Below are 53214 nucleotides of genomic sequence, written 5' to 3' on the forward strand. Positions count from 1 at the left end.
GGCCAGTTTCCGGATCCGCCGCAGTGGATGACTGGCCGGGATCCGCTCCTCGATCGACACGTAGGAGAACAGAGAGCCGCTGCGCTCCCGGTGACCTCGCATCTCAGGTGGGCAGTTGGCCCATTGTTGCGCGGGCTGGGTTTTTCAGCAAACTCTTAAGGCAGACATCCGCGGATGTCCAGAGACATCTTCTGCGGAGATCCAGAGACATCCACAGACATCCCATCTCCATGGCCGATCCCACCCCTCTCCATCGCCACCCGGTGGCCACGGTCCAGCAGGAGAGCCGCCTCTCCCGGGCGGCTTTCTACAAACGGATGGCCCAGGCCGGGGTGAAGCCTCTTCGGGTGGGTCAGAACAGCTTTCTGGAGCGGGAGCATCTGGAGGCGCTCCGGGCTCTGGAGGACTGGATCCAGGGAGGCGGTAAGCCTGAGGTCTTCCCTGGACGTCTCCAGACATCTCCAGACGTGGCTCTGGTTCCCTCTGCTGCTCGGGACTTCCCCTCGGCTGTGGTGGAGGAGCCCGAGGAGGACCAGGAGGCTCCGGAGGAGCTGGTGGCCGCGGCCGTCTCCCACCTGGATGGCCTGCTCTCCTTCCTGACGAAAGCGGCCCGGAATAGCTGGGAGCTTCCCACCTCTCAGGTCCAGCTTCTGGTGGGGGCCAAACCCCGAGGAGCCACCTTCTCCAGGTACGGGTTCAGCTTCCGGCCATCCGGGCGGCATGGCCAGGAGACCAGCTGGAGGGTGGAGCGGTGAGCTTTGACGACTCAGACCTGATCTCTGGATGGCGTTACTCCGCCACGCTTCAGCTCAGGACTCCCCTTGCGTACCTGAAGCGGGACGGGGAGTTCTCTCCCGGGCCTCAGGAGCCCCCGATGGTTGGCCCGGCTGAGTCCCATCTCCCGGATGGGACGGGGTTCAATCCCTATGGGATCTGGGTTCCGGTAATCGATCCCGGTATCCTTCCTCCTTCGACCTCGGCAAGGCGAGCCACAGAGTGGGGGCCGGTTCGGATCGGATCTGAGGAGGAGCGAAATCTCATCTCCTTTCTCAAATCCTTTCGCTACATCGTGGAGACGGCAGAGGGCCTGGATCAGAAGCTCTCCGAGCTGAAAGAGCTTTCCACCAGCACACCAGAGAATCGCAAGGTGTGGGGAAAGTTGAAGAGAGGGGGCCCTCTCTTCCCTGATTCCTTTTTTATCTCCGCACTGATGAGCCTTCCCGGCGTAGGGGCCTCTATGGCACAGAAGCTCTATCAGGCTGGGTTTCGGACCGTGGCGGAGGTCCAGGCCTCTTCAGACGGAGAGCTTCTGGCCATCCCAGGCTTGGGCAAGGGCCTCCTGGCCAAGGTCCGAGGAGGAGGCCGGCCTTAACCCTCTTTTCTCGTGGTTTCGGTTTGTTCAGAAGAGGGAAAGGTCATCTCCTCCAGGCAAAGGCTCAGAAATCTCCGGATCTCTCCGCTTCCGGTCCTGGCCGCGGCCTTCCTCCCCGGTGCCAGCTGCTCTGTCTGGTGGCCCAGGCGTTCTCCTTCAGCAGCTCCTGGCTTCTGCCGATCTCCAGCCGGTGGTCCGGGGGAGGGTCATCCACCCCTACCTGGAGAGCCAGGTGGTGGAGGGCTTCAGACCAGGCGGCCATGCTCAGGGTCTCGTGGGCCAGGACCAGCTGACGGAGGGCCTCCCATCTCTCCCAATGGATGGCGGAGCCCCGGGGTCTCCAGGCCAGAAACAGGTTCGGGAGGTGAAGCTCATCCGGGTCCACCCCCATGAAATCCCTCCGGATCTTCAGGGAGGCCACGAAGGTCTCCCAGAACAGGTTGAGGAGATCTACTGGGAGATCTGGTCACTACTCGAAAGGAACCCAGACCGGGGATGGTGAGCATGGACTTCATCCTTGCCCGAATTGCCGCAGAGGAGGGTTTCACACTCTGGGATAGGACCTTCAACACACTGGCACCTGCTGCAGTATCTGTATCTACTCTTAGGAACTATGATTTCCATTACACCCACAAGAACTGGGAGACGACCCTGATATGGATAAAGCAATAAAAAGGATCCTTTTAGTCCTGCTGCCGCTGACTCTGTGGGGTGCGTTAGTATCATGCTCTCAATCAAGTTCTCCCATAACAACAGAAACCGAGCAACAGGACAAAACCTACCCAACACCCGGCCAACTATTCCTCAAGGCAAAACTATCAGAGTTAGACAACATCCGTAATACCCCTGAGTTTGAGAAGTACAAGTTTTCTAAAGCAAGTCCCTATTTCCAATGGCCACAAAAACTAATAGCAGAAATGAACTTGAAGACAGATTTTAGTGCGTATGAAAAGAGCGGTATTGCGATGCTCTCCAACCTCTCACTAGAATATGTTTATGGCAACCGATCTGGAATCCAAGTATCAAGAAAGCAAATAGAGGAAGTAATCAATACTGATCAATCCCCAACAATGGTAGTCAAAACAAAGAATACTCTTCAACCTTGTGAGGAAAAGGTGCTACGCAAGGAACCTCAGAGGAATGATATAGTAATATTAAAGAACTCCAATCCTATATCCAAAGACGTGCAAGTAACCAATGACCCGAAGAATTGGATGAAGTCGAACGAAATAGCATATATTTCTAACTGCACACCTGCAAAGATAATAGACATATACGACGAGTCTTTCAGGGCAGGGGATGTAGATTTTAGGACACTTAGGTATAAGATAGTCACCCAGTCAGAGCAGAAAGTTGAAGGTTGGATCCACTCATCGAACGCAGGTTTTAATCCAAACAAGAATTAGACAATACAAATGAAACATCAGTCCAAGTCATGGAAGTTCCCCTCCTTGTCGTATCTGCCCCTGAAACGGGTCCGTTTTGACGGATTATAATTTCTAGCCACATCAACACGTGACCGAGAATCAGTCTGGGGTGATGCTGTAGTGGTAGAGGGTTTCCTCTCCGACTTAAAGGAGACCTGATCCCACTTCAAACCCTGCTGACGACGGATCTGGTTTGCTTTCTCACGGGCAGCGTCATACCCCAACAATCCACTAGCAAGGACCTGCTGGTTGTCCGTGCGAAAGACATAGAAAGGAGTGATCGCATCAAGGATCAACCTCCTATTCCTGGCACGAACTGCCTCTTTGATTATTTCTAACGGAGATCTACCCGAAATACTTGCCATGCCCTGCCCTCCAGCCTTATAAGAGGATCCTCCACGAGTATTTAGGTCCTGTGTCCATCAAAGTTGAGATCGAATACCAAGACCAATGGGGGCGGTGGCGACACCTGCAAACTGAGGTGGGCCTACCAGATCTCAAACTTCGTAGATACATCCGCCTCCTTGCAGAGCACCAGGGGGCTGTAGCTGTGGCCTCCCCTACAGAGTCACCCACCCCAGGAGAGGAAGATGCAAACGCGCAAAGGCGGAGAATCCTGGGGCTTAAGTAGCTGTCAAGGGCAGTTATTGTCTCTCTTTAGAGATTCATACATTGCATCACTTAAGGCACTGGTCTTACCCGCATAGTCAAAATTATGGCCAGCTGTCTGTGCATCCAGCTCGCGGCCCATTGCCTCTGAAGCATTGCGATGCTGGCGATGTTGCTCAGCCAGCGCCTGGCAATAAGGGCTTGGAACCGCCGCTTCCTTAACGCGCTCTAAAAGCTGATCGGTAGGACTTTTGTAGGTCACAGCAGCAGCAGCAATAACACCCCCAACCGCTGCTAGTGACACAATAATCAGCAGACCTTTTTTAGCGTCCACGAAACAAACCTTCTTTTGATTACTGTTCTAATCAAACCTAAGCCCCCCGATGGTGGTGGCCCCCCATCGGGCTTCAGTGGGTCTCGGCCCAGGACCTCCCCACGCTGACCTCCGCCGCTAGGGGCAGGGCACTTAGGAGCTAGCAGGTTTGGACACCGGGGCCGCCCATCTCAGCAGCAATTCCGCCATGGCCTCACCTGATGGATGCGGGTCTGCCCGGCGCTCCCATCGTTGGCCGCAGTCTCTAATCCATGCAACCCAATCCAGCAGTTGCAGCTCTCGGGTGCGGCTGGTGTGGCGGCCCCCATGCATCCAGCAGCTCTACCAATGCCGCATCATCCGCATCGGCGGGAATGAATGATTCCACATCGGTGGCGGCGCGCTCCAGGGCCAGCAAGGAATCAATCAGCGTCATGGCATGCCAAACCTGCCCATGGCTAGGCGGTGATGGCTAGAGCGTGTTGATAAATCCAGCAGCGACCGGGTTGCCCCTACGGCGGCGGCAAATTGCCCAGCCTTCTCTGCCTTGCGGGCGATGCGCTCTAGACGGTTGACGCAGGCGGCCAGCATGTCGTGTTTCTCGACGTGCTCCAGGTCATCCACGAGCTCAGCGTGAGCCTTGTAGACGTATCGGCGCGCAGTCCGGCGTGAGCACCCCCACTGATCGGCCAGAGCGGTCACCAGCTCAGTGCAACCATAACCCTCACCCAGCATCCGGAGCGCCTCCTGCTGCCGCTGATGGATGACGCTGGGGCCAGCCATTAACTCAGCGCCCCTTCCTTACGCAGCGCAGCGATCAGTTCCTGCCGGTGTTCATCACTGATCGGCACACTCAGCAATGCGCGCAGGATGCGGATGTCCTGCTGGGCCGCTTCCATCTGGCGCTTCTCATCACTGATCCGCAGCGCCGCATCAATCACGGATTCAGCCATGGGGCACCTCCATCAGGTCGGTGAGCTGCCGTATCTCCCGCTGTGCTGCGGCCTGCTGATCGAGCAGCGACCCGGATTGCATCTGGATCTGATCCGCCACCTCCAGAACAGCAGCACGGCGGGCCTGGGCACTGGCCATCGGAGACGGCACAGATGGGACGTCATCATCAAGCTGAAGGAGCTCCAGTCGAGCTTCAGCCTGCAGCTCAGCAATATCACTTTTTTCGAGCAGCATCCTGCTCAATACGGGCCCTTTGCGCGCAATACTGTCCATAACGCCTGAGGCATTTACAACAACAGACTAGCGGCGCTAATAAGCGCGAATCTCAATCAGACGATTCAAGCTTGGCCTGCTGCTTTTGAGCGAGCTGCCTGGCCTTATCGAGACGCTGCTCTAACTTCAGATGACGAGCGCTTAAAACAGTTCGCCTCCCTGACGGATCTGCGCGCCTCCACGCATCTGCAGCGGCAAGGTAAAGCTCTACGAGCTGAACTTCCTTTTTGTACTGCTTGACTTTTCTGAACAGAATGGCAGCTCGCTCAAAATAAAACGGAGCAGGGAGCTGCCCAGCCCTCTCCAAAGTCAAAAGCTCTGCCTTACAGCACTCCAACATCTTGGATAAATCATGCTTGTACTCATCAGCAAGCTCCCAGGTCTGCCTACCATCAACAAGATTGGCTCCACCTGTCAATTCGGCCAGGACATCTCCCCAGCTTCTACCAATGAAAGAAGAAATATCAACATCCGATTCTTCTGGAACAACCGGAGCAACTACCGCAGAAAGCCTGTGATATTCATTCCATAGATCCCTGGAGTTGGTCAAACTCAAGGGACACTCATCTATCAAAGAAAGCTTCTCAATCTGATTCAGGCTTTTCTTTGCAACTTCAAGACGACTTGCACGGGTAATCTCATCTTGTGTTTTTTCGGCAATCTCGAAGGATTCAAGCATCACACGTCGAGCGCTTACAAACGACTGAATAAGGAGTCGCTGGTGAGCAGAAAGATCTCTAACCGCAATCTCCGCATCTCGAATCGCATCTGCAAGAGCAGAGTCGTCAACCAGGTCTATTCGTGAGAACGACTTAGGGTCGCCCATGGGCTCCATGCCGTATCGGACAGAGCTACTAGATACTGCTGGGCCGCGAGACGACCCCCACAAGAATCTGGCCAACAGCCACCCGGCGACCAAGACCAAGAGGAACAGCACCGCAAAGGCCACCGCCACATACAGACCAATCCGTCAAGCATGCACCTAACGAGAGGCGCCTGCCACCTGCCGGTGCACAGTTCGACGCACCTACTCACCCGCCTGGGCCACTTGCTGCGTGGATGCGAGGAGAGCCGTAAAGGTCCACCAGATCTTGGTGCAGGGTTTGGTGCAAAACAAAGTGCAACAAACCCTAAGAGCCACTGTGCTGGCTACGATCACAGCCGTTCAGCCCTCTACATGGCATGCAGGGGGTCAGCGGTTCGAATCCGCTTGGCTCCATCCTTCAAAAAGCAATGCCCGCCTGGGTTTCTGGGCGGGCTCTTTTTTTGTTTTAAGCCACGAACGCCGACGTGGGTTCAGAGATGGGCGCATTTTTGGGAGGTACGGGAACAGGCACTCCAGCAGCCCCCCCCACAGCCGCACAAAAGGCGTACTTTGAAGTTGAGGGGAGGCCCGGTAGCCAACCCGTCCCTCACTCTCCAAAAGAGTCCGGCCCGGTCGATCGGAGCCGGTGCAGTGGTGGAGGTGAAATTGGTCAAGCCAAGTCCAGTGAAGTCGTTGGCGCTGCCCGAACGTCAGCCCGTAGCCGCAACGAGCGATAGGCCACTTCTGTTTTCAGCGTTTCTGAAATCTTGGGCTGCATAGCCCGAGCCGTGATCACAAGCGAGAAGGTCAAGCTTTGAGCATCTCTTCTCCCGAACGTGATCTCCTTTCCTTCCCTGCCAGGCCCCAGAAAGGCCATACGTGAACCACAGACACCCGACCGGCAATTCCTGTTGTGAGGACGGGCTCGCCGCAACCGGTGCTAAGGCGCCCCCCACGGGGCGCCTTCCTGTTGGGCATGGGATCAGCAACGGCGTCACCACGACTGGATTGAGACGTTTCTGGTGCAACACCAAGCAGCGGCTTCTTGAACGCCAGATCCCCGGGAACCCGAAACCAACGGGCTACTCACCAGGAGAAAGTCGGCCACATCGTGGCCATGGACACGCAAACCGAACTCAGCTGAGCAGGCTGCACCGCTGCGGAGCAGGGTCCCCAGCGGGTCAGAGGTGCCTGGGTGTTTCGCGGCACCAGGGTTCCAGTGGCGGCCCTCTTCGAAAACCTAGAAAACGGCGTCTCCCTAGCTGAGGTTGTGGAGCTGTTCCCAGGAGTCACAGAGGAGTACGCTCGGCTGGTCGCGGAATCTTCGTCTTTTCAGAGCAGGTTTTGGAATTGCTGAAGTGTTAGGCCTGGATCGCGGGCGATGGCACCCATGGTGATGGGCATGGCGTGGGATGACCTGACTCCCGCACGATGCGGCAACGCAACTTCTGGGACACGAGAACAGCCTCCTTCTGGCTGATCCCGGGCAGGCGGGGTGTTTTTTGCCTAGAGCGCAAAAGCTCCCGACGCCGTTACGCAAATCGCATGGTCGGGTGGTCTCGTTCTGTAGCCGTGATCACAATCGGATTGTGATGAGGCGTTGGATTGGCGCGCTCACCGCGGGGCCAGCAACTGCATCAACACACCCAGGCCTGCGGCCACACCAATCAGCTGCAGCACACTCCAATGCCATCGCACCAGAGCCAGCATCGCAAGGCCGGCGACGAGAGCCGCCGCGGCATCGAAGCGCCCGGCAGGCCATAGCACCGGGCCCGCAAAGAACAGGGCCAGGCTGGCGATCACGCCCACCACCGCAGCGGTGATGGCGGTGAGGGGTGCGCCGATGCGGAGGTTGTCTCGGCTGGCCTCCACCAGCGGGGCGCCAACCAGGATGAAACCGAAGGAGGGCAGAAATGTGAACCACACGGTCACCAGGGTGGCGGCCACAGCCCCGGCACCGGTGGTCCAGCCGCCCATGAAGCCCACGAAGGCCACCACCATGATCAGCGGCCCCGGCGTGGTCTCCCCCAGGGCCAGGCCGTCAACCATCTGGGCCGCCGACAGCCAGCCAAACTGCTCAACCGCCCCCTGGGCTACGTAGGGAAGCACCGCATAGGCCCCGCCGAAGCTGAGCAGGGCCACCCGCGTGAAAAAGCGGGCCATCAGCGGCAGGGTGCCATTCCAGCCGGCCATTGCGGTGAGCATCGCCAACGGCAGGATCAGGGCCAGCGCCCAGATCAGCAGGGTGCGGGCCAGGCGTCGCCGGTTGAAGCGGGCGTGGGCGGGCGTGGGCGTGTGATCGCCATGGATGGGCTCAGGCTGGAGCAGCGCTTGGGCCGGCCCTGGCACCAGCCCCGCAACAGCCGGGCCCACCGGCGGTGGGAGCAACAAGGCCTCGGGACGCCAGCGGCCAACCAAGGCACCCGTGAGCGCCGCCACACCCACCACCAAGGGATAGGGCAGACCCAGCACCGCAAGGGCCAAAAAGGCAGCCAACGCAATGCCGGCGAGCCAGAACGAGCGCAGCGCACGCCGACCCAGTCGCCAGGCCGACACCACCACGATCGCCAGCACCGCTGGCTTGAGCAACGCGAACACCGCCACCAACAGGGGCAACTGGCCCCAATGCACGTAGACGCTGGAGAGCAGCGTCAGCACCAGCACCGAGGGCAGCAGGAACAGCCCTCCGGCAATCAGGCCACCAGGCACGCCGTGCATCAACCAACCCAGATAGGTGGCGAGCTGGGTGGCCTCCGGCCCTGGCAGCAGCATGCAGTAGTTGAGCGCGTGCAGATAGCGCCGCTCGCTCAGCCAGCGGCGGCGTTCCACCAACTCGCGATGCAAGAGGGCGATCTGACCGGCGGGTCCACCGAAGCTCACCACCCCAAGCTGCAGCCAGAAGCGACTGGCATCAGCCAGGCTCACCGGAGCAGGGTCCACCTGACGCTGGGGAGCCACGGGGTCAGCTGCCATTGCATCCATACCACCGGTCTTGGGCTGACACAATGACGGTTGACCATCCCCGGCCATGGGCTTCAGCGCCAAGACCGACTATGGACTCGTCGCCCTGATGGAGTTGGCGGCAGCCTATCCCTCAGGCACCTTGGTGCAAAGCGGGGAGATCTGCCGGCGCCATGGCATCCCGGAGCGCTACCTCGAGCAACTGCTCACCGACCTGCGAAAAGTCGGCCTGCTGACCAGCATCCGCGGACCACGAGGTGGGTTTCAGCTCGCCAAGGATCCCGACTGCATCACCGTTGCCGACGTGGTCAACGTTCTGGAAGGGAGCCGCAACAGCGAACGGCAGGGCGATCCTGGCGACGCCACGTTCCTGGTGCTGACGGCCCTTGAGCAGAAACTGGAGCAGGCCCGAGAGGCTTTGCTCGCCTCCACCTCACTGGCCCAGTTGTTGCGGGAGCGGGATGCCCTCAGGCAGCCACAGCCGATGTTTTACATCTAGGCCCATGCCCGATTCCGATGATGACTGGCTCATCGACCAAGGTCGGCCCTGGGGGCTACGTCTGCTGGCGCTGGTGGGGGCCCTTGCCTTTGTGATGCTCGGCATCAACAGCCTGTTGCCTGTGCTCCAGCAACCCATACCGCCACCGGTGCCGACGCAGCCAAAGCGGGGAGACAGCAGGGCCTAAAAGCGAGACATGGCCTCGATCTTGGCCAATTTTTCAGCGTCCAGACCCGCCAGTTCGTCGATTTGTAGCAGGCTTTCCTTCACCAAACTGGCAAACACAAACAGGATGCCGTCGAGGCGGAAATCAAACCGCCCTTCAATCGTGTGCCGCTCGATGCTGAGAAAATCGTGGAGCTCCCACACGGTTTCGGCGGAGCCCAGCGCCACTGCCTGGGCCTGCACCGACGCCACCAATTGGTCGACAGCCCTGCCGTAGGCGCGGTCAAAGGCATCGCGGGCGACGGCCTGTTCCGATTCCGTCCATCCCTCCAGCATGGTCTCCATCATTTGCTTTAAGCGCCCTGAAAGGGACGCTAGTCGGGGGTTCAGGCTGCCGCGAGCCCTGGGTCCCGCCGAGAGGGGCGGGCGCGGCGGTGTTGGGCGGGCAACTCGAACCAGGCGAGATGCGGGCTGTCGTGGTGCTCGCGGTGGTAACCGAAGTGAAAACAGGCCAGCAGCGAAAGCCAGGGGGGCAGATCGAGGCTGTCGGGCTGGGATTGCTGGTGCGGCAACCGCTGGCGCCGGTGCGGCAGATAGGTGCCGAACACAAACAACTGCAGCGAACTGAGCAGCAGGGGCAGGGTGCAGAACAGCAGCACGTTGATCCAGCCCGCGGGGTGGATCCGGCCGGCGATCAACGCCAACAAGCCCCAGCCGCCAAGCAGCCGCATCATCTGGCCCGCCGAAAGGTAACCAGCCATGAAGCGCCGGTACCAACCCAGCGTTCCGGCGCTGGGGTCGCCATGGAAATCAGGATCATCCGCGCTGGCGGTGAACCGGTGATGGCTCTGGTGATTGCGGCGGCAAGCCACGTAGGGCAAAGCCGCATAGAGCGCCAGGGCAACAGCACCCAGGCGATCATTCCAGCCCCGCCGCTCCAGCACCAACACGCCGTGCATAGCGTCGTGACCGACGATAAACAGGCCGGTCTGCAGCAGGGTTCTCCCCAGCGTGGACGCCAGCACCAGAGCCACCAGGGCCGCCCCGTGCAGCCGGCCCAAATCGAGGCTGAGCAGCCCCAGCAGGGAAGCGAGCCAGGCGAGCAAAATGACCGCTGCGAGCAGCAGACCGCGATGGGTGGTGCTGCTCAGGCGGCTTTGGCTGGGGCGCAAAGCCCTGCTCAACGGCCCAGCTTCAACAACTCAGCCGGGGAGGCCAGCAGGTCAATCGCCACGAAGTAGATCTTGCCCTCGGGATTGAGCAGGAAACGCCAGGCCACGTTCATGCCGATGCCGGCGCCAAACCAGGGGGTCTGGACCTTGCCCGTGACCTTGATCTGGGTGAAGTCTCCCTCGGTTGGCTCAGCAAAACCGCGCTCAGGCAGGAGCTTGAGGTTTTGGCAGTCTTCGCGGAAGAAGCGCAGGATGGCGTCGCGACCGACGATCGGCTTCTGGAAGGGGGGCTGCAGGGCGCCGTCGGCCAGGAACAGGTCGATCAGGTTGTCGAAGTCGTTGGCGTTGAGCAGGTCCATGTAGCTGTTCACCGTGGGGTTGATCACCCCCTCGATGAACACGCGCTTGCGCTGCTCCTCGGGCGTGGGAGCGGCAATCGGCTCCATCACGCGCTGGCCTTCGCCCTTGGCGGGGTCGTAGCCCATGTCCACCACGAAGTTGCGCAGCAGGGTGATCTGCTGACCCTGATCCACGCCCTTGACCGAGCTCAGCACGGCGGAGGCGTTGGCCGAGAGCTGGTAGCCCTCGGGGATCGGCGCCACCAGGCCGGCGGCCATCCAATCACCCAGCTGATACCAGAAGCCCAACTTGATATTGACCGACCAGCAGGAGTAGGTGCGGCCGATCTGGGTGTCGGTGCGGTTGGCGAGCTCACACATCACCGCGCTCTGCTCGGCGAAGTTCATCGCCTTAATCTGGTTGAGCAAGGGCTCGGCAAACTGCATGCGCGCAGCACCGGGGGCCGCGACGGTGATGGTGTTGCCCATCTCGAGGTAGGCGTACCAGATCAGCGCCAGTTGGTCTTCGGCGCTCAGCAGCCGAAAACGGGCCGTGATGGCCGGCACAACGTCGGCCGACACTGTGTCGGGAAAGATCTGGGTGGCTTTCTCAAGCGTGAACATGCGCCGTCGCTCCCAATTGTTAAAGAGATTTGCAAACTCTAGCCTCACAGGGTCCCACCTGGTAAAGCGCATCTGATTTGCGGCCCCGCCCGCCTAGACCGCGCCCCCATCCGCTCCCGTGCCTGTGCCTGTTCCCGTGCTGAGCGATGCCGATCGCGACAAGCTCGACCGGTCCGACGACGCCCTCTTTTACGCCGAGCCGCGGTTCGTGCATCACCTCGATGCCAGCTTCCGGGCGCGCCTCACCACCCTGTATCGCGAGCGGATCCCGCCTTGCGCGGTGGTGCTGGACCTGATGAGCAGCTGGGTCAGCCATCTGCCCGAAGACCTCACCTACCAGGAGGTGATCGGCCACGGCCTCAACGCCGAAGAACTGGAGGCCAACCCCCGGCTCGATCGCCACTGGGTGCAAAACCTCAACACCGATCAGGGGCTGCCCCTGGCCGATAACAGCGTGGATGTTGCACTGATCGTGGCCGGCTGGCAGTACCTGCAGCAACCGGAAGCGGTGGCCGCCGAACTGCTGCGGGTGGTGCGGCTCCGGGGCGAGGTGATCGTGGCCTTCAGCAACCGGATGTTCTTCCAGAAAGCCCCCCAGATCTGGACCGAGGGCGGCGACCGCGACCACCTGGCCACCGTGGCGAAGGTGCTGCTGGCTCAGGGCTGGTCGAAGCCCCAGCTGCTGGCAGAAGACACCCCGGCGCCGGGCGTGCTCGGCTGGATCGGCGGCAAGGGCGATCCCTTCTTTGCCGTGATCGCTGCCAAGGCGGAGTGAGCGACTCCGATCAGACCGGCAGGCTCTGAATCAGCACAAAAAAGCCCGACCAGCAGAGCTGGCCGGGCTTTTCATCGGGCCGAAGCCCGAGGGGCTCAGCCCAGACCCAGCTGGCCCAGGATGCCCTGGCCGGTGAGCAGCTCGGTGCCGAGGCCGATCACGAAACCGAGCATGGCCAGGCGACCATTCCAGGTTTCAGCAAAGGCAACAAAACCGAAACGGGAAGCGGAATCAGCCATTGACGTTCGTTGGTTACGAAACTTGATATGATCGTAACAGATCTTGAAGCAGCTGGTGGTGGGTGCATCTGGCCCCGGCCCCCGGTGATGAGCGCTCCTGCTGACCCGCCTGGGATTGATCACCACTGCTGAGCAGTGATCTTTTCCCCAAGCCGTTTCCCTTCTCCCCAGATTTTGGGAGTCTTTTCCACAGGGCTCGAGACGGGGAAGGGCCGCGTCCATCACCCGTCTGAGCCCGGGGATGGGGAAAACGGGCCGGCCCCTTGACGCTTCTGCGCAGGCCACTTCCGAGCTCACGCCAAACTGGAAAAAAACCTGAAAGCGCCTGGGGCCCGGGCCTGGGGGCTGTGGGTCTTGCCAGACTCGCCTGTTGGGACGCCCTTTGACGGCGGTGCCAGTGCCGTGGCCTGATGGGGGCTCGCTCAGGCCACCGCCTCCATGCTCCAGATCCCGGACCACCCCCCCAACTCCGTCTCGGTCGAAAACCAGTTTCCGGAAGACCTGTACGACGCGATGCGGGAGTTTGTCCGGCTGCATCCCCAGTGGGACCAGTACCGCCTGATGCAGGCCGCCCTAGCCGGTTTCCTGTTCCAGCACGGCTGCCAGGACCGCGTTGTGGCCCGCCACTACCTCGATGGCCTGTTTCGCCGCCAGGATCCGACACCCTTACCAACCCAGCCTTGAGCGAGGCGGCCCCAACACCCAGAACTGCAGACTGATGGGGCATCAGTGCTGAACCATGGCCGCAGGAGCTCCAGGGGCTGACGCCCTACTGGTGGCCATCGGCGCCGTCCCGGGCGCCTGGCTCCGCTTCCGGGTCGTCGATCACCTCGAACCGGTTCTGCCCAGGCGGCACTGGGGCACCTTCGGGGTCAACCTGATTGCCTGTTTCGCCCTCGGCCTGATGGTGGGCCTGGAGCAGAGTTGTGGTGACGCATCCCGCCGGGTGCTGCTGTTGATTGGCACTGGCTTTCTGGGCAGCTTCAGCACCTTTTCCACCTTCTCGGCCGAACTGCGGGCAGAGCTGGTGGCCAGGCACTGGCGCGAAGCGGCCGTGCTGGCCGGGGGTTCGGTGGCCGGCGGGCTGCTGGCGATGCTGACGGGCCTCTCCCTGGGGGCCGAGACATGAGCACCACCCCCTCCCGCAGCCTCCGTGGCGACCTGCGCGATCTGGCCCTGGTGGCAGCCGGAGCGATCCCCGGGGCCCTGCTGCGCTGGCGCCTCGAGACCATCGGCACGGCGGAAATCGGCGGTCTGCGCGGCTTGGTGGGGGCCGACTTCATCGCCAACATGCTGGGCTGCCTGCTGCTGGGCCTGGTGCTGGCCCAGTCCGCCCGGCGCAAGCGGCTGATGCTGTGGGCCGGCATCGGCTTCTGCGGATCCCTCACCACCTTCTCCTCCTGGATGCTGCAACTGGCCCGGGCCCTGCGGGCCGGTGAGGCCTGGGACAGCCTGTTGGTGCTGGTGGCGAGCCTGCTGGGCGGCCTGGTGCTGGTGGCCCTGGGTCACGCCCTGGGCCGCCGCTGCCACGCCGCGGCTCCAGCAAGCAGCAGCAAGGGAGCCTCGCCCCAGCGGTCGTAGGGGGTGAGGGTCTGCAGGCGGGGCACGGCAAACACGCCCGTGGCCGGCCGACCCGCTGGCAGGGAGGCGACCACCCGGCCGCGGGCATTCACCAACAGGCTCGGGCCAGTGTTGGCCGCACTCACCAGCCAGCGGCCCGTCTCAATCGCCCGCAGCTGGGCCAGGGCCTGAAACTGTTGCTGCAACAGCGCGGGATAGGGATCGAGATTGGCACTGGCCAGCAGCCAGCCCGCCCCAGCGCGGCTGGCTGCTGCCAGGGCGGCACCATCGGAGAGCTCGTAGCAAATGGCCCCGGCAATGGCCCCGGCCGGCCGGGGCAGGAGCCGCGAAGCCGCTCCCGGCTCGATGCCACCCACGGCCGACAAACCGCTCCATCGCCCCAGCCCAGCCAGGGGAACCCATTCCCCCAGAGGCACGAGCCGATGCTTGTCGAGCCAACTGCTGGCCTGCTGCTCCCCCGGAGCCATGCGCAGCAGGGCGCTGCGCTGCTGCGGCTCCCCAGCCACCTCCTGCCAGCGGAAACCACCACTGATCAGTTCGACCGGCACCGGCGCCGCCAGCTCAGGCTCGAGCCCCAGGGCCCCCTCGGGCAGCAGCACCGCATCCACCTGGCGCTGTTGCGCCTCCGCCAGCGCCGCCGTTAAGCGCTGCTGCAACCGCTGCTGCTGGGCCCACTGAAACTTCTGGCGCGTGGGGATCGCCGGCTGCAGCACCAGCACCCGCTCCACCCCGGAGCTGGCCTGCCCCGCAGGCAGGCCCAGGGGGAGCGCCGCCAGCACGGCTGCACCGAGGCCATGGCTCAGAACCACGCCAGCAGCGGTAGCAACGATCCAGCGCCGGGGCTGGGGCACCGTCGCGCAGCGCCACAGGCCCCAACCGATCAGCAGCTGCAGGGTCGCCAGCAGGCCGCTGCCGCCGAGGGCGGCCAGGCCAGCCAGGGGTCGGTCGCCGGGGAGCGCCGCCGCTCCAAACCCCAACCAGAACAGCGGCCCCTTGGCCAGCAGCACCTCCGCCAGGCCCCAACCGGCGCTCAACAACAGGGCACTGCTCAGCCGGCGGGGGTCGAAGCGCTGGGCCAGGGCCACCCAGAGGGCCACCAGACCAGCCCCCGCCAGGGCGCAGATCGCGAGCAGCAGCATGGCCAGCGGCAGGCTCAAGGGGCCCGGCACGCCGATCCAGTCGAGGGGGTGGAGCCCCAGCAACCAGCGGTGACTCACCAGCACCGCAACCCCTGCCCACAGGGCCCCGCCCCGGGCCCCGATCGCCGAGCCCGGCAGGGCCCACAGCCCCGCCAGCGCCAACCAGAGCAGGGGCGGCAGCCCCAGGGGGGGCAGCGCCAACCCCGCCAGCAGCCCGGACATCCCGGCCAGCCACCACCCCCCTAGCCGGTCATTGCCCATGGCCAGTGAGCGTAGGAAGCGCCAGGGTGAACGAAGACAGGTGCCGCCCCCGGGCCGCCCACGCCCTTTGCCGCCATGGATCCGAACAACCCGCTCCAACAACTGCTGCTGCGTGGCCTCGGCACCACCTCCCTGGTGTCGGAGCGACTGCGCACGGTCACCCAGGCCTGGGTGCGCAGCGGCAAGCTCGATCCCAGCCAGGCCCCAGCCCTGGTGGAAGACGTGCTGAAGGCCCTACGGGGCGAAACGCCCGAACTGGAGCAGCAGGCCGAGCGCCAGCTGGAGCGCAACAAAGACCAGCTGCTTCAGGATCTGGGCCTGGCCCGGCAGCGGGAGCTCGATGAACTGCGCGGCCGGATTGACCGTCTGGAGCGGAGCCTGCGCCAGCAACCAGCCGCCGAAGCTCCGCCCGAACTGGACATTCCCGACTGAGACAGTCCCGACTGAAGGGAGCACGCCACCCGGCTGCCCGGCAGAATCAGTTCAACCTGCGGGGTTCCATGCGCGACATCCTGATCAGCTCGGCCGTGTGTGTGGCCTGCCTGCTGCTGGCCCTGGTGAGCCAACTGGTGAATCCCACCACCGTTCAGGCCGCCAACCCCGGTGGCGCTGCCGAAGCGGCCGTGCTCTCCAGCCCGGCTCCGGCCAGCGCGCCGGCCCGGCCGGCCGTGACCAGCCGCTTCGAGCTGGACCCCGACGACCCCAACCCCACCCTGTTTGTGATGGCCAGCGACAACGACCAGACCAGCGGCGCTGAGATCGCCCAGGCCAGCGGCCTCGGGGGCGAGCTCAACGCTCCCAAGGAGCGCACCACCCCCAGCGGCTTGCGCATCACCGATCTGGTGGTGGGCGATGGCGCCGAAGCCGTGGCCGGTGAAACGGTGGTGGTGAACTACCGCGGCACCTTGGCCAATGGCACCGAATTCGACAGCAGCTACGGCCGCGGGCCGTTCTCCTTCCCCCTCGGCGGTGGCCGGGTGATTCAGGGCTGGGACGAGGGCGTGGCCGGCATGAAGGTGGGCGGCAAGCGCAAGCTGGTGATTCCCCCTGATCTGGCCTACGGCGAGCGCGGCGCCGGCGGCGTCATTCCCCCCAATGCCACCCTCACCTTCGAAGTCGAACTGCTGCGCATCGGCGGCTGAGCCGCAGAACACGATCGTTAAGATGCCTGCTCTGGTTGGTGGGTTGCGCTGATTCTGTGCTGCGCCAATCCACCCTGCCCCCTTCCTCTGTTTCCCATCCATGGCCCATACGCTGCCCGCGCTGCCCTACGGCCTCGATGCGCTCGAGCCCAACATCTCCCGCTCCACCCTTGAGTTTCACCACGGCAAGCACCACGCCGCCTACGTGACCAACCTCAACAACCTGGTGGCCGGCTCCGACCTGGACGGCAAGAGCCTGGAAGACACCATCACCGCCGTGGCCGGCGATGCCAGCAAGGCCGGTGTGTTCAACAACGCCGCCCAGGTGTGGAACCACAGCTTCTACTGGCAGTGCATGAAGCCCGGTGGCGGCGGTCAGCCCAGCGGCGCCCTGGCCGACAAGATCAACGCTGACTTCGGCAGTTTTGAAGCCTTCGTCGAGCAGTTCAAGACCGCCGGAGCCACCCAGTTCGGCAGCGGCTGGGCCTGGCTGGTGCTCGACAACGGCACCCTGAAGGTCACCAAAACCCCCAACGCCGACCTGCCCCTGGCCCACGGCCAGAAGGCCCTGCTCACCATGGATGTTTGGGAGCACGCCTACTACCTCGACTACCAGAACCGCCGCCCCGATTACATGACCACCTTCCTCGAGAAGCTGGTGAACTGGGACTTCGTGGCCGCCAACCTGGCTGCTGCCTGATTCAGGGCCCCATTCATTTCAAACCCCCGGCGACCCCGGGGGTTTTTGCTGACCTAGTCCGGCCTGGTCTGGTCTGGTCTGGCTTAGCCTGGCTAGATCGAATGGAACGGTGGAGCGATGACTGCTGCTAGCCCAGCTGGTTCGGGCTCCGCCCGATTCGTGAACATGCTCGAAGCCAAAACCCATCTCTCCAAGTTGGTGGAGGCCATCGAATCCGGCGCCGAGCGCGAGGTGGTGATCGCCCGCAACGGCCGGCCGGTGGCAAGGCTCACCGCTCTGGAGGCCGCACCGCGGCCACGACGACTGGGGGTGGCCAGGGGCGAGTTCACAGCTCCCGAGTCGATCGATACGGCTAACCCCCTGATTGCCGAGTTATTCGAGCAGGGTTAAGGAGACTCTGGAAAACCGGCACCATTCGCGGGACAATGACCCTGTAATCGCAGACCAGGACTGGGGTGATGGGAGGCAAGCAGCTCGGCTTCTCTGATTACGAGATCACCACCGCCAAAAAGCAGACCAAACGGGAGAGGTTTCTCTCTGAGATGGAGGTGGTGGTGCCCTGGCAGGCGCTGATCGACTTGATCGAGCCCCACTACCCCAAGACCAGCAAGAAGGGCGGCAGGCCTCCCTATCCGCTGGCCACCATGCTGCGCACCCACCTGTTGCAGCAGTGGTATTCGCTCAGTGACCCGGCCATGGAGGAGGCCCTGATCGAGGTGCCCACCATGCGCCGCTTTGCCGGCATCGAGCTGATCAGTGATCGGATCCCGGATGAGACCACGATCCTGACCTTCCGCCACCTGCTGGAGAAGCACGAGCTGGGCGAACGGATCTTTGAGACGGTCAAAGCCCACCTCAGCGCGCGAGGGATGACGATGCGGCAGGGCACGATCGTGGATGCCACCTTGCTCGCGGCACCCAGCTCCACCAAGAACAAAGAGGGGAAGCGCGATCCGGAGATGCACCAGACCAAGAAGGGCAACCAGTGGTATTTCGGGATGAAAGTCCATATCGGCGTCGACAAGGACTCCGGCCTGATCCATTCAGTCGTCACCACGGCCGCCAACGTGCATGACCTCACCCCGGCGGCTGAGCTGCTGCATGGCGATGAGGAGCTGGTGTACGGCGATGCCGGCTACCAAGGCATTGCCAAGAGACCCGAGATGGCAGGGACGGCAGCGGAGTTTCGGGTGGCAATGCGACCGGGCAAACGCCGAGCCCTCCCTGATACCCCCGATGGCAGGCTGCAAGATCTGATCGAAACGGCCAAGGCACATGTCCGCGCCAAGGTCGAACACCCGTTCCGAGTGATCAAACACCAATTCGGGTTCCAGAAAACCCGTCTGCGTGGCCTGGCCAAGAACAGCTGCAAGATCAATGTGATTGCAGCTTTGACCAATCTGTTCCTGGCCCGTCGACGTTTGCTTGCAACAGCATGACGAGGGGATTGGTGTGCCCCAAAGGGGCTATTGAAAGGTTCAGGACAGAGTGAGAGTGCCAAAACCCACCCAAATGGTCAGCAAACCGCGTCACTCAGCGCAAAGATGCCAATTTCGGTGGGTTGGCCGATTCAGCTGCTGTGAATACCCCTGTTGCCCAGAGATTCCTTAATGCAGCTGCTGCTCGACACCCACACCTTTCTCTGGGCGATCAGCGACGATCCCCGGCTAGGCAGCCGCAGCCGGGAGCGGATCCTTACGGAGGCCAGCAGGGTGCTGCTCAGCCACGTATCGATCTGGGAAATCGCCATCAAACACGCCCTGGCCAGGGCCGACATGCCGCTCTCGGCAGCCCAGGCCATCCAGTGGGCGGAGGACTGCGGCTTTGAGCTGCTCCAGCTCGACCTGCCCCACCTGCTGACACTGGGACACTTGCCCCTGCATCACCGCGATCCCTTTGATCGCCTGCTCGTGGCGCAGTCGATCAGCGAAACGCTCACCCTGCTCAGCGCTGATCAGGCCTTCCAGGCCTATGACTGTCCCCTGCTGGACGCGCGCCGCTGAGCACCGCCTCCGGCGCGATCCACATGGCGTCGCCATAGGAGAAGAAGCGGTATTGGCGCTCGATCGCCTCGGCATACAACGCCAACAGGCGCTCGCGGCCGATCAGGGCACTCACCAGCAGCAGCAGGGAGCTCTTGGGCAGGTGGAAGTTGGTGAGCAGGCCCTGCACCACGGCAAAGCGGTAGCCAGGCTGGATCACCAGATTCACGGGGCCGGTGTGGGGCCGCAGCTCGCCGCCGTGCAGCTGGGCCACGGCTTCGAGGCTGCGAACGGAGGTGGTGCCGATGGCGATCACCCGGCCGCCACGGGCCCGGCAGGCGGCCACGGCCTCCACCAGCGCCGGAGTCACCTCCACCCACTCGCTGTGCAGCTCCAGGGACCGCAGGTCTTCCGTTTCCACCGGCCGGAAGGTGCCCAGGCCCACGTGCAGGGTGGTGGTGGCCAGCTCCACGCCCCGCTCCCGGATCGCCGCCAGCAACGCGTCGCTGAGGTGGAGGCCCGCCGTAGGCGCAGCCACCGCTCCGGGCCGCGCGGCATAGCGGGTCTGGTAGCGCTCGTTGTCGGAAGCGTCGTGCGCGTGGATGTAGGGCGGCAGCGGAATGGCGCCGTACTGGATCAGCAGCGGTTCAAGGGCCGCCGCATCGGCGTATTGCGGCGGAAACTGCACGATGCGACCGCCGGTGGCGGGGTCGCTATCGAGCACCTGCACCGCCAGGGGCGACTGCCCTTCGGCCACCACCTCGATCCAATCGCCCGGCCGGAGCTTCTTGGCGGGCTTCGCCAGGCAGAGCCATTGGCCCTGGCCACCCTGCCAGGGCTCCAGCACCAGCAGCTCCACGGCACCGCCGCTAGGCCGGCGTGCTTCCAGGCGGGCCCGCAGCACCCGGGTGTCGTTCACCACCAGCAGATCCCCCGGCTGCAACTCCTGTTGCAGCTCCCACACCGTGAGGTGGCGGGCCAGGGGAGCAGGGCCCACCCCGGGCGGGTCCACCGCCAGCAGCCGGGCGGCATGGCGGGGCTCCACCGGCCGCTGGGCAATGCGCTCCTCGGGAAGCTGGAAGTCGTAGCTGGAGAGCCGCAGATCGGCGGGATCGCTCATGGCTGCAGGCCCTGGCTCATGCCGGCAGGTAGTAGCGCACCAAGGTGAACACCCGGTTGCCGCTGGCATCGAGCGCCCGGTGCATGTTGATGCCGCGCTGGTTGAGCAGCAGGGAATCAAAGCGATAGCGCGGGATCGCCATCGGCATCACGATCGTGAGGCTCACCTCCGGGTGGGCCTGCTGCTCTCCAGTCACAAACGCCACGAACGGATCGATCAGAGAGGCAAAGGGGCTGTCCAGGATCCGCAGGCTGATGCCGGGCGACTCGCCCACCAGCCGCTGCCAGTCTCCGCGGATCAGCTCGATGTCGTCGCCCTCCGAGCGCACCCACACGGCGCTGACCTGATCCGACACCGTGGCGGCGTAGCGCAGAGCATCCAGGGAGGGACGGGAGAAGGAGGCGATCCAGACGATGCTGCGGTTGCCCACCGGATCGCGCCGCTGGGGCAGCACAACGCTTCCCTGGGCATCGGCAGGCAAGGCAATGGCGGCGTAGACGCGCCGATAGCGGCGGCGAATGCTGGCCAGCATCCACACCAGCAGGGGGATGGCGATGACCACCGTCCAGGCGCCCTCGGCAAACTTGCTCACCACGATCACCAGCAGCACCACCAACGTGGTGAGGGCCCCCAACGCGTTGATGGCCAGCCGACCGAACCAGCCGGCACCGCGCCGGCGCCACCAGCGCACCACCATGCCGGCCTGGGAGAGGGTGAACGCCATGAACACGCCCAGGGCGTACAGGTTCACCGCCACGGTGGTGTCGCCCCGGCACACCAGGATGATCAGGGCCGTGGCCGCCAGCAGCACGGCGATGCCGTTCTGGAACACCAGCCGGTCGCCGATCCAGCCCATCTGACGTGGCAGGAAGCGGTCCTGGGCCAGCATCGCCGCCAGGCGCGGAAAGCCCGCGAAGGCGGTGTTGGCCGCCAGCGTGAGAATCAGCAGGGTGGTGATCTGCAGCACCCAGAACAGCCCACTGCCCGCACCGAACACCCGCATGCCCACCTGGGCCAGCACGGTGCGATCCGGATCGGGGGCCACCCCGTAGAGATAGGCCAGGCCGCTGACCACCAGGAACATGGCCCCCAGCATCAGGCCCATCACCAGCATCGTGGCGCGGGCGCGGCGCGCGGCTGGCTCGCGAAACACCGAGACGCCGTTGGCGATGGCCTCGATGCCGGTCATGGCCGAGCAACCGGAGCTGAAGGCTCGCAGCACCAGAAACAGACCCAGGGGCTCCACGGCCCGGATGGCCGGTGGGGCGTCGGGGGTGAAGCCATGGGCAGCCACCAGGTTCTGGAGGCCGAACACCGCCAGCAACGCCACCATCACCACAAAGGCGTAGGTGGGAATGCTGAAGGCCTGGCCGGCTTCGCGCAGGCCGCGCAGGTTGGCCCAGCCCACCGCCAGCAGCAACAGCAGCGCCAGGGGCACCTCATAGGGGAGTAGCCCTGGCCAGAGCGAGGAGAGGGCCTGGGTGCCGGCCATCAGGCTCACCGCCGCCGTGAGGGTGTAGTCCACCAAGAGGGCGGCAGCCGCCAGCAGCGAGGGGCCGGTGCCCAGGTTCTCCCTCGCCACCACGTAGGAGCCACCGCCCTGGGGGTAGGCCTCGATCGTCTGGCGATAGGACGCCACCACGATGGCAATCAGGGCGATGATCGCCAGGGTGATCGGCAGCGACAACCGCAGCGCCTGGCTGCCGGCCAGCACCAGCACCCCCAGGGCCGCTTCCGTGGCATAGGCCACCGAAGACAGGGCATCCGAGGCGAGGATCGGCAGGGCCTGCACGCTGGGCAGGCGCTCGGAGGCAGCGGCAGCTTTCGGCAGAGGCCTGCCGAACAGCCAGCGGATCAGAGCGGTGGCTGCAGGCTGATTCACAGTCGCATCAGAATCAGAGCGCCAGGCTTTCGGGGTTGGTCTCGATCAGCTGGGCCAGATCCTTGAGGAAGGCGGCAGCGTGGGCGCCGTAGATGGTGCGGTGGTCGCAGGTGAGATTCACCTGCATCTGGTTGGCCACGCGCATGGAGCCATCCTTGCCGGCCACCACGGTGGGGCGAGAGGCCGCCACCGCCAGGATGGCGCCGGTGCCGGGGGGCAGGATCGCGTCGAAGCGATCGACGCCAAACATCCCCAGATTGGACAGGGTGAAGGTGCCGGTGCTGTATTCCTCAGGCTGGAGCTGCTTGCTGCGGGCGCGGCTCACCAGATCAGCCCAGTTGCGGGCTATGGAATAGATGTCGGTCTTGTCGGCATTCGCCAGCACCGGGGTGATCAGGCCGCCGTCTTCCATGGCCACCGCCACCGCCACATTCACCGCGGCGGGGAAGCTCATGGCGCTGCCATCGGCACTGGTGGCCGCGTTCACCTGGGGGTGGCGGGCCAGCACCACGCCCACGGCCTTGGCCAGCAGGGCCGTCATCGTGACGCCCTTGGGCTTCACCTGCTTGTAGAAGGCGTCGAGCTTGGTGGTGGTGATGGTGTAGCCCACCCGGAAACAGGGCACCGCCAGGCTGGCGAGCATGTTGCGGTTCACCGCGCCCTGGAGGGTGTTGAAGCTCACGCTCTCGCCGGGCCGGCCAAAGGCTTCACCGGCAGGCGCAGGAGCCGCCGGGGCTGCACCGTTGCCGCCGGCAGCCGCCACGGCGGCCGGACCCGAGCCCTCGGCCACCCGGGGCACCGTGATCGGTTGCCCGGTGGCGGCGAGCACGTCGTCGGCCTGAATGCGGCCGTGGGGACCGCTGCCGCGCAGGCCTCCCAGGTCGACACCCAGCTGGGATGCGAGCTTTTTGGCCCGGGGGGAGGCCACCACCCGACCGCTGGCCGTCGACGCGGGGGCCACCACCGGAGCCGCCACCACTGGAGCGGGAGCGGGGGTTGGCGGAGCTGTCGCAGGAGCCGGAGGGGCAACCACTGGAGCAGCCACAGCGGGAGCCGGTGCGGGAACAGCCGCAGCCGCGGGAGCGGCGGGGGCCTTGGCCGCAGCCTCAGCGATCTCGGCCTCGGTTTCCACAATCAGGCCGATGGTCTCGCCCACCGGCGCCGTGCCACCGGCCGGCATCAGCACCGCCGCCAGGAAGCCCTCATTGAACGACTCAACGTCCATGTCGGCCTTGTCGGACTCGACCACCAACACGGATTCACCGCGCTCCACCTTGTCGCCGGGCTTCTTGAGCCACTCCACGATCTTGCCCTCCGTCATGGTGGAGGAGAGGGCCGGCATAAAGATTTCGTGGGTGGCCAACGGGGGTCTGCCGCGCAGTTGGGCGGATTTTACGTGGCTCCTGATTGGGGGTCCTGGGCTCGGCGAGTGGAGCTGCTCAGGCGCCGGCTTCGATGGCCTCGATCACGCCATCGCGCACCAGCACAGCCGCCTGCAGCTTCTCCACCAGGTTGTCGCCCACCTTCACCTCGCACAGGCTTTCGATCTGCCCCTGCTCCACGATCTGCTCCATCTCCAGCTCCCGCACCTGGCGCTGCTGCTCGAGCATCTGACGTTTCTGCTCTTCCAGCTCGGCCCGCTTGGCGGCCACCTGCTGCTGCACCGAAGCCACCTGGTCCTGCACCCGCGGATCGAGCGGGTTGGCGCTCTGGCGTCGGATCTCGTCGACCAGCTGCTGCCCCTCCTGCTCCAGCTGGGACAGCTGACCATCGACGTTGGCGATGGCGTTGCTCAGCTCCCGCTCGGCATCCTCTTTCCAGCGGGGCGTGACCACGGCACGCACAGTAATCGTGCGCTTGATCGTCAGGGAGCCGTCAGCCATGGGGGGTGCAAAGCAGCGCTCAGGCTGTCAGCGCGGCGGGCGGGGGTCAACGGTCGGTTGGCCGCACCTCACCGGGGCGTGTAGATCGCAGCGATCGCCTCGCCATCCCGAGCAGCGATGCGGTCGCGGCGCTGCTTGAGGGTCTGGGTCAGCAGGCCGTTGTCGAGGCTGAAGGGCTCCACCAAGGCCACCCCGGCCAGGCGCTCATCCGGCCGGGAGCCCGGGCGAGCAGCCAGCAGCCGGTTGCACTCGCGGGTGAGGGCCCGCAGCAGGGCGGCCTCCCCTGGGGCGAGGCCGGCCGCGGCCGCGAAGCCAGCCAGGGCTTCGGGCTTGGGCACCAGCAGGGCGCCGAGCTGCTTGCGGTCCTGACCCACCACCATCACCTGCTCGATCAGGGGACTGGCCACCAGGGCCTCCTCCAGCGGGCCGGGCTCGATGTTCTCGCCGCTGCTCAGCACAATCGTGTCCTTGGCCCGGCCGGTGAGCACCAGGGAGCTATCGGGCAGCAACTGGCCCAGATCGCCGGTATCAAACCAACCCTCGCCATCCAGCACCGCAGCGGTGGCCTCAGGCTTGCGCCAGTAGCCCGCCATCACCTGGGGGCCGCGGGCCAGCACCCGGCCCCGCTGGCCAAGGGCCAGGAGGGCGCCGGTTTCGGGATCAACGATCCGCAGGCTGGTGGCCGGCAGCGGCTGGCCGGCACTGCCGCGGCGGTTGGCCCAGCTGCGGCGGCAGGTGAGCACCGGGCTGGTTTCGGTGAGGCCGTAGCCCACCAGCAGCTCGATGCCGATCGCCTCGAAAAAGCCATCCACGTGCAGGGCCAGGGCGCCGCCGCCGCTGATGGCGGTGCGCAACCGCCCGCCCACCAATTGCTGGCGCAATTTGGGCCACAGCAGCGCCGCCGCCAGCCGGTGCAGCGGCCAGCGCAACAACGCCAGCCCCGCGGCCCCAACCCGTGCCGGCCAGCCCTCTGGCGTCAAGGTGAGATCGAAGGCCTGGCGGCGCTGCTGGCCGTAGGCGCGGCTGTTGGCCAGGGCGGCCCGTAGCAACCGCTGCCGCGAGGCCGGCATCGCCGCCAAGGCATCGTCGAAGCCGGAGAGCAGGGCCTCCCACAGGCGCGGCACGCTGATCAGGTAATGGGGCCGCACCCACTGCAGATCGGCACGCAACTGCTTGAGGGTGGTGTAGGTCTGCCGGCAGCCACAGGCCAGCAGGAAATATTCGGCACTGCGCTCGTAGGAATGCCAGATCGGCAGCACGCTCACCACGCGGTCGCCGGGCCGGGGGGCCACGGCGACCCCCAGATGCCGCAGCTGGTGCAGCAGGTTGGCGTGGCTGAGGGGCACGCCCTTGGGCTGCCCCGTGGTGCCGGAGGTGTACAGGATCGTGGCGAGGCGGGCCCCATCCCCTGGCGGGGGCGGGGCCGGCGTGCCGGAGGCCAACGCCGCCGCCCCGCGCTCGAGCAGTTCGCCCCAGCTCAGGCAGGGCACCGGCGGCGCTCCCTCCCCCCGTTCGCCCTCTAACACCAGCACGAAGCGCAGCCGGGCCAGTCGGGTGTCCTCGAGGGCGAGCTTCTCCAGCAACGCCGCCGACTCCACCACCAGGCCCGCGGCGCCGGAGTCGTCGAGGATGTAGCGCAGCTCCTCCACCGGCGCGGCGCTGCCCCGCACCGCATCGGCGGCGCCGGCCCGCATCAGCCCCTGATCCGCCTGCAGCCAGCGGGGGCTGTTTTCGGCGAACAGGGCCACCACCTCCCCCGCACCCACCCCGAGGCCGGCGAAGGCCGCCGCGGCCTGCTCGATGCGCTGGTGCAGCTGGCGGTAGCTGAGCTGCTCCGGCGTGGCCGCGTGGGGGGCTTCCAGGGCCAGGGCCTCACCGTGGCGCTCGGCCAGCACGGGCCAGAGTTGCTCCAGGCCGGTGAGCCCACTCCAGTCGCTGCGACGGGCCAGGGCCTGCTGATCGGGGCGGCTGCCAGTCCAGTGGATCTCAGCGGGGGAGACGGCGCGGGCCATGGCGAGAGAGGCGGCGGAGCTCAGCCCCAGGGTTACCACCCCTGCAGCCGTTCCTGCGGACCCGGTGGACGCAGGGCTAGACCAAACCGATCGGCCAGGGCCGCCAGCAGCGGTTGGCGCAGCGCTTCGCTGGTGAGCTCTGGCCGCCAGTCGGCCAGCCGCCCCACCGGGTGGTCGGCGAGGCCGCAGGGCACCACCGCCGCAAAGCCCGCCAGGTCGCCATCCACGTTGAGGGCGAGGCCGTGCTGGCTGATCCAGCGGCGCGCGCCGACGCCGATGGCCGCCACCTTGCGGCCCTCCAGCCACACCCCGGTGAGCCCGGCGATCCGTTCCCCCTGCAGATCCAGGCCGGCCAACAGATCAATCACCACCTGCTCCAGCTGGCGCAGGTAGAGGTGCAGGTCAGCGCCATGGCGCTGCAGGTTGAGCACCGGATAGAGCACCAGCTGGCCCGGAGCGTGGTGGGTCACCTCGCCGCCGCGATCGATGCGGTGCAGCGGCAGCGGCGGGGCGGCCGGATCGAAACGCAGGAAGGCCTCCGAGGCGCCGCGGCCCAGGGTGTAGCAGGGCTCATGCTCCAGCAGCAGCACCGCCTCCGGCCCTTCAGGGTCCAGCAGCAACCGTTGCTGCAGGCTGCGCTGGGCTTCCCAGCCCAGCAGAAAAGGCACCGGTTGCGCCGCTTCGAAAAGGATTGCGTCGAGCTTGGGGCACATCACCAACCGTTCTTAGCGTTGGGGCACCAGAGCACCGGAGGCGGTTGCCATCTGATGAAACTGCTGATCCATGGCCGCAATCTTGACGTCACCCCGGCCATCCGGGAGTACACCGAAACCAAGCTGACCCGCGCCATTCACCACTACGAAGGCCTCGTCAAAGAGGCCGACGTGCACCTGTCCGTGGCCCGCAACCCGCGGGTGCCGCAGCAAACCGTGGAGGTGACGATGTTTGCCAACGGCACCGTGATCCGGGCCCAGGAGCGCAGCGACAACCTCTACGCCAGCATCGACCTGGTGGCCAGCAAGCTCACCCGCCAGCTGCACCGCTACAAAGACCGCATCCACGAGCAGACCCAAGGGCCGGTGCACCGCTCCGCCCGCGACGAGGAGGCCGGCGCTGCTGCCAACCTGCCGCCGCCGGGCGCCACCCTGGTGGACGGCAAGGAGCCCGAACTGCCCAACCGGGGCGTGCGGCGCAAGTACTACACCATGCCCTTGATGAGCCTCGACGATGCCCTGCACCAACTGGAGCTGATCGACCACGACTTCTACGTGTTCCGCGACGCGGAGAGCGGCCAGATCCAGGTGGTGTATCACCGCAACCATGGCGGCTTCGGGGTGATCCAGGCCAAGGAGGCGTGAGCGCCGACCGGCCCGACCTGGCCCCCCTGATCGACCATGCCCTGCTGGATCCTCACCAGGGCAAGGGCGCGATCCGGCAATGCTGCGAGGAGGCCCGCCACTTCGGCTTTGCCGGGGTGTGCGTGGCCTCTCGCTGGGTGGCCACTGCCCGGGAGCAGCTGCCCCGGGAGGGCAAGGGCCGCACCCCCCAACTGATTGCGGTGGTGGGGTTTCCCTTCGGCGCGGTGCCGTCGGCGGTGAAGCAGGCCGAAGCCGAAGCGGCCGCCGCGGCCGGCGCCGATGAACTCGATGTGGTGCCGGATTTCGGAGCCCTGGCCGATCGGGCCAGCACGCCGATCCACGACGAACTGGCGGCCATCTGCGAGCTGGGCCTGCCCGTGAAGGTGATCCTGGAGGTGGGCCGGCTGGATCCCGAAGCCCTGGCCCTGCTGGTGGAGATCAGCATCGACGCCGGCGCCCGCTTCCTCAAAACCGGCAGCGGCTTCGGTCCGCCGGTGACGGTGGAGCAGGTGCGGCAGCTCAAGGAGCTGGCCCGGGGCCGGGCCGCGATCAAGGCTTCAGGCGGCATCGCCAACCTGGACCAGGCCCTGGCGTTGGTGGAGGCCGGCGCCACGCGCCTGGGCACCAGCCGCGGCGTGGCCCTGGCCCAGGCGCTGCGGGGCTGAGCCTGCCGTGCCCGAGGAGAGCCTGGAAGGACTGGCCCTGAGCTGCAAGCCCCTCGGTGAAAACGACCGCCTGCTGACCCTGCTCAGCGACGATCAGGGGGTGATCCGGCTGGCGGTGCCGGGGGCGCGCAAACCCCGCAGCAGCCTGGCCGCCGCCCTGCCCCTCAGCCATCTGCGGCTGCAGGTGGGCGGCCGCAGCGGCCTGCGGCGGGTGCGCCAACTGAAGGTGCTGCGCAGCTACAGCGGCCTGGCCCAGCAGCTCGAGGCCCTGGCCGCTGCCCAGGCTCTGAGCGAGCTCTGCCTGGCCCTGGTGCCCAGCGAAGCCCCGGCGCCAGGCATGCTCGCCGACCTGCTGATGCAGCTCGGCCGCCTCGATGGGCTGGTGCGCGAGCGGGGCTGTGATCTGGAGGCCCTGGCGATCGCGGTGCAAGGGAGCGTTCACCTGCTCGCCCTGGGCGGCTATGCCCTGCCGCTGGGCCGCTGCGCCCGCAGCGGCGAGCCCCTGGAGCCGCCACTGGGCAACTGGGACTGGCGCTGCAGCCTGGTGCCCAGCGAGGGTCTGGCGATCGGCGGGGTGCCGGGGGCGCGGGTGGTGCTCAACGCCTCGGAGCTGGCCCTGCTGCAACGGCTGCTGCGGCCCAACCTGCCCCGCCGGCGCGATGGCGAGCTGATGGGACCGCTGCCGGTGTGGCTGCACCTGCTCGAGCTGGTGGAGCACTGGACCCAGGAGCACCTGGGCCGCAAACCGCGGGCCTACCGGCTGCTGCGCACGGGCCTGGCTCCTGGCCTTGCGGCATCATGACGGGCCAGAAGCGGCCCAGGCCAGATTGAGCGGCAGTTCCCACGCCACAGGCTTGCAGGGCGTTCTGGCGCTGCCCGATTTCCGCCGGCTGTGGCTGGGCCAGATCTTTTCGCAGCTGGCCGACAAGTTCTACATCGTGTTGATGGTGTTCCTGATCGCCCAGACCTGGGTGAAGGGCACCCCGGAGGCCAACCCCGCCCTGGCTGAGGCGGCCTCGGCGATCCGCCTCGATCTGCCCGAAACCCGGGCCCAGATGATCACCCTGCTGGCCACGGGCATCTACGTGGCCAACACGATTCCGGCGATGCTGCTCGGCACGGTGGCCGGGGTATGGGCCGACCGCTGGCCCAAACGGGCCGTGATGGTGGCCTCCAACGGACTGCGGGCGGCGCTGGTGCTGCTGGCCCCCTTCTGCCTGGTGGAGGGTCCCGAATGGCTTGGCCTCAGCTGGGGCTACTGGGGTCTGGTGCTGATGACCTTTCTCGAATCGGTGCTCACCCAGTTCTTCGCCCCCGCCGAACAGGCCGCCATCCCCCAGTTGGTGCCTGGCGATCAGCTGCTGGCGGCCAATTCGCTCTACCAGGCCACCAGCATGGCCGCCACGATTGTGGGCTTCGCCCTGGGCGACCCGATCCTGCGGCTGCTGCAGCTGGGCTTGCGCCAGATCGGCATTGAGGGCGGTGAATTCCTGCTGCTGCCTTTTTGTTATGGGCTTGCGGCCGTGGCGATCAGCCGGATCCGCTGGCGGGAACAGCCCCGGCCCCTCAGCCGCAGCTCCGTGTGGCAGGAAATCGGTGAGGGCGTCCAGGTGTTGCGGGAGCGGCCGCGGGTGCGCAGCGCCATGGTGCAGCTGGTGCTGCTCTACAGCCTGCTGGCGGCCCTCTACGTGCTGGCCATCAGCCTGGCCTCCGCCATCCCTGGGCTGGGCCCCACCCAGTTCGGCACCCTGCTAGCCATGAGCGGCCTGGGTCTGGCGACCGGAGCCCTGGCGGTGGCCCAGCTCGGCCAGGGCATCAACCGCCGCCACCTGGCCGCCACGGGGCTGGGCACCATCGGCTGGAGCCTGGTACTGCTGGGCCAGCTGCGCGGCAACCTCGTGTTCACCCTGCTGCTCTGCGCCGTGCTCGGGGTGGGGTCGGCCCTGTTGGCGATCCCCGCCCAGACCACGATCCAGGAGGAGACGCCCGAGGAGCTGCGCGGCAAGGTGTTCGGCCTGCAGAACAACCTGATCAACATCGCCCTGAGCCTGCCGCTGGTGCTGGCTGGAGCGGTGGTGAGCCGCTACGGCCTGCTGCCGGTGCTGTGGGGGCTGGCTGCGATCGCCCTGACGGCAGCCGTGGTGGAGCGGCCGTGGCGACGCTGTTAGCGTGGCTTGGCGGTCGAGCGAGGCTTGGTGGCCCACATTGCCTGGCTGGGCAAGAAAACCCCGTTCTGCGGCAATGTCACCTACGGACTGAGCACCACCCATGCGCTGCGCAGCCGCGGCCACGGGATCAGCTTCATCCACTTCGACACCCCCGCCGGCAACCTGGGCCGATCGGGTGAAGCCCTGCATGAGGTGGACACGCTCGGCGACAGCAATGGCGGCGGCCCGGAAGTGGCCCTGCCCTACCTGGTCAAATCGCAGGTGTACACGATTCCTTCGCTGGGCGCCCAGCGGGAGCTGCGGGAATCCCTGGAGCGGCTCAAGCCCGACCTGGTGCACGCCAGCCTGACGCTCTCGCCGCTGGATTTCCGCCTGCCCGATCTCTGCCAGCAGCTGGGGCTGCCGGTGGTGGCCACCTTCCATCCGGCCTTCGATGCGAGCCTGCGCAATCTCACCGCCGGCACCCAGCAGCTCACCTACCAGCTCTACGCCCCAACCCTGGCCAAATTCGACCGGGTGATCGTGTTTTCGGAGCTGCAGGCCGAGGTGCTGCTGCGCCTGGGCGTGCGGGCCGAACGGCTGGCCGTGATTCCCAATGGCGTCGACACCGACACCTGGTGCCCGGCACCGGCCACGGCCCCCCAGGCAGCAACCAGCCCCGAGCTGCAGGAGCTGCGTCAGCGCTTTGCCGGCCGGCGCGTCTTCCTCTACATGGGCCGGGTGGCCACCGAGAAGAACGTCGAAGCCCTGATCAAGGCCTGGCGGCTGGTGCGCCCGGCGGGTTGCGTGCTGGTGATCGTCGGCGATGGCCCCCTGCGCAGCGCCCTGCAGGCCACGGGTGATGAACCCGACGTGGTGTGGTGGGGCTATGAGCCCAGCCTGGAGCGGCGGGTGGCCTTCCAACAGCTGGCCGAGGTGTTTCTGCTGCCGTCACTGGTGGAGGGACTCAGCCTGGCCCTGCTCGAAGCGATGGCCAGCGGCACCGCCTGCATCGCCACCGACGCCGGCGCCGACGGCGAAGTGCTGGAGGGGGGCGCCGGCATCGTGATCAGCACCCAGGGGGTCACCACCCAGCTGCGCACCTTGCTGCCGGTGCTGCGGGATCAGCCGGTGCTCACGGCAGAGCTGGGCCGCCGGGCCCGGGCCCGGGCCCTGGAGCGCTACACCTTGGAAGGCAACATCGACGCCCTCGAGGCGCTCTACGCCGAGCTGGTGCCCCAGGGCTCACAGGTGGCCTGAGAGCTCAGCGCAGCAGGCCGCGAAGGCCGCCCCGGGATCGGGCGCGGCCGTGATCGGGCGGCCGATCACCAACTGGCTGGCACCCGCCACCAGGGCCTGGGCCGGCGTCATCACCCGCTGCTGATCCCCCAGGGCAGAGCCAGCCGGGCGAATGCCCGGTGTCACCAGGGCAAAGGGCTGAGGGTGGGCTTCCCGCAGGGCCGCCACCTCTAGGGGAGAGCACACGCAGCCGCCGATGCCAGCCGCCGCCGCCAGCCGGGCCAGCCTGGGCACATAGGCCTCCAGCGGCTCATCAACAGCCAACTGCGCAGAGAAGCGCGCGGCCTCCCAGCTGGTGAGCACCGTCACGGCCAGCAAGGTGGGCACGGGCAGACCGGCGGCGGCGGCGGCCTCCAGGGCTGCAGCCTGGGCGGCAGCCAAGGCGTCATGGCCGGCACAGGCGTGCACCGTGATCAGCTCAGCCCCGAGGCGCGTGGCGCTGCGGCAGGCGGCGGCCATGGTGGCGGGGATGTCGTGGAACTTGAGATCGAGAAACACCCGCTTGCCCTGATCGCGCAGCTGCCGCACCACCGCCGGGCCGCCCGCCACAAACAATTCGAGGCCCACCTTCACCCAGCGCAGCTCAGGAATCGCCGCGGCGAAGGCGAGTGCCTGATCCGGCGCCATGCCATCGAGGGCCACGATGATTCGATCGGCCGGATGTGCACCCTGGAGCCCAGCCATCAGCCCACCACCAGCCGCCGGAACGTCTTCTTGCCCAATTGCAGCACCTTGCCGGCGAGCTCGGCCGGGCCGGTGAACTCCTGGTTGGGATCGGCCAACTTCTCCCCATCGAGCTTCACCCCACCCCCCTGGATCTGGCGCCGGGCCTCGCTGCTGCTGGCGCAGATCCCCACGGCACTGAGCAGATAAAAAGCCTTGGCGGGGAAGTTCACTGCCGCAAGGGAAGCCTCCGGCACCTCGGCATCGGCCGCCCCGGCACCCTGGGCACCACCCACAAGCTTGGCCGCATCCACCTGGGCCGCATCAGCCGCCGCATCACCATGGCGAGCCCGGGTGATCTCTAGGGCCATCACCTTCTGACGCTCGCGGGGATTCTCCGGAAGAGCAGCCAACTCCAGGTCGGTGAGCAAGGTGAGGTAGTCGTTCACCACCGCATCCGGCACCTTCTCAAGCTTGGAATACATCGAGAGCGGGTCTTCGGAGAGGCCCACGGTGTTGCCCAGGCTTTTGCTCATCTTCTGCACGCCATCGAGCCCCGGCAGGATCGGCAACAACAAGCCAAATTGGGGCCGCTGGCCGAAGTGGCGCTGCAGATCCCGGCCCATGGCCACGTTGAACTTCTGGTCGGTGCCGCCCAGCTCCACGTCGGCCTGCAGCTGCACCGAGTCGTAGCCCTGCAGCAGCGGGTAGAGGAATTCGTGCAGGGAAATGGGCGTGCCCGAGCCGTAGCGGTTGGCGAAATCCTCCTTGGCCAGCATCTGGCCCACGGTGGAGGTGCCGAGCAGCTCGATCACCTCGGGCAAATCGAGACCCGCGAGCCACTCGCTGTTGCGGCGCACCTCGAGGCGGCCAGGGGTCTCGAAATCCAGCAGCGCGCGCGCCGGATCCTGGCCGAGTCCGAGCTGCACCAGATAGGTTTCGGCATTGGCCTCCACCGCGGCGGCGCTGAGCTGCACCCGGGTGGCGCTCTTGCCGGTGGGATCGCCGATGCGGGCGGTGAAGTCGCCAATGATCAGCACGGCGGTGTGGCCCGCATCCTGGAAGGCCCGCAGCTTGCGGAACAGAATCGAGTGCCCTAGGTGGATGTCGGAGCCGGTGGGGTCGATGCCGAGCTTGATGCGCAGGGACCGGCCAGTGCGCTCGGCCTCGGCGATGCGAGCCGCCAGCTGCTGATCGGGATCCTCCCCAGCACCAGCGGCGGCCGGAAACAGATCCGCCATCCCCCGGGCGACCCAGGCCGGCAAGGCCCCATGAGGGGGCACGACGGTTGGTTGCGGTCCTGTCATCGGCACCGGGGCCCGGGGCGGCTGAGTGGCCGGATCGTACGCAGCCGCGGCAGGATCGCCGTCAGGCCTTAGGCGGGAGCATCGAGCTGACCCTTCATGCGCTCGAGGGTCTGGTGCATCTGCTGAAACATCATTTCCGGCGTCAGGCCGAACTGACCGAGCTGGGTGCGCAGCTGCTCAACGGTGAGCTTGGCCTGGAAATCCTCGGAGAGCTCGAAGCGCTTCATGAACACCCGATAGCGCTCCATCATGTCTTCCATCTTTTCGATGTAGAGCTTCTTGCCCTCCCGATCGAACTTGCCGTACTCACTGCCCAGCTGCATCAGCTGCTGGTAGTCGCCAAACAGGCGCTTGGCTTCGTCCTGAACGATCTCGGATTCAAAGAACGCCATGACCCTGGCAGCGCTGCATTCCAGTGATTCTGGTGAAGCGAGCCGGCCCTGGGGAGTGCGGATAGACGTAATTCCCATGCCGCATCCCGATGCCGGTGCGGCCAGCCTTCGCCAGCATGCGAACAGTATGCGGCCGACGCGAACCCGAAGCTGCCGTGAACCCCACCCATGGACTTCACGCCCAAACTCGACCAGATCCGGCGCAACACCAGCCAGATCCACAACCTGCTGCGGGACGCTCGGCTGGTGGCCTGCTTCGGCAACCGGGCCCTGCTGAGCCTGTTTGTGGGCGGTCTGATCGGCCAGGACCACCTGGTGGGGGCCGCCACCTGCGCAGCAGCCGGCCTGGCCCTGGTGGAACAGCACCAGCCCACGATGGTGTTTCTCAGCGACACCCTGGAGGAGGGCTCCGGCGTGGCCCTGGTACAGGCGATCAAGCAACGCTGGCCCACCATTCACACCCTGCTGCTGATCAGCCAGGAGCAGCGCCAGGACGCCATCCAAGCCGCCATTGAGGCCGGCTGCGACGGGTTGCTGGTGGAATCCCGCCTGGGGCTGGGTAGCGCCATCGCCGCCCTCCATGCCATCAGCGGCGGCGGGGTGTACGTCGACCGCAGCCTGACGGAGCTGTTTCGCCGGGGCCATGGCGATGGCGGCCCGCTCGAACCGCTGAGCGAGCGGGAGCGGCAGGTGCTCAGCCTCGTGGCCCGGGGTGACAGCAACGGCGAAATCGGCCAGCAGCTCTACGTTTCAGCAGACACGGTGAAAACCCACCTGCGTCACCTGTGCCGCAAGCTGCCGGCCCGCGACCGCACCCACGCCGCCGTGCTGGGGCTGCGCTGGGGGCTGATCGACTGGCCCGAAGACTGAGCTGGCCGCTAGGTTCGGTCAACCGTTGTTGCAGTCGCGATCCGCCATGGCCCAGCGGCACTGGTTGGATCCCCTCGCGCGTCAGCTGCTGAGGGCCACCGGGCAGATCCCAGCCGCCCGCCCCAGTCCCCAGCCCGAGCGGTCGCGCCCCGCCGACCAGCAGGACAGCTGGGATCGCGAGCAGGTGGAACGGGATCTGCTGGCTCTCAAGCTGCAGCAGAACCCCGCGCTCAAGCTTGAGGATGCCGGGGCGGTTCGTCGCGCCGCCGCCCTGGGCTGGCGCCTGGACGTCAACCGCGCCACCCCTGCCGACTGGCTGCGACTGCCGGGCATCGAAGGGGCCCAGGTGGACCTGTTGCTACGGCTCCAGGCCGGCGGCGTGCAGCTCAGCGGGATCGAGGATCTGCAACGGGTGCTGGAGCTGCCCGCAGCGGTGGTGGAGAGCTGGGACCCCCTGTTGGAGTTTCGCTGGTATGGCGAACCCGCCCTGCCGGTGCAACCGTTCAGCCCCCTGGATCTGAACCGCGCCACGGCCACGCAACTCGAAGGACTGGGACTGGATCCGGAACGGCTGCGCCGGCTGCTGCGCGAACGGGGGCGAGGCCCCTTCCGCGATCTGGCCGACCTGCAACAGCGCCTGCAGCTGCCGGCGGCGTTGGTGGAAGCCTGGATCGGCAAGGTGCGCTTCCAACCGGGCCCGGCCGGGCCGGTGCTGCCGCCTGCCAGCAAGGGGTCCTAAGGCCGTGGCGCGCCAGGGGGAGTTGTTTGCTGGATCAGCCCTCGGGGGAGCGGCCCATGCCGAGGGCGCCGATCTCCCTCTGTTGACCCACCAGCTGCAGGAGTGGCAGGCCCGGCTGGCGGCCCACCAGCTGCCCCTGTTTGCCAACCAGGAGCCGGCCAGCCAGCAGGGTTCGTTGTTTGCCACCCCTCCCGAGGATCCCCAGAGCCAAGCCGAGCGCTTCCAGCCCCTCAGCCTGCAGCCCCAGCCCCTGTCGTTCTGGCGCTGGCCCGCCGCACCCCAGCAGGGGGCCGCCCTGTACCTCGTCACCGATCGTCCCGCCGGCCAGCCCCAACCGCTGCTGCTCTATGTGGGCGAAACCGGCCGAGCGGATCGGCGCTGGAAAGGCGAACACGATTGCAAGGCCTATCTGGCCGCCTACAGCGAGGCCCTGCTGAAGGTCGGCCTGAGCTGCCAGCTCAGCATTCGCTTCTGGCTGGATGTGCCCGCTGAAGTCCGGCCACGGCGGGCCCTGGAGCAGGCGCTGATCCGCCGCTGGCTGCCGCCCTTCAACAAAGAGACGCGCAGCCGCTGGGCCACACCGTTCCAGGCCGATCCCACCTAGGCGCGCTGGCTACGATCGCCGCCACCCCCGGCCGGCCCATGGAGTTTCGCTGCATCCCCGAACACCTCCCCGCGGCCCTGAGCCAGTGGGACGGCGACTGCCTGGCCGTCGGCTTGTTTGCCGGTGCCGACGATCGCCCGGAGCACCCCCAGCTGCAGCAGCTGACCACGGCCCTGGGCCAGCCGCTGGCCGAACGCCTCGAACAGCGGCGCTTCAAGGCCAAGCCGGGCGAATGCCTCAGCCTGGATCGCCTGGACGCCACCCCCCAGACCCTGATCCTGGTGGGCCTGGGCGCCCCGGCCGACCTCAGCCTGGCCGGCCTACGCCAGGCCGCCGCCGCCGCCAGCCAGGCCGCGGTGGCCGCCGGAGCCCGCCACCTGGCCCTGGCCCTGCCGATCGAAGGATTGGAGGCCGGCGCCGCCGCCCGCGCCATGGCAGAAGCCACCCGCCTGGCCCTTTTCAGTGATCAGCGCTTCAAGAGCGAAGCCGAGCCCAGGCCCCAGCCCGCCACGGTGAGCCTGATCGGGGTAGCCAAGGCAGCCGAGCCCACCCTGGCTGCGGTGAACGCCACCTGCGCCGGCGTTGAACTGGCCCGCGAACTGGTGGCTGCGCCCCCCAATGTGGCGACACCCCAGCACCTGGCCGACACCGCCGCGGCCATCGCTCGGGACTTCGGCATCACGCTGCGGGTGCTGGAGCGCAGCGACTGCGAAGCCCTCGGCATGGGGGCCTACCTCGGCGTCGCCCAGGGGTCCGATCTGGCCCCGAAATTCATCCATCTCACCTACACCCCGCCCGGGCCCGTGCAACGCCGCATCGCCCTGGTGGGCAAGGGTCTCACCTTCGATTCCGGCGGCTACAACCTCAAAACCGCCGGCTCCCAGATCGAGATGATGAAGTACGACATGGGCGGCAGCGCCTCGGTGCTGGGGGCAGCCCGTGCCATCGCCGAGCTGAAGCCCGCCGGCGTGGAGGTGCACGTGATCGTGGCGGCCTGCGAAAACATGATCAGCGGCGGCGCCGTGCACCCGGGCGACATCCTCACCGCCTCCAACGGCAAGACCATCGAGATCAACAACACCGACGCCGAGGGGCGCCTCACCCTGGCCGACGCCCTGGTGTATGCCTGCAAGCTGGAGCCCGATGCGGTGGTGGACCTGGCCACCCTCACCGGTGCCTGCGTGATCGCCCTGGGTGAGGAAATGGCGGGGCTGTGGTCCAACAACGACGGCCTGGCAGAGGCGCTGCTGGGCGCTGGTCAGGCCGGCGGCGAAGACCTGTGGCGGATGCCCCTGCGCAGCTCCTACAAGGCCGGGCTCAAGAGCCCGGTCGCCGACCTCAAAAACACCGGTCCCCGCCCTGGCGGCTCGATCACCGCCGCCCTGTTCCTGCAGGACTTCGTCACCCCGAAGCTGGCCTGGGCCCACCTCGATATCGCCGGCACGGTCTGGAGTGACAAGGGGCGGGGGGCCGACCCGGCCGGAGCCACCGGTTTCGGCGTGCGCACCCTGGTGAACTGGATCTGCTCCGGCGCCGCCACAGGAGCAGCAGCCCGGATTTGATCAACAGCCTAGGTTTGGAGTCCTGACGACTTTGTTCGCTCCATGGCCGTTCAGAAGATCCGCTGGTACGTCAAAGCTCAGCTGGGGGTGCTGCTGCTGCCGGCGGGGCTCTGCCTCTTCGGTGAAGCGGTGATCCGTAAGGGCATTCAGGTGCTGGCGGCCAGCGGCAAGGTGGAGACACTCACCAGCCCCGGCCCCTGGTTTTGGTATGGCACCTTCGGCCTGATCCTGATCAATGCGGGCGTGGGTCTGATGGTCGAAAGCGGCCTGCTGCGCGGCTATCCCGGCCGCAGCTGAAGGCGGTTCTCAGGCGGCCACGCCCACATCAGCGCTAGCGGCTGCCCCCAGGCTGGCCATCAGCTGGGCAGGCGATTCGAGGGCATGGATCTGCCAGCGGGCCCGCTCCCCACAGAGGGGCAGCAGGCGATCCAGATCATCCGCAGCCTGCTTCGGGCTCCCGTAAGGCCCAACGTGGCGGGTCTGCAGACCGTCGCGAATGGTCAGCAGATACATACAGGGCAGTGCACAGAGACACGTATCACGGTAGGGAAGGGTCAAGGGCTTGGGAAGAGCGGAAAGCCGCTCCACTACAGCCGTTTGACCGACCAAAACCACCTCGCTTCTACAGATTTTCCTCACAATTGCAGCAGAGTTCACGGGCCTGCTGATCCCCGGTTACCGGTCTTGCGTCAGGACTTCCTGCTCGAAACCCAGGCGATGCCGCTGCGGGCTCGCTTGCCCCACACCGAGTCGAGCCGCCGATCCCGGCCGCAGGCCCAGCGGTAGTAGTTGTATTTGACGCTGTTGCGCTCCGCGTAGTTCTGGTGGTAGCCCTCCGCCGGCCAGAAGCGCGTCAGGGGCTTGATCTGCACCTGCAGGCTGGCAGCGGGACGGCCCAGCTCCGCAGCTGCCGCCAGGCGGCTGGCCTGGGCCTGGGTCTGCTGCTCAGGGCCACTGGTGAAGATGACGGGCCGGTAGGAGGTGCCGCGATCGCAGAACTGACCGCCGCCATCGAGGGGATCGATGTTGCGCCAGTACGCCCGCAGCAGGGCGGCGTAGCTGAGGCGAGCGGGATCAAAGCGCACCCGCACCACCTCCTGGTGGCCGGTGGCTCCGGCCGATACCTGGCCATAGGTGGGCTGGGCCACGGTCCCGCCGCTGTAACCGCTCTCGGCATCCAGCACTCCGGGCAAGCTCTCGAGGTCGTGCTCCAGGCACCAGAAACAGCCCCCCGCCAGCACGGCCTCTTGAAGCGAAGCAGCCTTCTGGGCCGGGGCTGCCCAGGCTGGGCCGGGCGACAACAGGCCCAGCGGCAGCAGGAGCAGAAGAGGGAGCAGCACAGGCAGCACCAGGTTGGGCAGCCAAGCCAGGGGCCGGGGGGTTCGGATCATGCGGCGTTGAGCACCTGGTCAAAGATGGCCGCGGCCGCCCGCTGGGTGACGCCAGGCTCCCCCAATTCGAGCCGCAGACGGCGGTAGCCCTCCAGCATGCTGTGGCGGGCCGCACTGGCGCCATCGAGCAGGGGCAGAGCTTCCCTCACGATCGCCGCAGCAGAGAGATCTTCCTGCAGCAACTCGGGCACGAGCCGCTCGCCCAGCACCAGGTTGACCGGCGAAATGTGGGGCACGCTGAAGCGCAGGATGTGGCGGGCCACAAAGGCGGTTACCCCGCTGACGCGATACACCACCACCTGGGGCACGCCCCGCAGGGCCAGCTCAAGGTTGACGGTGCCCGACTTGGCCAGGGCCAGATCCGCTGCGGCACAGAGGCAGGCCTTGAGCTGGTCGGAATCGGAGGCGGCGATGATCTCGGCGCGCACCCCTGCCTGGCTCAACTGCCTCGACAGATGGGCTTCAAACCCCGGCAGACCGGCCGGCACCACCACCTGCAGCTCGGGCCGCTGACGCTGCAGCTCCGCCGCCGCCGCCACGATGTGGGGCAGCATGTAGCGGATCTCCTGGCGCCGCGACGCCGGCATCAGCAGCAGCACCGGCGCATCACGCAGGCCAAGCTGACGCAGGGCCTCCTGGCGGCTGGGCAGCTGGCCGATGGTGTCCAGCAGCGGATGGCCCACGTAGGTGACGTTGGCGCCGCGGCAGCGGTAGAAGCGGGCTTCTTCCTGGAAGATCGCCAGGATCTGGTTGGTGAAGCTGATCAGATTGGAGCGGCCGCCATTGCCGAATTTGAAGGCCCATTCCTGGGGGGCGATGTAATAGGTGACCGGCACCCTGGGGAACTTGCGCTTGAGGCGCAGCCCCAGGCTCACGTTGGGGCCCATGTAGTCGATCAGCACCACGCCATCGGGCGGGTCACGGCGGAACCAACGCTTGAGGCGCCGCTGCAATTTCAAGGTGGGCAGCACAAAGGGGATGGCCTCCAGCAGGCCGATGGCCCCCATGCGGGTGGTGTTGGCCAGCAACTGGGCCCCGGCCCGCTCCATCCGCTCGCCGCCCAGCGCCACGATCTCCAGATCCAGCCGGCGGCGCTGGGCCTCCTCATGCAGCGCCCTGACCAACAGGGCCCCCTGCAGATCCCCAGACACCTCACCGGTGCTCACCAGCAGCCGCAGCATCAGCGCGCCCCCGGAATCGGCCCACGGCGGGACGGGCCTAGGGAGGCTTCCAGGAACGTGCAGAGCTGATCGGCAGCACCCTGCAGGGGCTGACAGCGCAGTTGCCCCATGGCCTCTGCCAGAGTCAGACCGCGGCGATACAGCAGGGACCAGGCCTGTTTGAGGTCTTCAAACTGCTGGCCGTCGTCAAGCTCCACCAGGCCACTGCGACGCAGGCCGATCTTGTTGAGGGCCCGCACGCGGGATGGATGACCCTCGACCATCGTGAATGGGGGCACATCCCGCTCGATCCGGCTCATCCCCCCCACCATCGCCAGAGTGCCGATGTGCACAAACTGATGGACGCCCAACACGCCTCCGATCACCGCACGGTCGCCGATCACCACATGGCCGGCCACAGCCACCCCATTGGCGATCACAATCCGGTCACCCAGTTCACAGTTGTGGCCGAGATGGCTGTAGGCCATCAACAGGTTGCCGCTGCCCAGGCGCGTCTGTTGATGACCGGTCGTGGCGCGATTGATGGTGACGCACTCACGGATGGTGTTGTCGTCGCCGAGCACCACCTCGGTGGGATCGCCGGTGTATTTCAGATCCTGGGGCTCCAGGCCGATGCAGGCGCCAGGAAAGATGCGGTTGCCGCGGCCCATCCGCACCCGACCATCGAGCACCACATGGGGGCCGATGCGGCAATCGGGGCCGAGCTGAACCTCAGGGCCGATCACCGCATAGGGCCCCACACTGACCCCATCGGCCAGCTCGGCCCTGGGATCAACGACGGCGGTGGGATGGATGGTCGTGGCCATCGCTCAATCCACCAGTGAAAACATCAGTTCGCCGGAGCAGGCCAGCTGACCATCGACGCTGGCCTCCGCCTTCACCTTGCCGAAGCGCTGGCGCTTGAGGCTGAGCAACTCACAAGTGATCAGCAGCTGGTCGCCAGGCACCACAGGCCGGCGAAAGCGCACCCCGTCGATTCCGGCGAACACAAACAACCCCTTGGGCAGATCGGGCATCTGGGTCACGATCAGGCCGCCCACCTGGGCCATGGCCTCCACGATCAACACCCCCGGCATCAGCGGGCGGCCCGGGAAATGGCCCTGAAACTGCGGCTCGTTGATGGTGACATTTTTGATCGCCACAGCCCGCTTGCCGGGCTCATGCTCAATCACCCGATCCACCAGGGCGAAGGGGTAGCGGTGGGGCAGCAATCCCTGGATTTGCTCCGTGGTGAGAATCACCTCCCTGCTGGATCCCGCTGAGGCGGGCAGCGGAGATGCGGGAACCGGAGAACTGGACTCAGACAAGGGGATCAACCGGGAGAGGAAATGGCAGGAGGCAAGTCAGCCAAAGCAGCCGCCAGGGAGGTGTGAAGCCCATGGGAGCCGCGGTAAGCGAAAATCTGGGCCCGAGGTAGGCCGACGAGTGCAAGGTCTCCCAACAGGTCCAGGATTTTATGGCGCACGGGTTCCTCGGCAAACCGCAGCGGCGGGTTGAGCCAGGTCTCGCCGTCACACACCAGGGCATTCTCAAGACAGCCCCCCTGAATCAACCCCGCTGCCCGCAACTGATCCACCTGGGAGCGCAGACCAAAGGTGCGTGCCGGGGCGATCTCATCAACAAACGTGCAAGGGGTGAGCTCCAGGGAAAACAGCTGGCGCCCGATAGCCGCATCGGTGAACTCGATGGCAGCGCCCAGCCGCAGGCCGTCGTAAGGCAACGCCGTGGCAAAGCTGGAGCCATGGCTCACCGTCAGCGGTGCCTCCAGCTCCACGCCAGTAGAGGGGGCTGACAGGGCCCGCAACCCCGCCTCGGCCAAGGCCTCCACCCAGGGCAGGGCCGATCCATCCAACAGGGGAATCTCCTCACCGCTCACCAGAATCTCCGCCTGGGTCACCCCGGTGCCGGCCAAGGCTGCCAGCAGGTGCTCCACCGTGGCCAGCCGGCGTGGGCCCAGCTGCAAGGCCGTGCACAGCTGGGTGTCACTCACCTGGCCTGGCGCCAATCGGCACAGCGGAAGCTCTGGTGCATCGAGCCAGCCCACCCAGAAACCCGGACGCTCCGAGGCCTGCAGCCGCACCGTGGCCTCCTGGCCGTTGTGCAGGCCCACACCGCGGCGCTGCACCGGGGTTTGGAGAGTCCAGGCTTCGGTGTAATCAGCAGGCCACTGCACCACTAAAACTTCCAGCCCACGCCGAGGTTGAAGCGCCAGTCACTGGTGAACTCCTGGGTGGCGGCTTCGAGGCGCAGGGGTCCCACAGGAGTGGTGACGATGAGACCGATCCCCGGGGAATAGCCCTCGCCCTTCTTGCCGAGCAGACCACCAGGGTTGCCGGGGATGTCACCCTGGGTGCCGAAGGTGGAGCCGGCATCAAAGAAAATCTCGCCACTGATGATGCTGAAGATTGGAAAGCGATATTCGATCGTGGCTTCAGCAAAGCTCTTGCCCACACCAAGGTCACAGTCGTAGTAACCGCGCACGGAATTGCCACCCCCCAAACAGAATGCTTCATAGGGCGGAATCTCACTGCCGATCAACGAACCAGCCGACACCTGGAAGGCGAGGGCCTGTTTGCAATCCTTGGTCTCACCCGGCTTAGGACGGCAACCCTTGAAAATCTTTAACCACTCCACCGGGATGTAGTGAGTGAAGCTGCCCCGCACACGGTTGAACGTGGGTGAATTTTCTCCCACAGAAATAAACTGCTCGGTGCTCAGACTGAGATAGTTTCCTCTGGTGGGATTGCGGGCATCGTCAAGGGTGCTGTAAGTGGCACCCACCCGGAAACTCACCAACTGGTTTTCAGAAGCACAGTTGTAGGCAAGGCATATGACCTGGCTGCTAGGGACATTCTGAGGCGAAGTGGTGACGCCTACCACCCCGTAGGAATACTTACTTCCAGAAAAGTCCATCGGCGTGACTTCCTGCCCCCCAAAGGAAAGGATCAGATTCCAAGGGGCTTTCTTATAAGGATTACCTCCATTCAGAGGGCGCACAAACTGAATATTGGCGCCGATCCGCTGAATCGCCACAGTGTCAAAGTTAGTCGAGACTTCAACGTCACCACCACTTACATCTACAGGACCGCTTGTAACAACATTAAAATCAGCTCCATTAAAATCCTGAAGATTCAATGCGTTGTTGTTTTCATTCTGGAACAGCTGGGGAACTTCCCGGCTGAAGAAGAAGCGGGCCCGGAACGAGGTGCGGTACTTGTTGTCCTTGATCCAGGGGTCGGTGAAGGTGATATCCCCGAGGCCGCCGTATTGCCCGTAGGAGATGTTGGTACCCAGATCCCAGGCGCGACCAAACAGGTTGCTCTCCTGCAGCTGGATCTGGCCGAACACACCCTGGTCCTGGCTGTAGCCCAGACCACCGGAGAGGGAACCGCTGGACTGCTCGACGATGCCCAGCACAATCACAACCTTGCCGGGCTCGGCCGGCACCGGCTTAAGTGTCACCTTGACGTCGCTGAACAAGCCGGTGCCATAGATGCGCTTGATGTCCTCCTCCAGCTCGCGGCGGTTGAACACCTGACCGGGCCGCAAGGAGACCTCCCGGGTCACCACCCAGGGCTTGGTCTTGCCCCGGATCGGCTCGCCCTTGTCGTTGGTGGCCGAGCCCTCTTTATTGAGGAACTGAACCTCCACCCCCTCGACGGTGCCCTGACGCACCAGCAGCTCCACCACCCCTTCCGGACTCACCCGACTGGGCCCGGTTATCCGGGCCAGGGAATAGCCCTGGTCGGCATACCAGCGCTGCAGCTCCTGCATGCGGGTCTGCAGAGTGTTGAGGTTGAGAGTCTTGTCGTAGTCCGCCGCAAAGGTGTCCTTAACCACTTGCTCGGGCAGCTTCAGGTCGGAGGAATCGAGCTTGACCTCCTCCAGCACCGGGTTGGCAACCACCACCACCACAAGACGGACGCCCAAGGGGCCATCAACAGGCTGGATGCGCACATCGGAAAACCAGCCGCTGGCGTAGATCGCCGAGAGGTCGGTCTGAAGTTCCGAGCGGGTTACCTGGATGCCGGGGGTGGCCGCCATGGCGGCGTAGGCGGCCAACTCGAGCCGCTCCTGCTCGGGATGGCCCTGGAGGCCCTCGATCACCACCTCGGCAATCAACACCTTGGGCTCAGCCTTTGCGGCGGGCTGGGCGGGTTCGGCCTGGGACGGTTGGGCTGTGGGCGCTGCCTGGGCGGGTTCGGCCTGGGCAGGGGTAGCTGGGGCGGGCGCCGGTTCCGCCAGAGGGTTATCGAGCTGCTCGGAAACCGGCCTGGATTCAGCGGGCTGTTCGCTGGCTGGCTGGGCGAGGGCAGGAGTCGCCGAGAGGAGAGCGGCACCAACCAGTGGCCACGCAGCCTTCAAACCCAGCAAGCCAGCCATGTGTTTGGGGGGCGGTGCGGTCGGGCCGCAAATGCCGTTGACCTTACCCGTAGACCCTGGGTTCCGGACAGGCCCCTTGGACCCGTTTGAGGACCTCCCCGTAGGCCTCGACAACACCACCTAAATCCTGTCGGAATCGATCCTTGTCCAGAATGCGGTCCTGGGCATCGGCCACTCCCCGATCCCAGAGGCGACAGGTGTCGGGACTGATCTCATCAGCCACCACCAGTTCACCGGTGGTGGTGAACCCCAGTTCGATCTTGAAATCCACCAACTGCAGCCCGATCGAGCCAAATAGAGCCAACAACTCGCGGTTGACCTGACGCGCCAGATCCTCCAGCTGCCGGCGCTGCTCCGGGGTCACCAGCCCCAAATGCTCCAACCGGGCCTCGGTGAGCAGGGGATCGCCGTAGGCGTCGTCTTTGTAGTAGAGATCGAGTAGCGGTGGCTCCAGAGCCGTGCCGGGTTCGATCGGCATCTGCTTGCAGAGCGAGCCTGCCGCGGTGTTGCGGATCACCACCTCAACGGGAATCACCCGCACGGGCCGGCAGAGCATCCAACGCTCTCCTCCAACCCCCAGGTAGTGGGTGGGCACCCCACGGGAAGCCAGGTGTTCGAACAGCAGGGCCGAAATCCGGCAGTTGAGCTCACCCTTGCCAGCCAGTTGGGCCTTTTTGAGGGCGTTGAAGGCCGTGGCGTCATCCTTGTATTCCACCGCCACCACATCGGGCTGGTCTGTGGCATAGACGCGCTTGGCCTTGCCTTCATAGAGGAGTGAACCGAGGCTGTAAGCCGTCATGGCTGGGACATGGGAGTAGGGGGAGCAGCATGGCCGCCGGGGGCGCGAGGAGAACGCAGTTGACGCTCCAGCTCGACCTGCCGGGCTGAGCCCGCCGGATCGCGGCGGCGCAGCAGCCATTCTCCGTAGGCATCGTCGATGCCGCCGCTGAGCCGCAAGCGGCGCTCCCGCACCCGCGCAGCCGACTCCGGTGTGCTGCCGGCGAGGGCCAGCTGCTGATCGAGGATCTGGGCCACCAGCCCCCACGCCCCCGCCGCGGCAGCCTGCTCAAGAGCCAGCTCCAGCAGGCGATCCTGCTCAGGGGCAGGCAGTCCATCCAGCAGAGCCACCGCCTGCGAGAGACGGACCGCCGTCGCGGCCCCGGGCTGGGCACTACTGACCAGCACCTCGGCCGCCCGTTGCCGCTGGCCCAGGCTCTCCAGGTGGCTGGCCAGCAGATCCAGGGCCGGGCGCGTCACCGGAGTGCCGTCCTGGCGCCGGCCGACCGGCAGCTCCAGCGATGCCAGAGACGCCAGGTTGCCTGCCGCCAGACGCTCCAGGGCATCGGCAGCCAACTGGTGGTGCAAACCCGCCTGGGCGGCGCGCCACTGCAGCACCAGCCACTGCGCCCGATCGGCCCCCGCCGCAGGGCTCACGCGGCCGAGCACCTCCAAAGCCCCATCAGGGGCTCCACAGTTCAGCAAGCTGTCGGCATTGGCCAGCACCACCGGCAGGGGCTGGGGGGCTGGATTGATCGTCAGCAAACGCTGCTGCAGGAGCCGCAACTGCGGGCCATCGCCCCGCTGGAGGGCGGCGGAGCAGGCCCCGTCGAGGGCGCTGAGATCGCCGCTGCGCAGCAGAGCTGCCAAGGCCGGATCAGGGGCCGCTGGTGGGGCCGCGGCCCAGAGTGCTGCAGGCAAGGCGCCGCCCAGCGCCACCAACCCCATGCCCACGCCGAGGGCAACCCGCCCGTGGAGGCACCGCAACCGGGACAAGCTCTGCCTGGACAGGGGCTGCATGGAGAGTGGCTGCCGGGCTCGGGGGGAGAATGGCGCTGGGCTTGCCGGCATGTCGAACTACAGGGCGCGGCGGCCCGCTCAGCAGGGTTCAACCTAGAAGAGCTGCTACACCCCATCCACGTCCAGTTTCGCCCCTCACCCGGCCCCATGCCCTCCGCCCCCTGCCCAACCCCCGCAAGGATCCTGGTGATCGGTGGCGGTGGTCGTGAAAATGCCCTGGGCTGGGCGCTGGCGCGCTGCAGCGGGGTGGAAACGGTGTGGATTGCCCCCGGCAATGGCGGCACGCCCGACCTGCCCGGCTGCCGGCAGCTGGCGATTGCCGAATCCGATCAGGCCGGCCTGATCGCCGCCTGCCGCGACCAGGCGATTGAGCTGGTGGTGGTCGGCCCGGAAGCCCCGCTGGCCGCCGGTCTGGCCGACGCCCTGCGGACCGAGGGGGTGCCGGTGTTCGGGCCGGGGGCCGACGGGGCCCAGCTGGAAGCCAGCAAGCAGTGGGCCAAAGCGCTGATGCTGGAGGCAGGCATCCCCACCGCCGGCTACTGGCCCGCCAGCAGTTGCGCGCAGGCTCTGCAGATCCTGGAGCGCGAGGGCCGGCCGCTGGTGGTCAAGGCCGATGGCCTGGCAGCTGGCAAGGGGGTCACCGTGGCCGAGACCCTGGAAGAAGCCCAGGCCGCGATTGCGGAGATCTTTGATGGTCGCTTCGACGCCAACGCTGACTCAGCCGGGGCCACTTTGGTGCTGGAGGAGCGCACCTTCGGGCCAGAAGTGTCGGTGTTTGCCCTCTGCGACGGCGAGCGGATGGTGCTGCTGCCCCCCGCCCAGGACCACAAGCGCATCGGCGAGGGCGACACAGGCCCCAACACCGGCGGCATGGGGGCCTACGCGCCGGCGCCACTGCTCGATGACCGAGGCCTGGAGGAGGTGCGCCGCCTCGTGCTCGAACCCACCGTGGCCGCGCTCCGGGCCCGCGGCATCGACTACCGGGGCGTCATCTACGCCGGCCTGATGCTCACCGAGAGCGGCCCAAGCGTGATCGAATTCAACTGCCGTTTTGGCGATCCGGAGTGCGAAACCCTGATGCCCCTGCTGGGCCCTGAGCTGGCCCAGGTGCTGCTGGCCTGCGCCACCGGCTGCCTCGACCAAGCCCCACCGCTGACGATCAGCGCGGGCTGCAGTGCCTGCGTGATCGCCGCCGCCCAGGGTTACCCCGGCACCATCCGCCAAGGCGATCCGATCACCAGCCAACTGGAGCCCAGCGCCCAGCTGCAACTGTTCCACGCCGGCACCCGCCGCGACTCAGATGGCAGCTGCCGCACCAGCGGCGGGCGGGTGTTGGCAGTGGTGGCGCAGGCCGACGACTTCGACAACGCCTTCGAGCGGGCCTACGCCGGCCTGGCCCAGGTGCACTTCGAGGGCATGACCGCCCGGCGCGACATCGGCCATCAGGTGCGCAGCCGATGAGCTGGCGCGCTGCCCTGGGCCGCTGGTGGGCGGAATTCAGCCTGCAGACCAAGCTGCTGGCGGTGGCCACCCTGGTGGTGAGCCTGCTGATGACGGGCATCACCTTCTTTGCCCTCAACGGCATCCAGCGGGATGCCCGGATGAGCGACACCCGCTATGCCCGCGATCTGGGTCTGCTGCTCTCCGCCAACGTCACGCCGCTGGTGGCCGAGGCCAACGACCGCGAGCTGGCGGCGGTGGCCGATCGCTTCTGGCGCTCCAGCCGCAGCCTTCGCTACATCTTCTTCGCCGACCCCGAAGGGGTGATCTACCTGGGCATCCCGATCGGGGCCAGCTCCGGCAGCAGCGAGCTGCTGCTCAGCCGCCGGCTCGAATTGCCCGCCGACCTTCAGAAACGGCCCGACACCCCGCTGATCCGCCAGCACCTCAGCCCAGACGGCCAGGTGACTGACGTGTTCGTGCCGATGGTGAGCGAGGGGCGCTACCTCGGGGTGCTCGCCCTCGGCATCAACCCCAATGAAACCCTGCTGGCCAGTGCCGCTCTCACCCGGGAGGTCACCGTGGCGGTGTTCATCTCGATCTGGGTGCTGGTGATCCTGGGGGCGGTGTTCAACGCCCTCACCATCACCCGCCCGGTGAAGGAGTTGTTGCAGGGGGTGCGCTCGATCGCCGGCGGCAAGTTCGAAACGCGGCTGGCCCTACCGGTGGGGGGCGAACTGGGCGAATTGCTGGCGGGCTTCAACACCATGGCCTCGCAATTGGAGGACTACAAAGCCGCCAACATCGAAGAGCTCACCGCCGCCCAGGTGAAGCAGCAATCGCTGATCGCCACCATGGCCGATGGTGCCGTGCTGCTCGATGCGGAGGGGGCGATCGTGCTGGCCAACCCCACCGCCCGTCGCCTGTTCCGCTGGGAGGGACGCAACCTCGAAGGCAACGACCTGATCGCCGAGCTGCCCGAACGGCTGGCCATGGAGCTGCAATCCCCCCTCGACAGCGTCACCTGCCGCGATCGCGACACCACCGATGTGCGCTGCAGTTTTGGCGAACCATCTCGCACGCTGCGGATCGTGCTGCAGTCGGTGCGTGACGCCAGCGGCGAAAGCCTCAAGGGCATCGCCATGACCATTCAGGACCTCACCCGCGAGGTGGAACTCAACGCCGCCCAGAGCCGTTTCATCAGCAACGTCTCCCACGAGCTGCGCACGCCGCTGTTCAACATCAAGAGCTACGTGGAAACCCTCCACGACCTGGGCGACCAGCTCACCGAGGAGGAAAAACGGGAATTCCTCGGCATCGCCAACGCCGAAACCGATCGCCTCACCCGACTCGTCAACGATGTGCTCGACCTCTCCCGCCTGGAGTCGGAGCGGGTGTGGACCCTCGAACCCCTGGAGCTGGCCCCCGCCATCGAGCAGACCCTGCGCACCTACCGGCTCAACGCGGACGAAAAAGGCGTGACCCTGGCCTTCGACGCCGACCCCCTGCTGCCCCGGGTGTTGGGCAACTGGGACCTGCTGTTGCAGGTGTTCGACAACCTGGTGGGCAACGCGCTCAAGTTCACCCCCAAAGACGGACAACTGCAGCTGCGGGCCTACCCGTGGCCCGACCTCTGCCAGCTCTCCCCGAGCACGGCCCCGAACAGCGAGAGTCCGAGTTGCGAGCTCACCTCACCGCTGCCCAGGCTACGGATCGAGATCGCCGACAGCGGCTGTGGCATCTCCGAAGCCGACCAGGCACGCATCTTCGAGCGCTTCTTCCGGGTCGAAAACGCTGTGCACACCGAGGCTGGCACCGGGCTGGGCCTGTCGATCGTGCGCGGCATTCTCGAGAAGCACGGCACCCAGGTGCGCATGGCCAGCGAGCCCGGAGTGGGCACCATCTTCTGGTTTGACTTACCCCTGGAGGACTCCGACACCGACGAGCTGCAGCTCCTGGCTGAGCGGCGCCGCTACGACCAGGCGGTCTCTTAGCGGTCGTCGTCGGCCACGCCGCGCACAATCCGCGACAGCTCACTGCGCTCATCGGTGGTGATGCGGTGGGGAACACCGGAGATGATCCGCTCGAAATTGGAGAAGGAGTCTTTGATCTCCGGCCCGTTGCTGGTGATCACGAATTCACGGATGCCCTTGTCGTGCCAGGAGCCCCGCATCTTGAACACGTTGAGGGCGCGGGCCATCTCACCGCGAATCTCTACGTACTGCAGCAGCAGGATCGTGTCGGTGATGGTGGAGATGTGGGAATCGGTGATCGAGTGGCTGCCCATGAACTCCTCAGAGGTGTTCGTGAAGAAGCCGGCGATCTCCTCTTGCTTGGCGTAGCCGGTGACGCCGATCACAAACTGGCGGAAGGCATTGTGGCTCACCCCTCGAGCCAGGGCGCTGAGGGAATCGATCGCCATCCGCGACGGCTTGAACTGGCTGATTTCGGTCTTGATGATCTGGAGGTGGTCCTCCAATCCCGTGGATTCGGGATAGGCACAGATGATCTTGAGCAGACCGTCCTGCTCCATCTGCTCGAAGTCGATGCCCCAGCTGGTGGCGTTGCGCAGCAGCTGGGCCCGGGATTCCTCGTAGGCAAACAGGATCGCCCGCTCCTTGTTGGCGCAGGCGTTCTCGACGAACTTGCTGACCAGCAACGTTTTACCGGTGCCGGTGGCGCCAGTGGCCAGGATGACTGAATCCTTGAAGAAGCCGCCGCCGCACATCTCATCGAGCCGCGGCACACCGGAGCTCACCCGCACATTGGAGCTGCGCTGGGTGAGACGCATCGCCCCCAGCGGGAAGATGCTGATGCCATGGGCTCCCATCGTGAAGGGGAATTCCCCCTTCATGTGGGTGGTGCCGCGCAATTTGAGAATCTCGCAGGTGCGCCGCCGACGCTCACCCTCCAACACGTTGCGCAGAATCACCACGTTGTCGGAAACGAACTCCTCAACGCCGTAGCGGGCAATCGGGCCATATTCATCGATACGCTCGGTGGTCATCAACGTGGTGACACCGATCTCCTTAAGGCGGGCAATCAGCCGGAAAATCTCACGCCGCACCACCGACACAGCATCGTATTGCTGGAACACAGCCGTGATCGAATCAATCGCCACACGGCGAGCCTTGTATTTGCGAATCGCATAGTTGATCCGCTCGATCAAACCGGAAAGATCAAAGCTGCCCGCCACATCTTGCCCCTCCGGATCCGGCGAAGCATCAAGGATGAAGAGCTTGTCCTGCTCCACCATCTCCTGGAGATTCCAACCAAAACTGGCGGCGTTGCGCAAGATGTCGAGCGGCGACTCCTCAAAGGTGACAAAGATCCCAGGCTCGTTGTACTGGCGAATGCCGTTGTACAGGAAGTTGAGCGAAAACACCGTTTTGCCGGTGCCCGAGGTACCACTGATCAGGGTGGAACGGTCGATCGGCAGCCCGCCATGGCACACGTCATCGAAGCCCTCAATCCCAGTCGGGAGCTTCTGAACCTGCATCAGGGGATTAATGTTGGGGCTGGGATCCTGCATCGACGGTGGGGGTCTGATAAAAAACTACTCAGGGCAGAGGCTCCTGGGAAGGGAGAGGATCTGTAGGAGCGGCGGAGGGCGCCTCGCCGAACGGGGCATCACCGAAGGCCTCCTGGCCAAATGCCTCATCAGACAGGGCCTCCTCCGTGAGCTCTTCGTAGAGAAGATCCAGACCGATCAGCACCCGCTCCCGGTCGGAGAGATCGCCAATGATCCGCCGCACCGGCGGTGGCAGGATCTTGGCGAGGGTCGGGGTGGCGAGGATCTTGTCCTCCTCTGCCAACTGGGGATTTTTCAGCACATCGATCACCTTGAGGGCATAGACGCCCCGGAATTCCGTTTCCAGAATGTTGCGCAACGTCTTGAGGGCACGCATCGAGTTCGGCGTGTTGCCCGCCACGTAGAGCTTGAGGATGTAGGTCTTGCGTGGAGTCATGGTGAAGGAAGCTCCTGGGTCAAGCCATCGAGGACTGGCCAGACACCTCGACCGGCAAGCCAGCCAAGGGGGCATCGGGTGGAATCGAGCGGCGATACATCTCGCAGAGATGGGCCATCACATCGAGAAGGGCTAGTCGGTAATCCTGGAGAAAATCGTTCTTGTGTCCTTCCAGCTTGAGCTGCTTGGAAAAACCATCAATCAGATTCATGTGAATCTCAACAGTTTTGGTGATCGGCAAATCACTGAAAAAAGCCGTATTCACAAAGCTTTCCAGGGCCTGGTTGGCGGCAGCCGGATCCCGGAAGTAGCTGAGCAGCAGATCGCGATAGGTGCGCTCGAGGGAATGGATCAGCTCATGGCTCTCCAGTTCAGGCAGGTTGCGCAGAAACCGGGAGGGATCGCGCTTGTAGAACACGCCCACAAACCCAAGCCGGCCCTTGAGCCGATTGGCCAACTTCCAGCGGTCGGGCGTGTCGGGGGTCTGGCCAGCAGGGGAACCGCTCGCCGCCACCAGGCCATGCCGCAGGAAACGAGACACCGCCGCATCGAGGCTGTAGCTGAGCTGCTCCAGCTGATCGGGGGGTAGGTGCACCTCCGCATCGTGAAATTCGATCCGGCCACTCACCGCACCAACCACCACGGCCGGCAACAGCAGGCCGAGATCCGACAGGGCTTGATAGGACTGGGGGTCGATGGCCCCCTGCTCCAGCAGCACCGCATCGAATTCTTCGCGCCGCCGATCCAGCTGCTCCACGGGATCGCTGGCCGGATCCACCCACACCAGCTCACAGCGACCACCCGCCAGCCAGCGGGAGCAGGCGTCCTGCAGGCGGGGATCGCGGATCAGGGAAGCGATGGTGAGAGCCGGTTCGGGCATGGACCGCTTCGGCAGCGGGACAACCCGCAGGAGTGGCTCCCAAATGTTGACGAAAGGAGGGCCAGAGCGGGAAGATTGTTGTTTGTCTTTCGATTGTGTGCGCCAGGCCGAATGACGGCCAGTCCTCCGCCGGAGACCATTCCGTTCCTGAGGACCGTTCGTCAGCCTGTCCACGCCCCTGCTGCCATGAGCCCAACCCCCGAAACTGCCGCTGCATCCGGTCCTTACGCCATTGTTGAGGCCTCAGGCCAGCAGTTCTGGCTGCAACCGAACCGCTACTACGACTTCGACAGGGTCGCAGTGGATGTTGATGGCAACTTCACCATCGACAACGTGCTCC

The 53214-nt window shown here is 65.8% G+C and carries 61 protein-coding genes and 1 pseudogene (1 of these 62 only partly in view); 29 read left to right on the top strand and 33 right to left on the bottom strand.

Annotation, left to right across the window (positions count from 1 at the left end):
* Window positions 1–230 precede the first annotated feature (230 nt).
* The 3 genes from KBY57_RS09240 to KBY57_RS09250 all read left to right on the top strand — a co-directional run bounded on the left by KBY57_RS09240 (window position 231) and on the right by KBY57_RS09250 (window position 2778).
* A complete protein-coding gene (locus KBY57_RS09240; protein WP_254995537.1) occupies window positions 231–755 on the top strand; it encodes a hypothetical protein in 525 nt (174 codons plus the stop codon).
* On the top strand, window positions 752–1372 hold the full coding sequence (locus KBY57_RS14290) for a helix-hairpin-helix domain-containing protein (protein ID WP_254995538.1): 621 nt from the start codon (window positions 752–754) through the stop codon (window positions 1370–1372). The genes KBY57_RS09240 and KBY57_RS14290 overlap by 4 nt, the downstream gene beginning before the upstream one ends.
* A gap of 656 nt (window positions 1373–2028) precedes the next feature.
* Window positions 2029–2778: a hypothetical protein gene (locus KBY57_RS09250; protein WP_254995539.1), complete on the top strand. Its 750-nt coding sequence runs from the start codon at window positions 2029–2031 to the stop codon at window positions 2776–2778.
* Between the two features lie 655 nt (window positions 2779–3433).
* Here KBY57_RS09250 and KBY57_RS09255 read toward each other — a convergent pair.
* From KBY57_RS09255 to KBY57_RS09280, 6 genes are all read right to left on the bottom strand, one after another.
* A complete protein-coding gene (locus tag KBY57_RS09255) occupies window positions 3434–3742 on the bottom strand; it encodes a hypothetical protein (RefSeq protein WP_254995540.1) in 309 nt (102 codons plus the stop codon).
* A gap of 244 nt (window positions 3743–3986) precedes the next feature.
* On the bottom strand, window positions 3987–4157 hold the full coding sequence (locus KBY57_RS09260; protein ID WP_254995541.1) for a hypothetical protein: 171 nt from the start codon (window positions 4155–4157) through the stop codon (window positions 3987–3989).
* Window positions 4154–4504, bottom strand: coding sequence for a hypothetical protein (locus KBY57_RS09265; protein WP_254995542.1), 351 nt, complete (start codon window positions 4502–4504; stop codon window positions 4154–4156). The genes KBY57_RS09260 and KBY57_RS09265 overlap by 4 nt, the downstream gene beginning before the upstream one ends.
* Window positions 4504–4674: a hypothetical protein gene (locus tag KBY57_RS09270; protein WP_254988493.1), complete on the bottom strand. Its 171-nt coding sequence runs from the start codon at window positions 4672–4674 to the stop codon at window positions 4504–4506. Before KBY57_RS09270 ends, KBY57_RS09265 begins: the two co-directional genes overlap by 1 nt.
* Entirely contained in the window at window positions 4667–4813 is a 147-nt protein-coding gene (locus KBY57_RS09275) for a hypothetical protein (RefSeq protein WP_254988492.1), read from the bottom strand. Before KBY57_RS09275 ends, KBY57_RS09270 begins: the two co-directional genes overlap by 8 nt.
* Before the next feature lie 187 nt (window positions 4814–5000).
* Complete coding sequence (locus KBY57_RS09280; RefSeq protein WP_254995543.1) at window positions 5001–5774, bottom strand: hypothetical protein; 774 nt, start codon at window positions 5772–5774, stop codon at window positions 5001–5003.
* A gap of 1162 nt (window positions 5775–6936) precedes the next feature.
* Here KBY57_RS09280 and KBY57_RS09285 point away from each other — a divergent pair.
* A pseudogene (locus KBY57_RS09285) lies at window positions 6937–7110 on the top strand (DUF433 domain-containing protein); the annotation flags it as partial.
* Between the two features lie 257 nt (window positions 7111–7367).
* Here the strand turns inward: KBY57_RS09285 and chrA are convergent.
* Window positions 7368–8711, bottom strand: a complete 1344-nt coding sequence (gene chrA, locus KBY57_RS09290; protein ID WP_254995544.1) for a chromate efflux transporter — start codon at window positions 8709–8711, stop codon at window positions 7368–7370.
* A gap of 70 nt (window positions 8712–8781) precedes the next feature.
* Between chrA and KBY57_RS09295 the strand changes: the two genes are divergently transcribed.
* Together KBY57_RS09295 and KBY57_RS09300 are read left to right on the top strand one after the other, a co-directional pair.
* Window positions 8782–9213, top strand: a complete 432-nt coding sequence (locus KBY57_RS09295; protein WP_254995545.1) for an RrF2 family transcriptional regulator — start codon at window positions 8782–8784, stop codon at window positions 9211–9213.
* 4 nt (window positions 9214–9217) lie between these two features.
* Complete coding sequence (locus KBY57_RS09300; protein WP_254995546.1) at window positions 9218–9400, top strand: hypothetical protein; 183 nt, start codon at window positions 9218–9220, stop codon at window positions 9398–9400.
* Here KBY57_RS09300 and KBY57_RS09305 read toward each other — a convergent pair.
* The 3 genes from KBY57_RS09305 to KBY57_RS09315 are packed head-to-tail and all read right to left on the bottom strand — an operon-like array spanning window position 9397 to window position 11512.
* On the bottom strand, window positions 9397–9723 hold the full coding sequence (locus KBY57_RS09305; protein WP_254988484.1) for a hypothetical protein: 327 nt from the start codon (window positions 9721–9723) through the stop codon (window positions 9397–9399). The two genes, KBY57_RS09300 and KBY57_RS09305, sit on opposite strands and share 4 nt — an antisense overlap.
* A 41-nt stretch (window positions 9724–9764) precedes the next feature.
* A complete protein-coding gene (locus KBY57_RS09310; protein ID WP_254995547.1) occupies window positions 9765–10562 on the bottom strand; it encodes a fatty acid desaturase in 798 nt (265 codons plus the stop codon).
* On the bottom strand, window positions 10559–11512 hold the full coding sequence (locus KBY57_RS09315; RefSeq protein ID WP_254995549.1) for an orange carotenoid-binding protein: 954 nt from the start codon (window positions 11510–11512) through the stop codon (window positions 10559–10561). The genes KBY57_RS09310 and KBY57_RS09315 overlap by 4 nt, the downstream gene beginning before the upstream one ends.
* Before the next feature lie 124 nt (window positions 11513–11636).
* On the opposite strand from KBY57_RS09315, the gene KBY57_RS09320 reads away from it, so the two are divergent.
* Entirely contained in the window at window positions 11637–12287 is a 651-nt protein-coding gene (locus KBY57_RS09320; RefSeq protein WP_254995550.1) for a class I SAM-dependent methyltransferase, read from the top strand.
* A 95-nt stretch (window positions 12288–12382) separates the two neighbouring features.
* Here the strand turns inward: KBY57_RS09320 and KBY57_RS09325 are convergent, their stop codons facing one another.
* Window positions 12383–12526, bottom strand: a complete 144-nt coding sequence (locus KBY57_RS09325) for a chlorophyll a/b-binding protein (RefSeq protein ID WP_254936282.1) — start codon at window positions 12524–12526, stop codon at window positions 12383–12385.
* Between the two features lie 438 nt (window positions 12527–12964).
* Between KBY57_RS09325 and KBY57_RS09330 the strand changes: the two genes are divergently transcribed.
* From KBY57_RS09330 to KBY57_RS09340, 3 genes are read left to right on the top strand one after another with little or no spacing between them, the layout of a single operon-like run.
* A complete protein-coding gene (locus KBY57_RS09330; RefSeq protein ID WP_254995551.1) occupies window positions 12965–13210 on the top strand; it encodes a DUF2811 domain-containing protein in 246 nt (81 codons plus the stop codon).
* Between the two features lie 55 nt (window positions 13211–13265).
* The gene (locus tag KBY57_RS09335) at window positions 13266–13655 is read left to right on the top strand and encodes a fluoride efflux transporter FluC (protein ID WP_094560171.1); all 390 of its coding nucleotides are present in this window, start codon (window positions 13266–13268) and stop codon (window positions 13653–13655) included.
* A complete protein-coding gene (locus KBY57_RS09340; RefSeq protein ID WP_254995554.1) occupies window positions 13652–14107 on the top strand; it encodes a FluC/FEX family fluoride channel in 456 nt (151 codons plus the stop codon). Before KBY57_RS09335 ends, KBY57_RS09340 begins: the two co-directional genes overlap by 4 nt.
* Here the strand turns inward: KBY57_RS09340 and KBY57_RS09345 are convergent.
* The gene (locus tag KBY57_RS09345; RefSeq protein WP_254995556.1) at window positions 14032–15468 is read right to left on the bottom strand and encodes a nitrilase-related carbon-nitrogen hydrolase; all 1437 of its coding nucleotides are present in this window, start codon (window positions 15466–15468) and stop codon (window positions 14032–14034) included. The two genes, KBY57_RS09340 and KBY57_RS09345, sit on opposite strands and share 76 nt — an antisense overlap.
* A gap of 114 nt (window positions 15469–15582) precedes the next feature.
* Here KBY57_RS09345 and KBY57_RS09350 point away from each other — a divergent pair, with 114 nt between their 5' ends.
* From KBY57_RS09350 to KBY57_RS09375, 6 genes are all read left to right on the top strand, one after another.
* Window positions 15583–15939, top strand: coding sequence for a phasin family protein (locus KBY57_RS09350; protein WP_254995558.1), 357 nt, complete (start codon window positions 15583–15585; stop codon window positions 15937–15939).
* Between the two features lie 68 nt (window positions 15940–16007).
* The gene (locus KBY57_RS09355; protein ID WP_254995559.1) at window positions 16008–16649 is read left to right on the top strand and encodes an FKBP-type peptidyl-prolyl cis-trans isomerase; all 642 of its coding nucleotides are present in this window, start codon (window positions 16008–16010) and stop codon (window positions 16647–16649) included.
* A gap of 100 nt (window positions 16650–16749) precedes the next feature.
* Entirely contained in the window at window positions 16750–17349 is a 600-nt protein-coding gene (locus KBY57_RS09360; protein WP_254995560.1) for a superoxide dismutase, read from the top strand.
* Between the two features lie 117 nt (window positions 17350–17466).
* A complete protein-coding gene (locus tag KBY57_RS09365) occupies window positions 17467–17739 on the top strand; it encodes a type II toxin-antitoxin system Phd/YefM family antitoxin (RefSeq protein ID WP_254995561.1) in 273 nt (90 codons plus the stop codon).
* A 68-nt stretch (window positions 17740–17807) separates the two neighbouring features.
* On the top strand, window positions 17808–18788 hold the full coding sequence (locus KBY57_RS09370) for an IS5 family transposase (protein ID WP_254995562.1): 981 nt from the start codon (window positions 17808–17810) through the stop codon (window positions 18786–18788).
* A 171-nt stretch (window positions 18789–18959) separates the two neighbouring features.
* Window positions 18960–19352: a type II toxin-antitoxin system VapC family toxin gene (locus tag KBY57_RS09375; RefSeq protein ID WP_254995563.1), complete on the top strand. Its 393-nt coding sequence runs from the start codon at window positions 18960–18962 to the stop codon at window positions 19350–19352.
* On the opposite strand, the gene queA is transcribed toward KBY57_RS09375, so the two are convergent.
* The 6 genes from queA to lipB all read right to left on the bottom strand — a co-directional run bounded on the left by queA (window position 19294) and on the right by lipB (window position 26941).
* A complete protein-coding gene (gene queA / locus KBY57_RS09380) occupies window positions 19294–20451 on the bottom strand; it encodes a tRNA preQ1(34) S-adenosylmethionine ribosyltransferase-isomerase QueA (RefSeq protein WP_254995564.1) in 1158 nt (385 codons plus the stop codon). The two genes, KBY57_RS09375 and queA, sit on opposite strands and share 59 nt — an antisense overlap.
* Window positions 20452–20467: 16 nt before the next feature.
* Entirely contained in the window at window positions 20468–22333 is a 1866-nt protein-coding gene (locus KBY57_RS09385) for an APC family permease (RefSeq protein WP_254995566.1), read from the bottom strand.
* A 13-nt stretch (window positions 22334–22346) separates the two neighbouring features.
* Window positions 22347–23696, bottom strand: coding sequence for a dihydrolipoamide acetyltransferase family protein (locus KBY57_RS09390; RefSeq protein WP_254995568.1), 1350 nt, complete (start codon window positions 23694–23696; stop codon window positions 22347–22349).
* A 76-nt stretch (window positions 23697–23772) separates the two neighbouring features.
* Window positions 23773–24216, bottom strand: a complete 444-nt coding sequence (locus tag KBY57_RS09395) for a YlqD family protein (RefSeq protein ID WP_094560163.1) — start codon at window positions 24214–24216, stop codon at window positions 23773–23775.
* Between the two features lie 68 nt (window positions 24217–24284).
* On the bottom strand, window positions 24285–26228 hold the full coding sequence (locus KBY57_RS09400) for an AMP-binding protein (RefSeq protein ID WP_254995569.1): 1944 nt from the start codon (window positions 26226–26228) through the stop codon (window positions 24285–24287).
* A gap of 32 nt (window positions 26229–26260) precedes the next feature.
* Window positions 26261–26941, bottom strand: coding sequence for a lipoyl(octanoyl) transferase LipB (gene lipB, locus KBY57_RS09405; RefSeq protein ID WP_254995570.1), 681 nt, complete (start codon window positions 26939–26941; stop codon window positions 26261–26263).
* A 54-nt stretch (window positions 26942–26995) separates the two neighbouring features.
* On the opposite strand from lipB, the gene hpf reads away from it, so the two are divergent.
* From hpf to KBY57_RS09430, 5 genes are read left to right on the top strand one after another with little or no spacing between them, the layout of a single operon-like run.
* Entirely contained in the window at window positions 26996–27586 is a 591-nt protein-coding gene (gene hpf / locus KBY57_RS09410; protein ID WP_254995571.1) for a ribosome hibernation-promoting factor, HPF/YfiA family, read from the top strand.
* On the top strand, window positions 27583–28251 hold the full coding sequence (deoC, locus tag KBY57_RS09415; protein WP_254995572.1) for a deoxyribose-phosphate aldolase: 669 nt from the start codon (window positions 27583–27585) through the stop codon (window positions 28249–28251). The genes hpf and deoC overlap by 4 nt, the downstream gene beginning before the upstream one ends.
* A gap of 7 nt (window positions 28252–28258) precedes the next feature.
* Window positions 28259–29053, top strand: coding sequence for a DNA repair protein RecO (recO, locus tag KBY57_RS09420; RefSeq protein ID WP_254995573.1), 795 nt, complete (start codon window positions 28259–28261; stop codon window positions 29051–29053).
* Between the two features lie 25 nt (window positions 29054–29078).
* Complete coding sequence (locus tag KBY57_RS09425; protein ID WP_254995574.1) at window positions 29079–30419, top strand: MFS transporter; 1341 nt, start codon at window positions 29079–29081, stop codon at window positions 30417–30419.
* Window positions 30420–30446: 27 nt separating this feature from the next.
* A complete protein-coding gene (locus tag KBY57_RS09430) occupies window positions 30447–31658 on the top strand; it encodes a glycosyltransferase family 4 protein (protein ID WP_254995576.1) in 1212 nt (403 codons plus the stop codon).
* Here KBY57_RS09430 and pyrF read toward each other — a convergent pair.
* The 3 genes from pyrF to KBY57_RS09445 all read right to left on the bottom strand — a co-directional run bounded on the left by pyrF (window position 31644) and on the right by KBY57_RS09445 (window position 34059).
* On the bottom strand, window positions 31644–32381 hold the full coding sequence (gene pyrF / locus KBY57_RS09435) for an orotidine-5'-phosphate decarboxylase (RefSeq protein ID WP_254995577.1): 738 nt from the start codon (window positions 32379–32381) through the stop codon (window positions 31644–31646). The two genes, KBY57_RS09430 and pyrF, sit on opposite strands and share 15 nt — an antisense overlap.
* The gene (gene tyrS / locus KBY57_RS09440; RefSeq protein ID WP_254995579.1) at window positions 32381–33667 is read right to left on the bottom strand and encodes a tyrosine--tRNA ligase; all 1287 of its coding nucleotides are present in this window, start codon (window positions 33665–33667) and stop codon (window positions 32381–32383) included. Before tyrS ends, pyrF begins: the two co-directional genes overlap by 1 nt.
* Before the next feature lie 68 nt (window positions 33668–33735).
* Entirely contained in the window at window positions 33736–34059 is a 324-nt protein-coding gene (locus tag KBY57_RS09445; protein WP_254995580.1) for a DUF1825 family protein, read from the bottom strand.
* 168 nt (window positions 34060–34227) lie between these two features.
* Here KBY57_RS09445 and KBY57_RS09450 point away from each other — a divergent pair, with 168 nt between their 5' ends.
* The 5 genes from KBY57_RS09450 to KBY57_RS09470 are packed head-to-tail and all read left to right on the top strand — an operon-like array spanning window position 34228 to window position 38131.
* Window positions 34228–34929 (top strand): response regulator transcription factor, encoded by a 702-nt coding sequence (locus KBY57_RS09450; protein ID WP_254995582.1) that lies wholly within the window; start codon window positions 34228–34230, stop codon window positions 34927–34929.
* Between the two features lie 46 nt (window positions 34930–34975).
* Complete coding sequence (locus KBY57_RS09455; RefSeq protein WP_254995583.1) at window positions 34976–35668, top strand: type II secretion system protein GspK; 693 nt, start codon at window positions 34976–34978, stop codon at window positions 35666–35668.
* 4 nt (window positions 35669–35672) lie between these two features.
* A complete protein-coding gene (locus tag KBY57_RS09460; RefSeq protein ID WP_254995585.1) occupies window positions 35673–36272 on the top strand; it encodes a GIY-YIG nuclease family protein in 600 nt (199 codons plus the stop codon).
* Window positions 36273–36310: 38 nt separating this feature from the next.
* Window positions 36311–37834: a leucyl aminopeptidase gene (locus KBY57_RS09465; RefSeq protein WP_254995586.1), complete on the top strand. Its 1524-nt coding sequence runs from the start codon at window positions 36311–36313 to the stop codon at window positions 37832–37834.
* A gap of 42 nt (window positions 37835–37876) precedes the next feature.
* The gene (locus KBY57_RS09470) at window positions 37877–38131 is read left to right on the top strand and encodes a hypothetical protein (protein WP_094560150.1); all 255 of its coding nucleotides are present in this window, start codon (window positions 37877–37879) and stop codon (window positions 38129–38131) included.
* Between the two features lie 9 nt (window positions 38132–38140).
* Here KBY57_RS09470 and KBY57_RS09475 read toward each other — a convergent pair whose 3' ends face one another.
* The 9 genes from KBY57_RS09475 to KBY57_RS09515 form a co-directional block, all read right to left on the bottom strand.
* Window positions 38141–38347 (bottom strand): hypothetical protein, encoded by a 207-nt coding sequence (locus KBY57_RS09475; RefSeq protein WP_094560149.1) that lies wholly within the window; start codon window positions 38345–38347, stop codon window positions 38141–38143.
* Between the two features lie 176 nt (window positions 38348–38523).
* Window positions 38524–39225, bottom strand: coding sequence for a peptide-methionine (S)-S-oxide reductase MsrA (gene msrA, locus KBY57_RS09480; RefSeq protein WP_254995587.1), 702 nt, complete (start codon window positions 39223–39225; stop codon window positions 38524–38526).
* A complete protein-coding gene (gene lpxB / locus KBY57_RS09485; protein WP_254995588.1) occupies window positions 39222–40406 on the bottom strand; it encodes a lipid-A-disaccharide synthase in 1185 nt (394 codons plus the stop codon). Before lpxB ends, msrA begins: the two co-directional genes overlap by 4 nt.
* A complete protein-coding gene (gene lpxA / locus KBY57_RS09490; protein ID WP_254995590.1) occupies window positions 40406–41212 on the bottom strand; it encodes an acyl-ACP--UDP-N-acetylglucosamine O-acyltransferase in 807 nt (268 codons plus the stop codon). The genes lpxB and lpxA overlap by 1 nt, the downstream gene beginning before the upstream one ends.
* Window positions 41213–41215: 3 nt before the next feature.
* Window positions 41216–41713 carry a 3-hydroxyacyl-ACP dehydratase FabZ gene (gene fabZ, locus KBY57_RS09495; protein ID WP_409996435.1) on the bottom strand — a complete coding sequence of 166 codons (498 nt, stop codon included), beginning with the start codon at window positions 41711–41713 and terminating at the stop codon, window positions 41216–41218.
* A gap of 5 nt (window positions 41714–41718) precedes the next feature.
* Window positions 41719–42582, bottom strand: a complete 864-nt coding sequence (lpxC, locus tag KBY57_RS09500; RefSeq protein WP_254995591.1) for a UDP-3-O-acyl-N-acetylglucosamine deacetylase — start codon at window positions 42580–42582, stop codon at window positions 41719–41721.
* Window positions 42582–44789, bottom strand: coding sequence for a BamA/TamA family outer membrane protein (locus KBY57_RS09505; RefSeq protein WP_254995592.1), 2208 nt, complete (start codon window positions 44787–44789; stop codon window positions 42582–42584). The genes lpxC and KBY57_RS09505 overlap by 1 nt, the downstream gene beginning before the upstream one ends.
* 43 nt (window positions 44790–44832) lie before the next feature.
* Window positions 44833–45588, bottom strand: a complete 756-nt coding sequence (gene purC / locus KBY57_RS09510) for a phosphoribosylaminoimidazolesuccinocarboxamide synthase (protein WP_254995593.1) — start codon at window positions 45586–45588, stop codon at window positions 44833–44835.
* The gene (locus tag KBY57_RS09515) at window positions 45585–46562 is read right to left on the bottom strand and encodes a hypothetical protein (protein ID WP_254995594.1); all 978 of its coding nucleotides are present in this window, start codon (window positions 46560–46562) and stop codon (window positions 45585–45587) included. Before KBY57_RS09515 ends, purC begins: the two co-directional genes overlap by 4 nt.
* Before the next feature lie 171 nt (window positions 46563–46733).
* Here KBY57_RS09515 and purD point away from each other — a divergent pair, with 171 nt between their 5' ends.
* Both purD and nblS read left to right on the top strand, forming a co-directional pair.
* On the top strand, window positions 46734–48047 hold the full coding sequence (purD, locus tag KBY57_RS09520; RefSeq protein WP_254995595.1) for a phosphoribosylamine--glycine ligase: 1314 nt from the start codon (window positions 46734–46736) through the stop codon (window positions 48045–48047).
* A complete protein-coding gene (gene nblS / locus KBY57_RS09525; protein ID WP_254995598.1) occupies window positions 48044–50020 on the top strand; it encodes a two-component system sensor histidine kinase NblS in 1977 nt (658 codons plus the stop codon). The genes purD and nblS overlap by 4 nt, the downstream gene beginning before the upstream one ends.
* Here the strand turns inward: nblS and kaiC are convergent.
* From kaiC to KBY57_RS09540, 3 genes are read right to left on the bottom strand one after another with little or no spacing between them, the layout of a single operon-like run.
* Window positions 50017–51558: a circadian clock protein KaiC gene (kaiC, locus tag KBY57_RS09530; RefSeq protein WP_254995599.1), complete on the bottom strand. Its 1542-nt coding sequence runs from the start codon at window positions 51556–51558 to the stop codon at window positions 50017–50019. The two genes, nblS and kaiC, sit on opposite strands and share 4 nt — an antisense overlap.
* A gap of 28 nt (window positions 51559–51586) precedes the next feature.
* The gene (gene kaiB, locus KBY57_RS09535) at window positions 51587–51994 is read right to left on the bottom strand and encodes a circadian clock protein KaiB (RefSeq protein WP_254995600.1); all 408 of its coding nucleotides are present in this window, start codon (window positions 51992–51994) and stop codon (window positions 51587–51589) included.
* 19 nt (window positions 51995–52013) lie between these two features.
* A complete protein-coding gene (locus tag KBY57_RS09540; RefSeq protein WP_254995602.1) occupies window positions 52014–52874 on the bottom strand; it encodes a circadian clock protein KaiA in 861 nt (286 codons plus the stop codon).
* A 186-nt stretch (window positions 52875–53060) separates the two neighbouring features.
* Here KBY57_RS09540 and rplU point away from each other — a divergent pair, with 186 nt between their 5' ends.
* Window positions 53061–53214 carry the 5' portion of a 50S ribosomal protein L21 gene (gene rplU / locus KBY57_RS09545; protein WP_254995603.1) on the top strand. The gene runs 212 nt beyond the window's last position, so only the first 154 of its 366 coding nucleotides appear in the window; its start codon is at window positions 53061–53063; the stop codon falls past the right edge of the window.

Origin of the sequence: Cyanobium sp. Aljojuca 7D2, from assembly GCF_024346415.1 — a bacterium.
GTDB lineage: Bacteria > Cyanobacteriota > Cyanobacteriia > PCC-6307 > Cyanobiaceae > Cyanobium_A.

Bases quoted from the DNA above. Each gene is read 5' to 3' on its own strand.
- purC (WP_254995593.1), bottom strand. From the start codon at position 45,588: ATGACGGCTTACAGCCTCGGTTCACTCCTCTATGAAGGCAAGGCCAAG.
- msrA (WP_254995587.1), bottom strand. From the start codon at position 39,225: ATGATCCGAACCCCCCGGCCCCTGGCTTGGCTGCCCAACCTGGTGCTG.
- hpf (WP_254995571.1), top strand. From the start codon at position 26,996: ATGAAACTGCTGATCCATGGCCGCAATCTTGACGTCACCCCGGCCATC.
- KBY57_RS09340 (WP_254995554.1), top strand. From the start codon at position 13,652: ATGAGCACCACCCCCTCCCGCAGCCTCCGTGGCGACCTGCGCGATCTG.
- KBY57_RS09305 (WP_254988484.1), bottom strand. From the start codon at position 9,723: ATGGAGACCATGCTGGAGGGATGGACGGAATCGGAACAGGCCGTCGCC.
- KBY57_RS09345 (WP_254995556.1), bottom strand. From the start codon at position 15,468: ATGTCCGGGCTGCTGGCGGGGTTGGCGCTGCCCCCCCTGGGGCTGCCG.
- KBY57_RS09360 (WP_254995560.1), top strand. From the start codon at position 16,750: ATGGCCCATACGCTGCCCGCGCTGCCCTACGGCCTCGATGCGCTCGAG.
- pyrF (WP_254995577.1), bottom strand. From the start codon at position 32,381: ATGGCTGGGCTCCAGGGTGCACATCCGGCCGATCGAATCATCGTGGCC.
- KBY57_RS09455 (WP_254995583.1), top strand. From the start codon at position 34,976: ATGGCCCAGCGGCACTGGTTGGATCCCCTCGCGCGTCAGCTGCTGAGG.
- queA (WP_254995564.1), bottom strand. From the start codon at position 20,451: ATGAGCGATCCCGCCGATCTGCGGCTCTCCAGCTACGACTTCCAGCTT.
- KBY57_RS09450 (WP_254995582.1), top strand. From the start codon at position 34,228: ATGGACTTCACGCCCAAACTCGACCAGATCCGGCGCAACACCAGCCAG.
- KBY57_RS09465 (WP_254995586.1), top strand. From the start codon at position 36,311: ATGGAGTTTCGCTGCATCCCCGAACACCTCCCCGCGGCCCTGAGCCAG.
- lipB (WP_254995570.1), bottom strand. From the start codon at position 26,941: ATGTGCCCCAAGCTCGACGCAATCCTTTTCGAAGCGGCGCAACCGGTG.
- KBY57_RS09295 (WP_254995545.1), top strand. From the start codon at position 8,782: ATGGGCTTCAGCGCCAAGACCGACTATGGACTCGTCGCCCTGATGGAG.
- KBY57_RS09400 (WP_254995569.1), bottom strand. From the start codon at position 26,228: ATGGCCCGCGCCGTCTCCCCCGCTGAGATCCACTGGACTGGCAGCCGC.
- KBY57_RS09370 (WP_254995562.1), top strand. From the start codon at position 17,808: ATGGGAGGCAAGCAGCTCGGCTTCTCTGATTACGAGATCACCACCGCC.
- kaiC (WP_254995599.1), bottom strand. From the start codon at position 51,558: ATGCAGGATCCCAGCCCCAACATTAATCCCCTGATGCAGGTTCAGAAG.
- lpxA (WP_254995590.1), bottom strand. From the start codon at position 41,212: ATGGCCACGACCATCCATCCCACCGCCGTCGTTGATCCCAGGGCCGAG.
- KBY57_RS09470 (WP_094560150.1), top strand. From the start codon at position 37,877: ATGGCCGTTCAGAAGATCCGCTGGTACGTCAAAGCTCAGCTGGGGGTG.
- KBY57_RS09375 (WP_254995563.1), top strand. From the start codon at position 18,960: ATGCAGCTGCTGCTCGACACCCACACCTTTCTCTGGGCGATCAGCGAC.
- KBY57_RS09240 (WP_254995537.1), top strand. From the start codon at position 231: ATGGCCGATCCCACCCCTCTCCATCGCCACCCGGTGGCCACGGTCCAG.
- KBY57_RS09475 (WP_094560149.1), bottom strand. From the start codon at position 38,347: ATGTATCTGCTGACCATTCGCGACGGTCTGCAGACCCGCCACGTTGGG.
- KBY57_RS09280 (WP_254995543.1), bottom strand. From the start codon at position 5,774: ATGGGCGACCCTAAGTCGTTCTCACGAATAGACCTGGTTGACGACTCT.
- KBY57_RS09300 (WP_254995546.1), top strand. From the start codon at position 9,218: ATGCCCGATTCCGATGATGACTGGCTCATCGACCAAGGTCGGCCCTGG.
- nblS (WP_254995598.1), top strand. From the start codon at position 48,044: ATGAGCTGGCGCGCTGCCCTGGGCCGCTGGTGGGCGGAATTCAGCCTG.
- KBY57_RS09365 (WP_254995561.1), top strand. From the start codon at position 17,467: ATGACTGCTGCTAGCCCAGCTGGTTCGGGCTCCGCCCGATTCGTGAAC.
- KBY57_RS09395 (WP_094560163.1), bottom strand. From the start codon at position 24,216: ATGGCTGACGGCTCCCTGACGATCAAGCGCACGATTACTGTGCGTGCC.
- kaiB (WP_254995600.1), bottom strand. From the start codon at position 51,994: ATGACTCCACGCAAGACCTACATCCTCAAGCTCTACGTGGCGGGCAAC.
- KBY57_RS09445 (WP_254995580.1), bottom strand. From the start codon at position 34,059: ATGGCGTTCTTTGAATCCGAGATCGTTCAGGACGAAGCCAAGCGCCTG.
- KBY57_RS09355 (WP_254995559.1), top strand. From the start codon at position 16,008: ATGCGCGACATCCTGATCAGCTCGGCCGTGTGTGTGGCCTGCCTGCTG.
- KBY57_RS09250 (WP_254995539.1), top strand. From the start codon at position 2,029: ATGGATAAAGCAATAAAAAGGATCCTTTTAGTCCTGCTGCCGCTGACT.
- KBY57_RS09265 (WP_254995542.1), bottom strand. From the start codon at position 4,504: ATGGCTGGCCCCAGCGTCATCCATCAGCGGCAGCAGGAGGCGCTCCGG.
- KBY57_RS09325 (WP_254936282.1), bottom strand. From the start codon at position 12,526: ATGGCTGATTCCGCTTCCCGTTTCGGTTTTGTTGCCTTTGCTGAAACC.
- KBY57_RS09505 (WP_254995592.1), bottom strand. From the start codon at position 44,789: ATGGCTGGCTTGCTGGGTTTGAAGGCTGCGTGGCCACTGGTTGGTGCC.
- purD (WP_254995595.1), top strand. From the start codon at position 46,734: ATGCCCTCCGCCCCCTGCCCAACCCCCGCAAGGATCCTGGTGATCGGT.
- KBY57_RS09315 (WP_254995549.1), bottom strand. From the start codon at position 11,512: ATGTTCACGCTTGAGAAAGCCACCCAGATCTTTCCCGACACAGTGTCG.
- KBY57_RS09270 (WP_254988493.1), bottom strand. From the start codon at position 4,674: ATGGCTGAATCCGTGATTGATGCGGCGCTGCGGATCAGTGATGAGAAG.
- KBY57_RS09540 (WP_254995602.1), bottom strand. From the start codon at position 52,874: ATGCCCGAACCGGCTCTCACCATCGCTTCCCTGATCCGCGATCCCCGC.
- KBY57_RS09335 (WP_094560171.1), top strand. From the start codon at position 13,266: ATGGCCGCAGGAGCTCCAGGGGCTGACGCCCTACTGGTGGCCATCGGC.
- tyrS (WP_254995579.1), bottom strand. From the start codon at position 33,667: ATGACAGGACCGCAACCAACCGTCGTGCCCCCTCATGGGGCCTTGCCG.
- KBY57_RS09275 (WP_254988492.1), bottom strand. From the start codon at position 4,813: ATGGCCAGTGCCCAGGCCCGCCGTGCTGCTGTTCTGGAGGTGGCGGAT.
- lpxB (WP_254995588.1), bottom strand. From the start codon at position 40,406: ATGCTGCGGCTGCTGGTGAGCACCGGTGAGGTGTCTGGGGATCTGCAG.
- KBY57_RS09330 (WP_254995551.1), top strand. From the start codon at position 12,965: ATGCTCCAGATCCCGGACCACCCCCCCAACTCCGTCTCGGTCGAAAAC.
- KBY57_RS09260 (WP_254995541.1), bottom strand. From the start codon at position 4,157: ATGACGCTGATTGATTCCTTGCTGGCCCTGGAGCGCGCCGCCACCGAT.
- KBY57_RS09350 (WP_254995558.1), top strand. From the start codon at position 15,583: ATGGATCCGAACAACCCGCTCCAACAACTGCTGCTGCGTGGCCTCGGC.